This window comes from Mesorhizobium sp. M1307 (genome assembly GCF_040318155.1).
GTDB lineage: Bacteria > Pseudomonadota > Alphaproteobacteria > Rhizobiales > Rhizobiaceae > Mesorhizobium.
The window spans coordinates 1-57,671 of the sequence record NZ_JAMYLR010000015.1 but is presented as its reverse complement, the minus strand read 5'-3'; the positions used below and the strand labels follow the sequence as shown (position 1 = coordinate 57,671).

Below are 57,671 nucleotides of genomic sequence, written 5' to 3'. Positions count from 1 at the left end.
GATCGCTCGATCCACCGCATCGGCCGGCTCTTCGACTGCTGGAGAGAGCCTATGCCGGTCGAGCAGAAGCTTCGACAGTCGCTCCTGCAGGCGTTGCGACCGCAGCATGCGCTCGCAGGCAGCCTCGCCGATGGCGCCGTCAAAGCACTCCGCGAGCCAAGCCGCATCCACATAGGATGCGGGGTTGGACATGAATGCCTGCCATTCCGGGCTGGCAGTTTGCTCCGAGCCGGGCTGGGTCATGTTTTCTTCACCGGCATTGCGGAAGCATCGAGCGCATAGATGCCGGGCCGTCGATACCACTGCATGTAGGCCAACCGACCAGCCAGCGCGAGTATGGCCGCCGCCATGCCGTAAAACAGCGACATCGCGGCGGCGACGCTGTCGGGATGTAGCCACAGGCCGAGGAAGCTGGTGAACCCGGCCTCGCCGGTTTCCTGCTCGGGGGCTGTCGCTGCAACCGGAATGAGGGTGACGGAAACATTGTCATAGGTCAGTCCGGCGATGCCCTTAGCCACCAGCATCTTGACCTGCGGGATGAGCTCATTCATCGGAACGGATGCGCGATGCCGGATGAACACGGAGGCGGAGGACGGTACCAGTTGCTGCCTCAGCGGATCGTTTTCGGGCAGGACGAGATGAACGCGCGCCGAAAGCACGCCGTCGATGTCCGAGATCGTCTGCGAAAGCTCCTGGCTCAGGCCATAGATCATCGTTGCCCGCTCTTCCACCGGCGAGGACACAAGCCCATCCCTTTTGAACACCTCGCCGAGCGTCTGGAATTCCTGTTTGGGCAAGCCGCTCTCGTCGAGAATGGCCATAGCTTCGGCGAAGCGGCCCTTCTGTACGGAAACCGTCATCTTGCCGTCCTTGCCGACCTCGCGTTGGGCCGGGATCCCGTGACGCATGAGCGTGGCCACGATCTCGTTGGCCTGCCGCTGGTTAAGGTTGGAATACAACTCCACCGAACACGCCTGGAGCACAAGCATACCCATGACAACGAGCGCAACGCGACACCGGACGCCGCATTGATTCAATCGCGTTGAACGCCGCAGCGAGGTTGGCATGGGCACGAACACTCCGCGGCGCTTACTGTTGTTTGATCAGCGTGCTGGTGGACGACGTGACGGCCGTCACGCTGCTCGTAACCACCTCGAGATTGGCGGCTGCCCACATCACCGAAATCGATCGTTCCAGGAGTTGCTCTACGTTCTTGGCTGGGGAGTCTTCGCCTTCCTTGCCGGACGGGGCCGTCTTGTCGGCGCGATCCTGCATGGCGGCCGTTTCAGCACTTGGGGAAGCGTTAGCCTGGCCAAGAGCCTTCTGGACCTGCTGCATGGTTCCTTCCAGCGACTTAACGGCAGAACCGAAAAGGGCCGATGGTTCCGTGAACACCCCACCTGCAGCCTTCTCCGTCTCGGCCATGTAGTCGAAGAGTTTGTGTTCGACGATCGGCTCGGTCTTCTCCGGTTTGGAAGTCTGTCCGCCGATTGCCGGATTGGCGCCGGGCGTCTGCGCCACCTGCTGACCAGCCGGCATCGCGACATCACTGCGCTCAGGCATATTGACCTTCGCGGCATCGTGCTTTTCTTGCTTGGCGCCCACCATTCGGTTACCGGGCTGCGCTGCCGCGGCGGCGGTGATTTGCTGTTGCGAACTTATGCTGGTGGTCAAGTTTGCAAGCGTAGCCTCTAGGGCTCCAATCGGCGCGATTTGCATGAATGTGCCCTCCAGTTCTTAGTTCGGTTTGGCGGAGGGGACAGTCTGCGCCTCCGCCTGCTTTCCGCGGAAAACGCGGACCGACACAGCTTTGCCGGTCTCCTGCTTCGTGCTCGGCGTGGCAGGAACCCCGAGCGTTTTCCTGACGAGTTCGATGTAGGATGGCGGCCCCGATACCGAGATGACATCGTCTTGCTTGGAAACCTTTATTGGAAACTTCGGGTCGTTGACGCCCAGCCGTGAAAGCCTGTCTTCGGCGTCAGCAGCCATGTTGGCATCAAGCGGGATCATTTCCGTCTGGACTTCCGCTTCGGTCGCGACGTTCATGACGATACCGTCGAAATGCCAGACCAGCCCGTATCGATTGCATATCTCTTCGAGGAACTCGCGGGCCGTTCCAACCGGCATGCCGGCGCTCAGGCGCCCCTTTACCAGCTTGCTGACACGCATGGGCACCCGCATGTTGCGGCCGAGCTCAACCAGCGCGTCTGTCACGGACTGATCGATCGTGATGTATTTGTAAGGGCCAGGGGGCCAGCCCGGTTCGGCAGCGGACGCACGCTGCCAATCAAAGCCGAGCGCCAGGATGACGGCAAGGCCGCAGGCGACAACGGTAGCCCTGCCTCCCGACAACCGATCCGCATGGTAGATACCGCGTCCCGTCACATTGGTCCTATCGCAAGCGACCCACGAGTGATGACCCGCCTCGCTTACTTCATAGCTTGTCCGCCGATGTCATCCTATCGCGCACACTCGAAAATTGGAAGTCCAATTGGATTATATATCAACGACCTGTGCCAAATGTTGCGAACGATCCGCAAGGCGATATGGTGCCGCGTTGGAATCGGTTACCACGGGATTCGCAATCGTCGGTTCAATGTGGAAGGGAGTGGTCTCGGTGACGGCAAACAACAGGCTGCTCGCGAACTTGGACCTGCCCGCAGGCGTTGCTCGAAGCAAGAGGTTTGTGGCAACGCGTCTTGTCGAGGGATTGAGTGCATCGGTTCTGGTCGCCGTGGCGTCGCTTGCCGCCATCGCTTCGGCGCAGGCCCAATCGAACAGCGGTTATGACCCTAGAAGCTGGACATACGATCGGGCGAGAAATGTACTGGTCTCCCCTAGCGCTTCCGGCCTGACGTCGGACGGAGAAATCGTGCCCGGGCGGTCAGTGATTCCCAGGCAGGTCGTGACATTCAACGAGGCTCAGCCGAAGGGGTCGATCGTGATCAACACCACGGAGCGGAGCCTCTATTACATCCTGGGGGGCGGCAAAGCGCTGCGATACGCGGTGGGGGTTGGCAAGGAGGGGCTGGAGTGGTCCGGTCGCGACACGATTTCGAAAAAGAAGGACTGGCCAGATTGGCGGCCACCGGCCGAAATGCGATCCAGAGAAGCATCAAAAGGCCGTATCTTGCCTGCGCACGTGGCCGGAGGCCCGAACAACCCTTTGGGCGCACGGGCATTGTATATCGGCAACACGCTCTATCGCGTCCACGGCACCAACCAGCCATGGACCGTCGGACAGGCCAACTCCTCCGGTTGCATTCGCATGACCAACGAAGATGTCATCGATCTTTACGACCGAGTGAAGATCGGTACCCAGATCATTGTACGGCATTGATGGTTCGACGCCCCCTCCCCGGAAAGCCGCAGATGAGCGATCGACCGTAATGATACCTTTCAACATCAAGCAGCTCGAAACCTTTCTCCTGGTGGCGACTCTCGGAAGCTTTCGAAAGGCGGCGGAACGCCTGAATACCACGCAGCCGGCGGTATCCACACGAATTGCCGGGTTGGAGGAAGCGCTGGGTGCCAAGCTGTTCGAGCGGCAGAGCAGCACAGTCAGGCTGACCGCCGAAGGACAACGGCTGCTACCACCTGCCCAACGGGTCCTGCGCGTAGCGGAGCGGCTGCAACTGATGGCCAGCTCTCTTTCAGAGACTTCAGAGACGACGAGGGTGCTGAGGCTTGGGGTTGCCGAAACGATCGTGCACACCTGGCTCCCGGATTTCCTCAAGGCACTGAAGGCAAACTATCCGCTTGTCGAGACGGATATCGTCGTCGATGCAACGACGACCCTTCGCAATGAACTCATGTCACACCGGCTCGATCTTGCGGTGCTGATGGGCCCTGTCCTGGAGTACAGCATCGAGAATATCGGGATGCCGTCCTTTCCGCTTGTTTGGGTCTGCTCGCCGCAATTGGAATTGCCCAATCGACGCAAGGTGACGCTGAACGACTTGATGCAGTTTCCGATCATCAGCTACGCGCGAACCACGCGCCCCTATAGCGAACTCTACCGCAAGCTCACCGGTGAATTCGAAGAGACGCCGCGCATATTTCCGGCCAATTCGCTGGCCGCTTCCATCAAGATGACACTCAACGGAATCGGAATAGCTTCCCTGCCCGCGGGAGTCGTCCAAGACTATATCGCAAACGGTAAACTGCGCATCGTCGAATGCGAATGGCACCCGTCCGACTTGCAGTTTACCGCCTCCTATTCTTCCGAACCATCCAATCCGATAGCGGAGCGGGCGGCAAAGCTGGCCGCCTCCGTAGCAAACGCCTATGCCGCGAGAACCGGCAAGGCGCAGGAGCCAACGGACGACAGGCTTGGCCCCGCGGTTTCTCAGCCGGTCGAGGTGACCGGCAGATAGATACGGTCGCCTGAGAAGATCAGGTCCGGGCTCAGGATATGATCCATGTTGAGCACAACCGTGTCCGCCACGTCCGCAGAATGGGTCTTGGCTATCAGGCGAATGCTGTCGCCATCCCTGACCTCGACCCACTGATAACCGTCTTTCTCCAGCGTTGGGTTCGTGCGGCCCTCAGGATTGCTGCTGCCCTCGGCATGAGCCTCGACATAGTCGCCGGAAACCCAGCCGCTATGCGTTTCGCCGTCCGGTCCGAAACCTTGGACAGGTATCCAGGTCTCCCCTGACGGATCGGCCGACGGCTTCGCGGTCTGTTGGACGAATGTGCCGGATTGCAGAACGGTTCCCACGGTCGAATCCCCGTCAGGCCGGGTCCGCAAATTCAGGCCATCATCGGTGACCACGACCAGTTGCGGGAAATCTTCCACCGGGGTCTGCGGCCCACCTGGATCATCCGAAGGATCATCGGATTGCTGGGACGAGGCATCGCCATCCGGTTTTTTCGGATCGGGTGGAGGGGGCGTCTTCGCGCCCTCCCAAGGCTCCGCGAGCAGGGCGTCCAGCGAGAAGAGAAGCATTCCAACACCGAAGGTGATGCCCAGAGTCCACCGATCCCATGCAGCCCATCTTTTGTCGGACTTTTCCGCCGCCGCCATATCAGCATCGGTTCGCGGCACTGAACGGCGATTCATCCGGTCCGTCCTTATGGCCGACGCCCAGAATTCCGCGCAGCCGAAGGTGAACATGGTGCCGGCGACTGTGGCGATCGGCGCCGGCCAGGAGTGCACCGTATAGACAGCGCAGCCAAGCACATAGCCGGGTCCAGCCAGATATTCGGCCAGGTTTCGGATCACCGGTCTGCCGGTGAACGACTGCAGCATCGACTTCGTGCCATAGACGATGTTGCCGAGCGTGAACGTGCTGTTGACGACAAGATCCTTACCCTGGATCATCCCGGTCGCGGCACCTGGTGCTGCGGCAATGAATGTGGCTCCGCCGAGCGCGTTGAGGAATCGCCCGAACGGCTTGTGACTTGCGGTTGCGTTGGGGAAGAGCGCCTGCGCGCCGAAAACCATGCCTCGCACGCCAAATGCCACCGATCCGGCGGTGGCGGTCCAGGTTGGCGGCAACGAACTCCACAACATGTAGGAGGTGGTCGACGTGCCGCCAAAGGTGGCGAGCGCCTGAGCGTTTTCCCGCATCCTGGCATGGCTGAGGGCCAGATCGACGCTGGTGCCCTGATCCGGCGTCATCGCCTTTTTATGGGTCGCCCGATAGGTCGTTATCTGCAGCACGGAAAGCGCGTTTGTTTGCTCCGTCGACATCCAGGCAAACTGCTTGGGCGTGAACTTGCGCAACTGGCCGGGGCTTAACTCGCCAAGCTGCTTCGGCGTCAGCGCCGCTATCTGTTGCTTCCTCAGCGCCTCGATCTGATGAATGGTCAGAGCGCCAAGCTGCTCCCGCATAAGCGCCGAGATGTGGTCCGGCGACAGCTTTGCCGTTGTCGCGGGATCGCGTGCTGCGACGAGATCAGGGTCCAACGCCGCGAACTGGGTCGCATCGAGATGGCCGAATTGGGCAGGTCTCATGGCGGCGACTTGTTCCGACGTAAGCGCATTGCGCTGCTCATCACTGAGCTTGGCGATCTGGTCGGGTGTGAGCTTGCGCACTTGCTCAATGGTCAAGGCAGCAAGCTGCTCGGGTGAAACGGCAGCGACCTGATCCGGTCGCAAAGCGCTGATACGGCCAGGGGCAACGGCCTGCAATCTGCTTGGCCTGATCGCCTGGAGCTGTTCGGCACTCAGCGCCCGCAACTGCTTCGGTCGAAGCGCCGCAAGTTGATCAAACGTCAGCTGCCCGATCTGCTCGGGGCTCAGTGCAGCAACCTGCTCGGGCGCCAGCTTGGCGATGTGCTCCGGCTTGATGGTGTGCAATTGCGTGCCGGTCAGTTCGGAAATCTGATCGGCTGAAAGCGCCCTGACCTCCGGCCCGGTCGGCGCTCGCACCGGTTCCGCATATCCTGGTTCCGCGGCGGAGCTCACCGGAAGCTCAAGGCTGACGATCTTTCCGCTGGCAGGGTCAAAAACCGCCCTGCCCCGGTCGGGCACCGGCGGCCATGTAGCGGCTGTCGGCGTTTCGGCAGCAATATTCACCGCCTGCGGCGTTTCGCCAGTCACAGCCGGGGCTTCGTTGCTGACCACCTCGGCCACTGGGGGCGGCGGCGCTTCGGTCGGCGCTGGCGTATTGACATCCCACAACTCGTCGGCCGGCCGCAAGATGACCTGCGGGCGTTTTTGTGTCGAGGTGCCGGGCGCGACGGCATCTTCATTGCGCGTGAACTCACCGACGAAATTCCCGTCCGGATCCATGGTCCGCCAGCCATAGACCTCGCTCCATGGTATGCTGCCGTCGATTGCGGTCTCGTCGACGCGGGCCATCCTGTCGCCGACGGGTCGGCCCATTGCCTCGAATTCAGTCGGGACGTGGAGGCGCGGTCTGCTCGGATTCAGCGTGTAGAGATAAGTGTAACCTTGCTGCCGCGCGGCTCGTGACTCTTCCGAAACGAAAGCCTTGGCTCCCGAGATCGACTGGCTCGTGCCGACGAAACGGCCATGGGTATTGCCCATGACATAGCTGCTCAGGGCGATGCCTTGCGGATTGTCCACCCAGATTCCTGTCGGGGGCGGTGGTGAGAAGCCTCCCGCGTCCCTAATCTCGGTTGGCGAGCGGGTATCGGCCCGGAACACAAACGGGCCGACATTGCCGCGCAACGGTCTTGTAGGGTCGCCCGCGCCTTCGACAGGCTGATTGCCCTCCTCGGGATGCCCAAGGCTCCCCGGCACATGGTCGTCAGAAGCACCACGTATCCAGGGTAGAACATAGGGCTCTCCGGTTTCCGGATCCCGGAACAGGATATGTGACTTGTGCATCAACTCCAGTTCGTCGCCGCGCGCTATCGGAGCATCAGCCGGCGGCACATAGACATTCTCCGGGCTCTTTGGCAGCGGTCCGTAACGGGTTGCCGTAACGGACTGCCCGTTCTCGTCCCTTATCTGGATCGGTCCGCTTCGGCGGCTGCCCACCTGCGAGGAGAGGAACGTCAGCACGCCGTCGGCAACGTTCTGGCGCACGAAGCCGCCATCGACGATCGACGGGCCGAATTCCGTCCGGAATTGCTCTATCGCCGCGCGCTGGTCGGGTCTCGCCTTCTTTTCCAGTTCGCCGAGGAACTGCTCCAGGGAGGCCTTGCCACCCTTCGGAATGGCTGTCGCCGCGCCGTCACGCGAGGTTTCTAAGGCATGAGCAAGCCAGGCCGGGACCGTCAGCGTTTCATTCTGTCCATCGGCTCGATCGAAGGTCAGCGTCGCTGTTTTATCCTTGGCGATTGAAGGAGCGATCTTGGCAGCCTTGGACTTGTACTGGATTCTCACTTCAGCACTGAAAGCCACCGCCCCGGCAGGCAGAGGAGGTGTCGACAGTGAAAGCGTGTAGCGCGTCGCCGGCGTGCCGTGCGAACCGTACAGGTTCTGATAGATGTTGCCGGCGCTCGGCATATAACGGGGCTGCGGCGTCCCGTCGGGACTGAAGCGCGCCGGCAGCCACGACTGTACCGTCGATTTCACCTTATAGGCCGCGGAAGTTATCGTCCGGTCGGGATTGAAACCCAGCACACCGGGAAGCCTGTTGCGGTCGTTGAAGATGATGTCGACCAGCATCGCCTCGGGATTGACGACGCGTGCCTTCTCACCGGTCAGCAAAACGATGTCTGCCGTGGGCGCCTTGCCCGGTACGGCCGAAAGCCGCAACCCGCTTAGCGTCGGTTCATCAACAAACGAAACTGTGTTCGACGGATCGATCTGACCAGATTTGACGAGGTCGCGGATCGACCGGATGCCATCACCCTGTCCGATCGCTGCGATGAGTTCGGACGCCTTCGCCGGATCCTCGACCGCGAACTGGATCTTCAGGCTTGTCGAGCCGAGAGCGGACTGGATCTGGTCGTAGGTCTGCTTCGACACGATGTCACCCGGCTGGAGCGTGTCCTTGACGGGCACTTCCGGGCGCTTCTCGAAGCCGACGCGTGGCATCTGGTCGACCGCCCCGACATGATTGGCCACGATCGGCAGCCGCAGTCCGACCTTTGTTTCGGTCATGACACGGTCGAACGGAAGCGCACCTTCCAGCTTGACGTGGCCAGCGCTGTTTTCCGCCGGCACGCCAAGGAAATCGTGCTGGCCGGGGGCGAGCGTGACCTCCTCGCCCTTGAGCGAAGGCGTATAGGTCATCTCGATCACGGTGCCTTCGCCGTCTGGCGTCACGCCGACGATGGCAGCATCCAGCGGCTTGGCGTTGTAGCCAGTCGCATCGCTGAATATCGCCTTGGTTGCCGCCGCCGAAAGATCGCTGCTGCGAACCGGGAAAGCCGTCTGATTGGACACCGGCCAGACACCGGCCTGAAGGCCGGTGATGTTCCTGTATTCCCGTGCCCGGTAGGATACGACGCCTTGAGTGCCGAGCGCATCCGTGAATGGTGTCAGGCTGCGCTGGCTGATGCTGTCGACGACCGACCACCCGATCATGCCGACATCGGTCTTTGTCCCAATACCGAAGCCCACGGCCGCGACCGTCGGCGAGCCGATGTCGAAGCCCTGGCCCGTATTTAAGCGCGTCCGGAATGTGACGCCGATGCGGAAGTCGGGCAGTATGTCGCGGAGCGGCGTGCGCGGTATCTGAACGCCATCCGGGCCGTAGCGCTCGGCCAACTCGCGGTTCGAATAATAGCTCTTTTCTGCCTCGTATCGCGCTACAAGCTGCTCGACGCTCAGCCCGTCAAGATAGGCTGAGGGAGTCTTGGCATCCTTGCCACTGGTGTAGATGTGCCCGCTTGTGTCGGGTTCCGGCATGCCGGTGAAGCTGCGCGTCTCCGGATCCCAGACGAGGCGCATCGTGTCGTCTTTTCCTGCCGGCTTGTTCGGCACAATGATGGGATCGCTATCAGCGGGAGGCGGTGAATTGCGCCCGGTCGACCCATGCGGATTGCGGCCCGGCAGCATCGTCGGACCGTCACCGCTGGCGTCGCTGGTCTTGATCACTTCTCCCGGTATCACAGAATGGTTGGGATCCTGGAAGACCCGCTCCCCCGTCGGCCTGTAAACGCCGTCGGCGCCAATTTCATAGACATTCATCGGACGTCCGGAGGGGCCGGGTTCCAGCGCCGGAGGCGACTGCCGTGGTCCTCTGCCGTCGGACCAGGGCGGCGGCTGGTGCGGTCCGCCGCTGCCCGGTGGCTGGTTGGCGCCGGGACCATTGGCGCTTGCCTGCGTGCCCGTTCCAGGTCGCAGTGTCCGCAGACCGTGAATGCCGAGGCCCGTGCCGGCAATGCCGGTGCCAAGGCCCGTAAGCGCGTTGGCAAGCTGAAGACCGTTCATCTGGTCTCCGTTGACGGCGAGATCGTAGGCCGATGTCGCCAGCAAAGGTGCACCGACAATCACGGAGCCGACATCCGCTCCCCACGCCAGCTTGTTCAGGCCGGCGGTCGACTGCATGTAGGTTCGGGTTTCGAGCGCCAGGGGCGAGCTGGACCGTGTTGCGCCTATGCTGCCACGGAAGGCCTGCAGGGCCGTCATTTCCTTTCCCGCCAATCCGGCGGCCGTCATTTCCCTTCCTGCTAATCCAATGGTGCGCAGACCGCTGGAAGCCATCGGCAGAACCGTGGTTGCCACGCTGGCGACATTCATCAGCGACTCGGTATCGTCCCACTCGCCGCCATGTTCCAGATGGTTGACCTGGTTTATGACCGCTCGGGTGCCGAGATAGGCAGCGCCCGTATAGGCCAAGGGTGCTGCAATCGGCGCGGCCGGCGTGAACGACAGAATGGTGGCTATACCCGTCCCGATGCCAACCAGCGGATCGACGACCTTGTCCCAAGCAGAAACATTGCGCGACTTGGCGACTTCCAGTTCGATCCTGCCGTCATCGCCGGCCTTCATCTCCAGACCCTTGGGGACGACGAGCTTGCCATCTTCGCCGAACTGGTTGTTGTTGTCCTGGAAATCTCCGAGGTCGTCGAACTTTTTGCCGGTCACATCGACATAGCGAGTGTTGCCGTCTCCGTCACGCACAGCAAACAGCGCGACCTGCTGTGTCCCGACCTCGTCGTCAACATAGAAAATCGGCACGCTGCGGACATAAGGATTGTCGCCGCCGATATCGCGGATCTCTTCCGTCACATTCTCGATCGCCTCGCGACCTTCCTCGGTCGAACGATCTATGCCGAGCGTTCTGGCGACCGTCTCCTCAAGGGCCGTGCCGCGCTGTTCACGGAACTCGTTGTCGTAGCCGCTGTCGAGCAGTTGCTGGAACTTCGGCTGATAGATGCCGTCAAGCGTCTGCTGCTCATGCTCGTCTAGATAGGTCTTATCCACCGTGCTGTTTCGGTCAACCAGCAACGAGGGATCGCTGGACCGAAGCTCATGATAGTCGCTGAAGCCTTGCACCAGCCCGCGCAGCTCCTCGGCCTGCGTTATCTGAAGCCTTGTCGCGTCCAGCTTGAGTTTGGCGACCGCTAGTTCGGGATCAACCCAGCGTCCACTGGCGTCGTCATCTTTTGTATCCAGGTCGATCCAGACTGCCTTCCCGCTCTGGGTCAACGCATCGATCCCTATCTCGTTGTATGTCTGGGCAACCTCCGGCGCCACCTTGATTGTCTGTCCGCCGACGTTGATCTCGACAGGCTGCACGCCATTGGGCAGGGTGCCTTCAGGAGCATCGACTGTTCCTGGCCCGTGCTCCGTCAACGCATTGTTGAAGTTGGTCTGCAGCGTTGACAGCTCGGAGTTCAGGTCTTCAATGCTGTCGCCGAGCTGCCGATCCAGGACATCGTTGAGATTCTGCGCCGCCTGCGCCTCGCTGGCCCTCACCGCTTCCAGGCCATTTGCCGTGCACACCGGCCCGGTGGAACTGCTGCCGCCCAAAAGCTGCTGCCAGTCCTTGTTGAGTTGCCGATCGCGGTACTCATCCCTGACGTTCGTTTCGCTCAGATTGTAGGTGAGCTGCTGCTCGGTCGTGCCCTCTTCGAACTGGTTGACCACCCACAGCTGGCCGTCGCGGACCTCAAGTCTTTGCGATTGGAAGAGACCCAGATAATCGCCACTGACCCTTTGATGTTTCTTTCCCTGTTCGAACAGAAACTGGTGCTCGCTATTATATTCGGCGAGCAGTCTCTGCTCGAGGTCCGTCTGCTGCGCACCCACTTGCGTAGCATCGGCATGGGCGTTGAAGTAGCTTTGATAGGCTTCCGCCAATTCGAGCTGATTGCCTGCTGTCGTCTGCAGCGCCTTGAGGTCCTGATATTCCTTCGAGTCGGTCGGAATGCCGTCAAGCTCGGCTTGCCCCACCAGGAAGTCGATGGTGAGCTTGTCGCCCTTGCTCAGATGCAGGCCGACTTCGGAGAACAGCTGATCGACAGCCGCATGATCCGCGAGGCCTTGCGCGTACTGCGTTTGCCGATTGGGACCTGGCTGCCCTTGCGCGGATGCAACGTCTGCATTGGGATCAATCAGCGGGGCTAGTTCGCTCTGCTGGGTGATGGCGTCGGCGAGAATGCGCCCGGCAGTCTCATATTCGCCACGGGCATCCTGCGCGTTCTGCAGCAAGGTGTTGGCCTTGGTAAGCCGCTCCTGCGCATCGGCAAGCGTGCCTTCCGGTTTCTGCGGGGTCCATTGCAGACCATGGGGTGCCAACGCCTCGTTTATAACTGTCTGCGCCCCATCAACAGCATCCTTGTAGGCGGAGTCGAGCATATAGACGTTGAACTGTTCCTGCCGCTGACCGGCCAGAGCTCGCGTCTCTGTAATTTGGGACAGCGCGATGTTCTCAGCAATGATGGCCTGGGCCACCTCGGGATCGACCCAGGTCCAGACGCCATCGATCTTCATCGGCGTCCACTTTCCGCCGGAGGGTGCATTACCCTGCGGCGGATCGCCGAATGGATTGACAACCCTGTTCTCACCGTCCAGCTCGGGCGTGGCGACGGTACCTAGACCATATCTCTCGATCAGGTCCTGTTTGTTTTGTCCGGCTTCTTCTGCCGCGTCGATGAGACTGGGCAAGGCTTCACCCGCCAGCAGCCCTTCGACGAAGGTCTTTACGACCTCGCCCTCTTTTGCCTCCGTGGCATCACTGCTGTTGGGGTTCACCGCCAACAGCGTCCTGGCCAACGCCTCCTGCGTACTTCCTGCTTCGATCTTCAGGTCGGTCCCGGTGGTGTTGTTGTGCAGCGTCATGCTGCCATCAGGGCTCGTGGTCAGCGTATAACCGTTGAAGGTGACTTCCACGGTCGTGCGGGTACCGTTTTCGATGGTAACCTTTTCGCCCGGGTGAATGATGTCGGGGTCACGAGGGGAATTGAAGAGCTCGGGGTTCGTTCTCCTCAGATCGTCCAGCGACACGCCATATTGCTGCGCTATCAGGGTCAGGTTGTCGCCTGGCTTGACCTCGTACTCGACGGGCTCGCCGCCATTGATCTCCTCGGTAGTCGTTGTCGTCACCCGACCGTTCTTGTCGGTGACGATCGTGGTTTCAGTTCCGGCCTTCGGATCGACCATTGTGGTTGTGGTCTCGCCCGTTTCGGTGTTGCGAACACTGTTGCGCGTCCTGCCGTTCCCGTCCTCCGACACCGTCGTTTCCTTGCCGTCAGACGTCGTCACGACGGTGCGCTCATCATGCTGGTAGTCGTGATAGTAGACGGTCTTGTCGCCGGTGTGCGGATCGACGACTTCAACCGACTGCACGTCACCATTGTCGCTCGTCGGTTCGCGCGTCGTGACCTGATAGCCGGCGGCCTGCAGCTCGGCGATCACCTGCTCGTTGGTCAGACCCCTTTCCTGCGCGATTTGCTCGATGCTCTTGCCGTCCGCGAGATCATCCTTGATGCCCTGGGTGGGTGCCCCGCCCGGATCCTGAGATGCAGCGAGGACGGTCTTGCCACCATCTGGACCGTTGACGGTGGTGACCGGCAAGGCCGGCCCGTTCCCGGGTGTAACGGTTTCCACCGAAGCGCCGTTCGGCAAGGTGGTCCGCTCGGTGACGGTTCCGGTGCGCAGATCGTCTTCGTAACGCGTCGTGATGGCACCGGTGTCGGGATTATGGCTGCTGGTTTCCTTGCGCCCGAGCCCATCCCGGATCGGCGTAGTGGTTGCCGTGCCGTTGGGTTGCTCCACGCTCGTGTAGTAGCTGTCGTGCTGGTAGTCGTAATATTGCGTGATGGTGCGGCCGCTGGCATCCGTGATCTTCGTCGTCAGCACGTCGCCATTGCCGCTCGGGTCAGCGGTCGAAACGGTCATCCCGCCGGACCTGAGCGCGGCGATAACCTGTTCGCGCGTCACGCCCCGGGCAGATGCAATCTGGTCGATGCTTTTGCCGCCGGTAACGTCGCTGACAATGTTGCGCGCAGCCGTCGCTTCCGCGCCGTTGTCTTCGGGCGTGCTGCCATCCAGTTTCACCGGTGTCGCGGCCAGCGCGAGATCGGTCTGCGTGTAGAGAGCCGGCGTCACCGTCCTGCCATTGACGGATGTGCCGTTGCTGGCGTTGACGACGTTGACACTCGGCGCTGCCGAAGCCGCAACCGGCGGCGACTGAAGCGAATCCAGTTGCGTGCTCACATGGGCCAGTTCCTGGCGGGCCTGTGCCGCCCAATCACGCTCGCCCATCCTGTTGGCAAGCCTGATCTGCTCCCGCAGCTTGGCAGCCTGGGCCTCCAGCCGCGCTATCTGCGCGGCGTTTGCCTTGGCATTGACCTTTTGCGGCTGGACCGGCGGCTTGGTGGGCGTTATCGGGCGAACCATGAGGAAGATCTCCGGAAATTAACGTTGCCGGCAGCCTGGCTGCCGTCACGCCCGCCCGATCGCAACCTTTCGGATGTTATCGAGGGGGCTTCCAATAAATGCCGAAAGCAGCAAGCTGCTCTTCCGACTGTTTTACCCGTTCTGCGGCGTTCGTTTCAGACTGCGCTGCCGCCAGCGCCGCCAGAATCTCGACGGCGGCGAACGCCGGCGCCATGCTTCGGAAGAACGACTGCGAATTTGACGTAACGATAATTGTTTCCCGCGCGATCTGTGTCAGCGGCGACACGCTGCTGTCGGTGATCGCCACCACGCCGATGCCCTGCCGAGCCGACTGGCGCGCAACGTCGATCGTCGTGCGCTCGTAGGGCGATAGGCCCACCGCAAGAAGTACCGCGCCGCGTCCCGCGTGCTGGAGGGCATCCAGGCCCGGTCCGGCCATCTCGCCGACAAGCGTCACCTTGCAGTCGGTGCCAGCCAGCAAGGACATGATGTGAACGAAGTGGCTCGCGACCGGATAGGCGGCGCGCGAGCCGACAGCGAACAGATCGCGTGACCGGGCGAGCAGACCGGCTGCCGCGATGAACTGCATGGCGTTGCCGTATTCGCCAAGGCTTGAGATCTGGGCGGCGAGCGTGTCGGCAACGACGCCGGCAGTCGAATATCCCGGATCGCCATGCTGTCCGATACCCTGTCGCGCCGGCTCGCCCGCGATGGTCTCGCGCAGCGCGCGCGCATAAAGGCTGCGCATATCTTCGTAGCCTTCAAGGCCAATCCATCGCGCCAGCCGCATCATCGTGCTGTGCGAAACGCCGGCCTGGTGCGCCTGCTCGCGCATCGACATCAGTGCGACATCCTTGGGATGATCCAGCACGAAACGTGCGGCGACCCGCAACTGCGGTGGCATAGTCTCGAACCGTTCGACCAAAAGCTCGGCCAAAGGACCTTTTTCCATTCTGAAACCCCATTCACCCACCTGCCAAGGTACTCCTTGAACACAGGCGACGCAACAGTTGGAACCGAAGTGTCTCAAATATTCCAACTGGACTTTCATTTTCGGCCATGCTGCCTTAAGCTGCCTTCGCAACCCTCCGGACTGCAGCGATGTGAGTCCGGAGTTTGCAACTTGGATAGTCCCTCAAGGAGACAATGATGGCTGCTACCCCTCCCATTACCTCCGGCTCAGCAGGGTCGCCGGAACAGAACCTGGACAAGATGATCAAGCACCAGGAGCGCATGTTTGGCCTGGAGATCACGAAAGAGATCGCGAAATCCCAGCATGACATGCTGATGAGCACCGCCAGGACGCTCGGCCAGTCGGCTGAAAAGGCCTAAGGCGGCGGATTCCCGAACCATGCGCCGCCGCAAGCACCCGGCGGCGTACTTTGCACGGCGCAATTTTTTCAGCGCCGTCATCAGGCCGCATTTGAAATGGTCATCGGCGGGAGATGAAGTGGCATGACCGCTCGTCCTATCACCAAACATCTGGAACCAGCAGCGCCGGCGCGCCGACTCGGATCGATCATCGCCCCCTCTCCGGAAACCGGACATTCCATTGCGCTGAGCGTGACCCACGGATTTCACGCCGGCGCCGAAGTCAGTCTGGTCGAGCCACAATATACGATCGGCTCCAGCACTGAGTCGGACATTGTCCTGCGCGATGCCGGCATCGCACCGATTCACGCAAGGCTGCGGCGCAAGGGCAGCCAAGTTGAAATCGAAGCCGTCGGCGGCGATGTCACGTTGGCCACGGGCGAGACCATCCATGAGGGACATGGCAGCCGCTGCAGGCTGCCGCTCACCATAAGTGTTGGCGAGGCGCGCATCAAGCTGGTCAGCCTGCAACGCGTACCCAATCGATGGTCCTTTGCCAATCGCCCGCTGCTGGTCGCGAGCAGCGTTCTCTGTGCGGTTCTCGCAATTTCCGTTGCCGCGAACGGGTTTTCTTTCGCCAAGCAAGAGATTGGCGCAAAGGCGTCCTCTCAAGACGGGCAACCAGTCAGAGTGGCTTTCGTCGGCCAGGCAGGGGAAAAAATCCTGGACGATTCATCGCCAGCGCAAATCCACACTGCCGCCGAAGCGGAAAGCCAGCTCAAGCTGCGCCTCGAGCAATCCGGCATAAGCACATTAACGGTTCTGCAATCGGAGGGACGCCTCGTGGTCTCGGGTATGATCCCGAATGACAAGAGTGATGTCTGGGCACAAACGCAATCCTGGTTCGATCAGTCGTTCGGCGCTTACCTTCCCCTCATCTCAAACGTCATGGTTGGCAATGCGCAGCAGGCCCCGCGCCTGAGGCTGCAGGCGATCTGGTATGGCGAGCGGCCCTACGTCATCGCAGCCGATGGGGCGCGCTATCACGAAGGTGCATTCACCGATGACGGCTGGGCCGTCAAACACATCGGCGAAACCGAACTTTTCCTGACCAAGGGCGGCGCCACGGTCGCGCTGAAATATCCGTGAACCGGCGGCTTGAAGCGGCACGATTCGACACGGCACGGGTTGACACGGCGGGCCGCGAGGGGCGGCAGGCGGAAGGTGTGCGGGGCCAGGCCATCAGCCGGCGGCGGATGAATGGGGTCGACAAAGCAGCAAACCGTGCTCAGGGGACGAAATCAGCCGCCGGTGCAGAAAGGCCGGAAACGGCGGAATTCCAGGCTTCTCAAGGTGCGGCCGGCGAGTCGCTCGACGAGATACTCGCCAATTTCGTCATGCCCAATATTCCCGAACCAGCCATCCTGCGTCGCTCCGTGCCTATTCTCCAGCATCTTGTAACGCACCTGGTCCCAAGCCTGGAGGGCGGGGAGCAACTCAAGACGCTCGCCAGAACGCTGATGGAGGATGAAATCGAGCGTCATCGCGATCTGCTTGGTCGCATGCAGGAAGGATAGAACTCTGACCGAGCCGCGTGACACCGTGCATCTTTTGCATGTCCTAGGCTATCTCTACGGGTGTCACGGGCAGGCAAAGCGGGGCGCGGCCTACCTGCTTATTGCTGCACAGCTCTCGCCGGGAAATGCCGGCGTCCTCAGAACGTTGGCGCACCTTCTCATACTCGATGGCGAGGCGGAAAAGGCGCTTGCCACGATTGCCAGGCTGGAGACCTTGGAAGGAATGGATCACCCGGTGCTTACATTGCTGAAGAGCCGCGCCTTGCTCGTGGCGGGGCGCAAGACGGAGGCGCGCAGTGCCTTGCTTAACTTCCTGTCGCAACGAGGCGTCGGATGACCGTCTCGGAACGACTGATGCAATTTCTTGCCAGGCTGTCACGCCGCAGCGATCTGGTCATTGCCATCCTGATGCTCGTCGCGGTGGTGATGATGCTCATTCCATTGCCGACGTTTCTCGTCGACATTCTCATCACCGCAAACATCGCCATCAGCGTGCTTATCCTGCTGGCCTCGTTCTACGTTTCTCATCCACTCCAGTTTTCGTCACTGCCGTCGGTCATCCTCATCGCCACTTTGTTCCGGCTGGCGATCACGATCACGACCACGCGACTCATCCTGCTCCAGGCCGACGCAGGCGAGATCATTGCCGCCTTCGGCACCTTCGTCGTCGGTGGCAGCATTGCGGTGGGCCTCGTCATCTTCCTGATCATCACTGTTGCGCAGTTCATCGTTGTTGCGCGGGGTGCCGAACGCGTCGCCGAGGTGGCCGCGCGCTTCACGCTCGATGCGCTGCCGGGCAAGCAGATGAGCATCGATGCCGAGTTGCGCAACGGCGACATCGATCAGGCGGAGGCACGCCAACTGCGCCAGCAGCTAGAGCGCGAGAGCCAGCTGTTTGGCGCAATGGATGGCGCCATGAAATTCGTCAAGGGGGACGTGATCGCAGGCATTGTGATCATTCTGGTCAACCTGATCGGTGGTTTCGCAGTCGGTACGCTGCAGCACGATATGTCGATCGGCGACGCGGCTGCGACCTACACGCTGCTCACCGTGGGCGACGGCCTGGTGGCGCAGATACCTGCACTGCTCGTCGCTCTGGCCGCCGGCACAATGGTGACGCGCGTCGGCAGCGCGGACGGAACGGGCGATCTTGGCCGGCAAATAACCAGCCAGCTGCTGCGCGACTCCCGCGCGCTCGCGCTCGCCGCGGTGATCATGGTCGGCCTTGCCATGGTGCCAGGCTTCCCCTCCATCGCCTTCCTAGTCCTTGGTGCCTGCTGCGGAGCCGGCGCCTATGCAATCAATCGCCGCACCGCCCAGGAATCCGAGGCTCAAGATATCGGCCATATCGCCGCGCCTGCACAGCGGGGGAATTCCGCGTCGCTTTCGGCAATCTCCACCGCAACACTGTCTCCGTCCTACCGCGTCGTCGTGCGCTTCGGAACCGAGCTCGGACGCTTGGTCCCGGAGCTCGAATTTGCCGCGCTCGCCGACGGCGTGCGCCGCGACCTCTTCGGTGATCTCGGTGTCGACGTTCCGGCCATCGGTATGCACGTCGACGAGATGCTTTCGCCACGAAGCGTCCGTGTCGATCTGGAAGGTGCGCCCATCTTGGATGCCGAAATTCGTGCCAACCGTGTTCTTGTCGAAGCGGACACGACGCATCTCGATCTGCTCGAAATACCCTACGAAAAAGGTTCTCCGATTGCCGGTCAGCGCAAATTCGTGTGGGCCAATGACAGCCACCTGTCGGCATTGAAGGAGGCCGGCTTCGTCTTCTCAACGCCGGTGCAAACAGCGGCCAAATGGACCGGCAATGCACTTCGTCTATATGCCGGCCATTTCGTCGGGATTCAGGAGACACGCAGGCTGCTCTCGGACATGGAACCGGACTATGCCGATCTGGTCAGGCAGGCGCAGGAGATCGTGCCGCTCCAGAAGATCGCGGAAGTGCTTCGCCGGCTCGTCGGCGAAAACGTGCCGATCCGCAATCTGCGCCTTATCCTCGAGGCCCTGATCGAATGGGGACAACGCGAACAGGACGTCGTCTTGCTGACGGAATATGTCCGCACATCCTTGAAGCGTCAGATCAGCTTCCGCTGCGCCGGCCGCAACAACATCATCGCCGCCTATGTGCTGCAGCGGTCGGCCGAGGATATCCTGCGAAACGCAGTGCAAAGCACATCGACCGGCACCTTCCTGAACCTTTCGGACGATGATGCGCAGGCTTTGATCACCGAAATCGAGCGAGCCCTGTCGCAGAACACCACCGACGTCTCGCCGGTCGTCCTCGCCGCGATGGATGTGCGCCGTCACATGCGCAGCCTGCTCACACACAATGCCATCGAGCTTCCGGTTCTGTCCTTCCAGGAGCTCGCACAGGAATTCAATGTCCAGCCGCTGGCCACGATCGCCGGCCGCTCCGGCAAAGCCAGCGCGCGCATCGTCTCCCAGCCGCTCCCGTCGGCTCAGGCGAAAGCCGCGCAGGAGGCACCCTCCTGACGCCAGCCGGACGGATGGGGACATCGGGGATTCAGGAGAGGAACGGCATGACATTCCACAGTACCGCGGCAGGCGTTGGATCAGCCGCTTTCGCCAGGCGGGCAGATTTAGGCCGGCTCGCTATCGCGACGATTGGCGTTCTGCTGGCGTTGTTGCTCATAGGGGCCGACGCGACAGCACAGAACATATCGCCCTTGCCGAGCAAACCAACGATCGGCTTGCCGGTCGGGCAAGGACGCCTGTTGCGGTTCAATGACCCGGTCGAATCCGTGCTGATCGCCGATACCACGATCGCGGACCTTCAGGTCGTGTCGCCGAGCATGGTCTATGTGTTCGGCCTCAAACCCGGCCTGACCAACCTCATTGCGGTCACGGCCGATGAGCGGATCGAGGCAACGGCCCAGTTCCGCGTCACCCCCGATGTCACGCCTGCTACCGAAGCCAAGCAAGCAATGCAGCCGAGCTCGGCGACAAATCTCCACATTTTTGGCACCCGCATCGTTGCCACAGGCGAGGCGCGAGGCGTCGATGAGGCAACGGATCTGGACAATGTCGCCCGGACCTTCTCGCCGCCGGAACAGCCGCCGCTGAACAACATGACCGTGCAGGGCTCACAGCAAGTCAACATCCGGGTTCGCTTCGCCGAAGTCTCGCGCACGGAGCTGCAGTCGTACGGCGTCGACTGGTCTGTCGGCTACAGGAGCGGCGGCTTCGAATTCAACATGTTCCAGGACAATGGCGTGCCCTCTGGGAACGGCAATTTCGGTTTGAACATGGACCAGGCGCATGGCCTCAACTTCGACATTCTGATCGAAGCCCTGCAACGCAACGGCATCGTCAAGATACTGGCCGAACCGAACCTGACGGCCATGACCGGTCAGACGGCAAGCTTTCTCGCCGGTGGCGAAATTCCGGTTCCGATCCCGCAAGGAACCGACGTCGTCACCGTCCAATACAAGCCCTTCGGCGTGTCCCTCGGCTTCACCCCGACGCTGATCGGCCGCAATCGCATCGCGCTCCATGTCCAGCCGGAAGTCAGTTCTCTATCTGAGACCGGATCCGTAAGCGCCAACGGTTTCGCCATGCCGAGTTTCGTCGTGCGCAAGGCCGACACCACGGTCGAAGTGGCGAGCGGTCAGACATTTGCGATCGCCGGCCTTTTCCAGCAGCGGACTTCGCGCAATCTGGAAAAGTTTCCGGTGCTGGGCGATGTACCGGTGCTTGGCCCGCTTTTTCAATCACAGCGTTTCCAGCACGAAGAGACCGAACTGGTCATTTTGATTACGCCCTATCTGGTGGAACCGGTGCGCGACAGCCTCGCCACGCCGCTTGATCGTCCGGCAGCCAAGCACCGCAGCCGCAAGCACGCCAATGACGCATCGGCGACGGGTCTGATCATCAAGTAACGAGGACCGGATATGACATCCCCCATCGCATTTTTCTGCGTTGTTCCAGCGCTGGTTCTGGCCGGCTGCGCGAGTAGCCCGCAACAGCGGCAGGATTATTCGCCTGGCTACAACTATGTTTCGACGGATGCAGGCGGCTCCGAGAAAGGTGTCGGCGGCTCAGTTCTTGCTCCCGATGCCTGTCTGGCCGAGCCAGCCGACGACGACAACTCTGCTGCCAAGACGAATCTGACGATCGTCTCCGGCGTCGGCTCCCATCTGCCGCCCGGTTGCGCCAATGCCTTCAATCTTCAGCGGATGTCCGAAAGCCAGCGTGACCTCGTAGAAGGCCGCCGCATGGGCCCGGCGGCGGCGGCACCGACCGCGCGCGCGGCCCGTCGCTACCTCGATGGCGAGGAGGCTCCGATAGGCGGCGCCAACAGCGCGCCGTCGGTGCCGCAAACAACGCTCCCAGTCGAGTGAGCCGGCGCGGTATTCGCCCGCGTAGTGTCACCCTACGCGTCGCGCTTGGCGGAAGATCGCTTCAGGCCCTCCGGCCCGATTCGCTAGCCGAGGATGGAGCCGAGCGCCTTCGCTTTGGCCTGAGTGCTGCCCTTCAGCCGAATGGTTCTTGCGCGGGCAAGCAGGGTGGCCACCTCCTTGGTCGTCAGCCCGATTGGCGGCGAGGCCTTGACCTGGTCGGCCTGGCCAAGAAGCCCGTACACCACCACAATGTTGCGCTTGTGGTGCAATTGCGCATTGGGAGCGGCGGCAATTTTCTGCACCAGCGGCAGCGCCGCAGCGGAATTGTCTTCGAGGGCTGCCGCCAATGCCATGTTGGTCTCGACGTCAAGATCGCCCGGCGCAAGTCTCAACGCCTGGGCGAAAGTCTCCTGCGCCTGCCCTGTCTGCCCGGCGAAAGTCTGCGCAACGCCCAATCGGTTGTAGGCGCCACTGGTGTTGACCAGCGGCGCTGCCTGCGCAAGCGCGCGCATGCCTGCATCGATATCGCCTACCTCCATCATCGCCGAGCCAAGCCCAAGCATTGCTCCCCCGTCATTGGGAGCTTTGGCCAGCGCGGCCCGATAAGCTTTGGCGGCATCGGCAGGATAGCCTGCCCGCATGTAAGCGTCGCCTGTCTTGACGAACGCGCTCGCCTTGGCGCCCGGCATTGCTGCGGCGCGCTGGTAGAGCGCGATGGCGGTATCACTTTCTCCGCGCGCATCAATATCGTCGGCAAGCTTGATCAGGCGCTCGGATTGAGACGATGGGCCCTGCGCCTTGGCCTGCACGGAGCCGGTTTGGGTCGTCTGGCAACCGCTCAGCGCCAGCGCGACGACGACTGGCATGAATACGACACGCAACCGCAAATCCACCTCTCCGTATTCAAGCCTGTCCCACCTTACACAGGGCATCGGCCGACTGGAACCACGATAGTGCGGTAAGATTGCAACATGGCCGAAGAAGCTGAGGAAAAGAAATTACCGGCGTCCGACAAGAAGCTTCGTGACGCCCGCCGCAAGGGCCAGGTTTCGCAAAGCCGCGACCTGGTATCCGGCTTCACTCTTTTCGCAGCGCTTGGCTATCTCTATTTTTGCTGGCCGCTGCTCTTCAAATATCTTTCGGAACTCGTGCAGACTGTGACGGTGCCCGGCGGCTCTTTCGAGGAGGTCAGCCTGCGTGCCATCCACCACTCGTTCTCATTGCTGATGCTTGCCACATTGCCGCTAGTCGGCATCGTTGTGGTTCTCACCGTAGCCTTCGGCATGCTGGCCACGTTCGGGCCGGTCTTCTCGTTCGAGCCGCTCAAGCCGCAGTTCGATCGCATAAACCCAGCGAAGGGCCTTCAGAAGATCCTGTCGCTCCGCAATGTCATCGAGTTCGCCAAGGGCCTCGTCAAGGTGGTGTTCCTGGCAAGCCTTTTCGTATTCATCCTGATCGCCTGGCTACAGCCTCTCTTCGATGCGCCAGGCTGTGGTCAGACATGCCTGGAGCCGACCATCAAGGCGGTGATGACACCTCTCGGGACTGCCGCCGCCCTGGCCTTTATCGTCATCGGCTTGATCGATGTTCCTATTCAGCGCTGGCTGTTCCTACGGGACATGCGCATGACAACAACCGAATACAAGCGCGAACACAAAGATCTCGAAGGCGATCCATTGATCCGCCGTGAACAGCAGCGACAGCGGCGCGAAGCAGTGATGCAGCCTGCGAAGCTAGGTGTGAAAAACGCGGTCATCGTCTTGGTGTCAGGCGACCGCGCCGTGGCCTTGCGCTACGTCAAGGGCGAAACGCCTGTGCCGACAATTGTCGGCAAGGGTCAGGGCCGTGCGGCCGAAGATATGATGGCTCAGGCGCGCGAGGCAGGTATCCCCATAGTCGAGGATGCCGTTACCGCCCAAGCGATCTTCGAAAATGCGAACATCGGGTCTTATATCGGCCAGCAGATGTTTTCCCCGGTCGTTCGCCACCTCGTCCGGCACGGGCTCACTTGAGCCAAAATCCTGCGATTGTCGTTCTATGCCAGTTTAGCCCTGTCGGCTGGTGGAAGCGAAGCGGAAGTCCGCTGGTCGCGCATCCGTCAGTGTCAAGGCGGCACGGCGGAAGACCGACCAGGCCGATTCAATGAGGGCGTTTCGGAGGACCTGTCATGCCGCCCGATCCGCAGCTTGCGTTCATTCGCGTTGAATAACAATGCGTCCTCAGCCCCGGCTGGCCAGCAGCCTTGTCAGCCAATCCGGATCCATTTCCGGCACGGAGGATAAAAGCCGTTCGGTATAGGGGGCATGCGGCGGCGTGAGAATTTCGCTCTTTAATCCCTGCTCAACGACTTTCCCCTGGTGCATGACCACAATCTCGTCGGCGATCGCCCGCACGGTGGCAATGTCATGGGTGATGAAAATGTAGCTCATGCCGAGCTCGCGCTGAAGCCGCATTAACAGCTTGAGGATTTCCTCCTGCACAATCTGGTCGAGCGCAGACGTGATTTCGTCGCAGATGATCAGTTCCGGATCGGCGGCCAACGCTCGGGCGATGCAAACGCGCTGCTTCTGGCCCCCCGACAGTTCGGCCGGCACACGATCCAAGTAAGTTTCGCTCATCTCGACCATGTGCATGAGTTCGCCGATCCGCCGATCCCGCTGCGCTCCCTTGAGGCCAAGATAGAATTCAAGCGGCCGAGCTATGACTTCTTCGACCGTCTGGCGCGGATTTAGCGCGTTGTCGGGCATTTGATAAATCATCTGTATGCGACGCAGAATCTCTTTTGGGCGGGTCTCCAGGGTCTTGGAAAGGGCCTGGCCGGCAAAGGAAATCGACCCCGACAGCGGCGGCAACAGGCCGGTAACGACGCGAGCGAGCGTCGATTTCCCGGAACCGGATTCGCCGACCACAGCCACTGTTCGTCCACGTGGAACTTTGATGGAGACATCCTGGAGCACCTTGACCCTCCGCGCGTAAGCCGCGGTGACGTTGTCTATCGTAAGCAGATATTCATCGGCCGGAACTTCGGGCTTGGCGAGCTTGCGCACGGCCCAGAGCGTTTTGGTATATTCCTGGCTGGGCGAGGCGAGCATCTGGCGTGTTTCAGCCTCCTCCACGGTAAGTCCATCGCGCAAAACCATGATGCGGTCCGCCATTTGCGCCACCACCGCCAGATCATGCGTCACATAAATTGCAGCCGTGTTGAATTCCTCCACGACATTGCGAATGGAGGCGAGAACTTCGACCTGCGTCGTCACATCGAGCGCCGTCGTTGGCTCGTCGAAGACGATGAGGTCCGGACGACAGGCCATCGCCATCGCGGTCATTGCCCGTTGCAACTGTCCGCCGGAAACCTGATGAGGATAGCGAAAGCCGATGGTCTCCGGGTCTGGAAGCTGAAGACGCCGATAAAGATCGACGGCACTCCGGTTCGCTTTCTCTCGGCTGGCAATCCCATGCGCCACCACAGTTTCGACAGTCTGGTCGAGGAGCCGGTGGGCCGGATTGAAAGAGGCCGCGGCGCTTTGTGCGACATAGGCGATACGGGAGCCTCTGAGGCGACGCCGCCCTGTTTCGCTGAGTGCCAGAAGATCGAGCCCGTCGAACAGGATCGAGCCCTGTGTGATACGGCAGCCCGGCTTGGCGTAACCCATCGCGGCGAGGCCAATGGTGGATTTGCCGGCGCCTGACTCGCCGATCAGGCCAAGAACCTCCCCCCGCTTCAGCGCCAGATCGACCCCGCGGACAATGGGATGCCATCGCTCGTCCGAGAAGCCCTCCACATGGAGATTGCGGATCTGAAGTAGATCCTTACCTTTTTCGCGCGAGGCCGGACCGCTACCTTTCATCCCGCAACCCGCTTGTTGCGTGCAGGAACCAGTCGACGACGAAATTCACGGATACCGTGAGGAGGGCAATCGCGCCGGCCGGCAGCAGCGGCGTGACATCGCCGTAGGTGATCAGGGTTGCATTCTCGCGCACCATCGATCCCCAATCGGCGGTCGGCGGCTGAATGCCGACGCCCAGGAAGGACAGTGCCGCGATCGTGAGGAATACGAAGCAAAATCGCAAGCCGAACTCCGCGACCAGCGGCGGCATGACATTGGGAAGGATTTCCTTGGCGATGATCCATTTCGGGCCTTCGCCGCGCAATCGCGCCACCTCGACATATTCCATCACTGCTACGTTAAGCCCGACGGCGCGTGCGAGCCGAAAGACGCGGGTGGAATCGAGCAGCGCAATGATGATTATCAGGCTGGTGATCGACGACCCGAAGATCGAAAGCAGCACCAGGGCGAAGATCAGGCTTGGGATCGACATCAACACGTCCACCGCACGCGACAGTATCTGGTCGAGCCATCCCCTGTACAATGCGGCAAGAAGGCCGAGCGAGACGCCGACGGCGAAGGACAGCAGTGTGGTCGCGACGGCGATACCGATGGTGTTGCGCGCACCGTAAATCAAGCGTGTGAGCATATCGCGGCCGAGCTGGTCGGTTCCCAGTTTGAACTGCTGGCTCCACGGTGCGAAGGCTTCGCTGAAGACCTGCGTTTCGCCGTATGGGGCGATCCAGTGCGCGAACACCGCAACGATGACATAGCCGATGATGACGAGGATGCCGAACCAGGCACTGAAGGGTGCCTTCTTCAGCGCCGTTTTGGCCCGGGTGGCGCGCGAGCGCCTCAGCCTGTGAACCTGAGCGATGGGTTCGTAGCTGGTCATCGTGGATGCAAGAGCCTTGGATTGGTGGCGATCGAAATGATGTCGGCAGTCAGATTGAGCAGGATGTAGGTCGCCGCGAAAATCAGGGCGCAGGCCTGGACAACCGGAACATCCCTGGATTTGACCGCATCAACCATCAGCTGACCGATGCCGGGATAGACGAACACCACTTCGACAACGACCACTCCGACGACCAGATAAGCAAGATTGAACGCCACCACCGTGACGATCGGAGCCCATGCGTTGGGCAAGGCATGCCTGAGTACGATGGCCATGGGCGACATTCCCTTCAGCCGCGCCATGTCGATATAGGGGCTTGCCAGCATGTTGATGATCGCCGCTCGTGTCATGCGCATCATGTGGGCGACGATGACGAGCGTAAGCGTGGTTGCCGGCAAAGCTACTCTCCAGACGTGATTCCAGAACGGCGTCTGGTCGTTCACGTTGGACAAGGTCGGGAACTTGGGAACTGCGTTGAGTATCCAGTTCAGTGACACTGCGAGCCAGTGCGGCAGGGATTGTGCGAACTCGGATCCGATGAACGTGTCGCGCGAGATGACCAGGTAGGCAAGCATATAGGCGACGAAAAACTCCGGGAACGAAATGGTTGTCAGCGTCACTGCGTTCACCAGCCGGTCGAACCAGCCATTGCGGTAGAGCGCAGCGAGGATGCCAAGTCCCAGGGCCAGCGGAACTGCGATCAGCGCGGTCATCGACGCGAGGAACATCGTATTGTAGAGGCGCGGCGCGATGATCTCGGCCACGGTGCGCCGATACCCGGTGCGGCTCGCGAACGAAGAGCCGAAATCCCCGTGGAGCATCTGCCCGACCCAGACGAAGTAGCGCTCGACAGGCGGACGGTCGATGCCAATTTCTCGCTGGAAGGCGGCGACCGTTTCGGGTGTCGCGGATTGCCCGAGCGTCGCCTTGGCGAAGTCGCCCGGCAGCATTGCGATCGCCGAGAAGATAATGATGGACACGATGAACAGCGTGACCAGGCCGAGGCCAAGGCGCTGCAGAACCGTTCTTGCGACGGGGTTCATGGGTACGCATTTCCCGTTGCGGCCGCTGCCCTCCCACATCCGGCAGGGCACACCGGGGCCAACCGGACCCTCGCAACCATCGCGGGTCCGGCCCGCACTCTCACGCAGTGGCGATCCACCAGCGTTCGGCCATCTTCAGTCCATCGTTCTCCCAGTTCGGCGCCACTTCGCCATGTGCGAGCTTATTGGATTTGGCGCTGACGAAATTGTTGAAGACCAGTACGATGCTGCCGCCATCATCATGGGTCAGTTGCTGCATCTCAGCATACATTGCCGCCCGCTTGGCCTCGTCGGTCTCGGCGCGCGCCTGGACAAGCAACTCGTTGAAGCGGGGATTTTTCCAGAACGACTCGTTCCAGCTGGAGTCCGCGGCGAAGGCTTGCGTGAACATCCAGTCGGCCGTCGCGCGACCGCTCCAATAAGAAGCGCACCAAGGTTTCTTGAGCCAGACATTGTCCCAATAGGCGTCCTCGGCCTCGCGCACCACGTTTACGTCGATGCCGCACTGGGCGGCCGTTTCGCGGATGAGCGCAGCCGCGTCCACAGCGCCTGCAAAAGCGGCATCGGCGACCGAGAGGTCCACCTTCAGTTTTTCCATTCCGGCCTTTTTCAGATAATGCTTGGCTTTCTCCGGATCGAAACTGTGTTGCGGCTGCGGATTCGTGGCGAATTTGATTGCCGGCGCGATCGGGTTGTCGTTGGCCACGGTGGCGTGGCCGAGAAAAATCTTGTCGACGATCTCCTGACGGTTGATCGCCCATTTCAAGGCCATTCGGACGTCCGGATTGTCGAACGGCGCCATCGTGACATTCATCGGCAACGTATAATGGCCATAGCCGGTGACCTCGACGATCTCCACCTTGGGGTTGCGTTTCAACATGCCTAGGGTCTTGAGGTCGGCGCGGCCAATATAGTCCACCTCCCCTGTCGATAACGCGGCCATGCGAGCGGCGAGATCGGTGACGGCGATGAACTCCACCTCGTCGAGATAGGGCTTGCCGTTCTTGAAGTAGTTCGGATTGCGCTTGAGCTTGGCCGAAACTCCGGGCTGGAAGTTCTCAAGCACGAAAGCACCGGTGCGAACGCCTGATCCCCAATCCGCCTTGCCGTCCTTGGCCGGCATGATGACCAGATGGTAGTCACTCATGATGTAGGGGAAGTCGGCGTTGCCGCTCTTGAGCGTGAAGACAACCGTCTCCGGGCCGTCCGCCTTGATGCTGGCTACGGGCTCAAGCAGCGGCTTCGCCGCCGATTTGGTTTCGTCGCCCATATGATAGCGCAGCGAAGCCACGACGTCGTCCGCCGTGACATTCTTGCCGTTGTGGAAGGTTGCGCCCTTGCGCAGCTTGAAGACCCAGGTTTTGGCCCCGTCCGATGATTCAAAGCTCTCGGCAAGGTCCGGCTGGACGTTGCCTTTCGCGTCGACCTCGGTGAGGCTGTTGGACATCGAGCCCGAGAACGCGGTTTGTGTGAATGTGTCCGGGTAGCCGGCCGGATCGATCGAATCCGTCGTCGCGCCATGTGCCATGCCGAGCTTGGCGAAGCCGCCCTGCAGCGGTTCGGCCCGGGCCGTGCTGACGAAGAGCTTGTCCGCAGCGGTGACCGTCAGCCCAGCGGCCAGCCCAAGATGAATGAAGTCGCGACGGGAAATCTTGCCGCGACCAATCAGGCTTTGAGCGATACCAAGCTTGTATTCAGATTCTGACATTTGACTCTCCCGTTGCGGATTTTCCGCGTTATTGTTCGTCAAGCACCTGTGAAGAAATCTGCTCGTCAGCCGCGATCACCCTTTCTTCTGACCGCTCAAATCCGCACCTCGATCAGGCTGTCACATAGATGCTGCCCGCCTCGACGGTGACTGGAAATGTGCGCGCGCGAACGGACGGATCGACCAGGGCCGCGCCTGATTTGATGTCGAATTCCCAGCCATGCCAGGCGCAGCGCACGATCTCGTTTTCGCGGTGATAGATGAATTGCGCCCCTTCGACCGGTGCAGTTGTTCCGCATTGCGGCCCCTCGCAAAGCGGAGCGCCGCGGTGCGGACAAACATTCAGCAGCGCGTGGAATGAATCTCCGATGCGGAAAACGCCGACCGAAAGGCTGCGGATCTTGGCGATGAAGGGAGATCCGGTTTCGATCTCGTCGACTCTACAGATGTATGTCTTCTCAGGCATCGTCTGCTTCCTCAGGCAGCATTCGCCGCTTGCGCGCGCGGGATGCGCTTGTAAACCTCCAGCGCATTCAGCCCCATGATCTTGCTCTTCCAGGCAGGAGGGATTTGCAGCGTGTTGGCATCGTCATAGTCCCAATGCGGATAGTCGGAGGCAAACATCAGCGTATTTTCGCCGTCCATCGCCTCGAGAGTGGACCAGAGATGCTGAATATTTGCGGGCTGCTCCAGCGGCTGCGTGGAAAAGCGGATGTTGCGCCGGCAATATTCGGACGGCAGCATTTTCAGCCATGGCGTCTCTTTGCGTAGGGCTTGGTAGTCGGCGTCCAGGCGCCACAATACCGATGGCACCCAGGCGACGCCGCATTCGATGACGACGAAGTAGAGGTCCGGCCATTTTTCGAAGACGCCATGCGCAATCATGCTTGCGACATGCGAAATGGCCGACATGTGCAGGATGGCATGGGTCTCCCAGAAGAATGTCGTCGGGGCCGGAGCAATCGCGGTCGAGTTCACGCCGCCATGGCCGCCCAGATGAATGGCAAAGGGCAGCCCGACCTCGGCGCAAGCCTCATAAATTGGATGGTAAAACGGATCGCCATAGGGCTTGACGGAGCCTTGCGAGGCAAGAACCTGAACCATGCGCGGATGATTGCCCAAGCGGCGTATCTCGATGGCCGCGAGCTTCGGATCCTGTGGCGCAATGATGATCGAGCCCACGAAGCGATCGTCCTTCGGCAGCCAGTGGTCGATCTGGTAGTCATTGTAGGCGCTGACGAGAGCGCTGGCATAATAGGGGTTGGCGAGGGTAGACGCCTCGATCGGCTCATCGCCGGTCAGGATCGCCACGTCGACCTTGTACTTGTCGAGGTGTTTTTCCTTCATGATGAGATAGTTGTCGGCTTCAGTTTTCGGACGGACGTCCTTGCGGGAGAAGTCCTGCGGATGAAACCAGGGACGATGGCCATGCGGGAAGGCGCCAACGGGACCTGTTTTCTCGCCTTCGACGAACATGTCCTTCCACAGGCCGGAAAGGTAGGGCTCCAGTACAGTGGCGCTTGACCAGTAATTGTGACAATCGCAGTCGACTATGAACACGTTGCTCAGCTCCGTAGCTTCAGCCTGGTCGATCTGCCGGCCGATTTCACCGCGTCCAGCTTCCGCCTTGAGTATTGTTTGATCAAGCTTATGATCCAGCGCAATATGATCGACTTTTTCGATTGGAGGTAACGTGCAGTTAGATCACATCGAAACCTTTCTCGACATCATCGAGTCGCGAAACTTCAATCGCACCGCCGATCGGCTGGGATTGACCCAGTCGACGATCAGCACCCGGATCAAGAATCTGGAGAGCGCGATCGGGTCCGAGCTCTTCCAGCGCGGGCGCGCCGGTGCTGAGCCCACAGCCGCCGGACGGCGGTTCGAAGCTTACGCCAGGTCCCTGCTGTCGACCTGGTCGCAAGCTCGACACGACGTGCGAGCGTTCAACCGGTTCGAGGGCACCTTGCGCATCGCCGCACAGGTAGGCATGACCCGCTCGGTTCTGCCGGGATGGGTCGAGACACTGTGCCAGGCCCTTCCAAAATCCTCGATCCATGTCGAGTCGGATTATTCGAACCAGATGGTCAGCGACCTAAGCATGGGAAATCTCGATATCGCCGTGCTTTATGCACCTCGTTACCTGCCTGAGATCGCCTACGAGCACCTGATGGTCGAGGAATATGTGATGGTTTCGACGGCTGCCAGAACGCTGTCCGATGTCGACCCTGAAACCTACATTCGCCCGGGCTACACCGCCGTGCTGGAAAAGACGCACGCAGAGCTGCTGGCCGAGTTGGCGATCTGTCGGCTTTCGACGGGATCGGAAACTCTGGCGGAGATCATGCTCCGACGAACGGGCGGCACCTGCTATATGCGTAGCGACGATGCGCGCAGGTTCACTGCTGAACTCCCATCGTTTCTCGTCGAGGGAGCGCCGACGCTGCACCAGCCAGTCCACACCGCGATACTCGCGCGCCGCAAACACGAACCCATCATCCGCAAAGGCATCCGAGCTCTCCAGGTTGCTGTAATGTCACTGGAAGTCTAATCGAAATTACCGATCATAAAGGCAGGATTGCGCGGCTGTTCAGCGGGGTTTGAAGTGGCATCTTGGCTCGACTTCAAACCCGAGTTGACTGATGAATGCATACGCGGCCTTTGCAGCCTCCGGCTTCGTCCCAACAAAGCGTCACCGGCATTGGGCACAGACCACACCGCAGCTTGTGCTCTGCCGGCGCGTGATCGACGAAACGCACGATGTGAAAACATTCGTTCTCACACCCACTTCAGATCGGATGTTCTGCTTCAGCGCTGGCCAGTATGTTCTGGTGCACCTTAGGATCAACGGTGCCGCGGTGACGCGCTCCTACTCCGTTTCGTCACCGCCGACGCGACCGCTCGACCTACAGATCACCGTGAAACGCACGCCGGGCGGGCTCGTTTCGAATTGGCTCCATGACAACTTGAAGCCGGGCGACGGGATCGAGATCGAAGGGCCGCTCGGCTCGTTCAATCTCGACGATCTGCCGCATGCAAAGTCCCTCTTCCTCTCAGGTGGCAGCGGGATAACTCCCGTCATGTCAATGCTGCGCGCATTTACCGACCGCGCAGCCGACCAGGATATCCACTTCATTCATAGTGCGAGAACGCCGGACGACATCATTTTTCGGCTCGAACTGGACGCACATGCCGCTCGCTTTCCCAACGTTCATGTGACTTGCATTTGCAGTCACGGAGACCCGGCCTGGACGGGTCCAACCGGGCGAATTAACAGTGAGATGCTCCTGACCTTGGTTCCCGATCTCCACAGCCGTATGATTTTTGCCTGTGGGCCGGAATCCTACATGAAGGCTGCACGCGGCTGCCTCGATGCAATCGGGCTCGCCCCTTCACAGTATCATGAGGAGAGCTTCGGGGGCGGCAACATTTCGCGTTCGCTATCGGATTCAAAGGTTTCGTCTTCGGTCCGCTTCGCCCGCTCCGGCCTTGCATATCACTGCGCGCCCGGAGAGACCCTGCTGGAAGCGGCGCGCCAATGTGGCGTCTATGTCCCAACCGCTTGCCAGCAGGGAGTTTGCGGTACGTGCCGGATCGCCAAGCTGTCCGGCGAAGTCGTCATGGATGACCTAGGCGGACTGACCTTGGAGGACAAATCGGCAGGCTATATCCTGGCGTGCTGCAGCCGCCCACAAGGCGACATTTTGCTTGATCTCTAATTCTACCCATCGCGGAACGAAATCGGGCAGCCTATGCGTTCAACGACCGAGCCATACTACTGCGACCGCAAGTGATTAGGTTTCGGAACCCGGATGGGCTCGCCCGATTTCTGGCGCAGCTCACGCTGGGCATCGCAAGCGACAAAAGTCCTACCCAGCAATACGCTTGAGCTATCATTCAGCCGTTGCATGGGATCGACCTCGGCACAAAGAGGCGCGGCAATTCGGCTCCAGCTACACCGTCGCGGCCGGATCAGGGGCGTTGCGGTTGAGATGAACCGCAATCGAATTACGGTTCACCAGGCGACCCGCGAGGACACGGTGTTCAAACGGTGCGGTGTCGCCAGCCAGCCTCTTCAAGAGAAGCTCGGCTGCCGTCGCCCCGATCAGATGCGCCGGCTGCGCGATGGCTGTGATACCTTGGGCCACGAACTGCATCCAGTCGAGATCGTCGAAGCAAAGCAGCGAAACCTCTCCTGGAATCGCAAGCTTCAGTGCGGATGTCGCCTCCAGAACGCCTGTCGACATCACACCGTCCGCGGTAAACAGGGCGGACGGCGCATTGCGCATTGTCAGTAGATCGAGTGCCTCCTTTCGTGCTGCCTCGCTGGAATAGACCGCCACGCGGCGGATCAACTGCGGATCCGGCGAAATGCCCGCAGCGCGATGGGCTTCGAGATAACCCAACAATCGTTGCCAGCTTGGATGATGGTAGCGAACGTCGGAGCTGGAGAGATCAGCGTTCGTCACAAAGGAGCCAACATCATCGCGTTGGTCCGGCCCGAGTTCCGCCAATATTCCGATGCGGCTGTGTCCGGCGGCGATGATCGCCGCTATGCTGCTACGCGTTACAGAAACGTTATCGACCACGACCGAATCGGTTTCCATGCCCGCCACGATGCGATCGAACTGCACGACGGGACAGCCGGCCGCGACTGCGTCACGAAGATGATCCGGCTTGTCCAAGAAGGTCGATGAGACGACTAAACCATCGACCTGCTTTTCCAACAGCAGCTGCACCGCCTCTCGCTCGAGTTCGGCATTTTCGTCACTATTCGTAACGATAACCCCGAAGCCGCCACGGCGCGCGACGTCCCCTATTCCGCGCAGCACGCTTGCATAGAATGGGCTTTCGATGTCGCCCACGACAACGCCGATAGTCTGGGTCTTACCGGTGATCAGACCTTTGGCCAGGCGATTGGGTCGATAACCCAGCGCAGATGCTGCGGCGCGCACCCTCTCCTGAACCTCGGGGCTGCTGTAGCCGTAGTCACCAAGCACGCGCCCAGCCGTGGCAGAGCTCACTCCAGCCCGGCGAGCGACTTCGATGATAGTTGCGTTTTTGGATCTTTGAGTCACCCAGCAAGTCCCGCCGACCATGCAACGTCGTGGCGACGAACTAGCGGCAGTTAGGCACGCCCCGCAAGGCCGAACACCGTAGAACCCGCCGCTGCGCACACCATTTGAATCATAGCACCTCCGACAGAAAGCGTCGAAGACGAGGGCTCTGCGGATTGTCGAATAGGTCTTCTGGTCGGCCTGCCTCGACGATCCGGCCCTCGTCCATGAACACGACCTGGTTCGCGACCTTGCGAGCGAAATTCATCTCGTGTGTAACGACCACCATCGTCATCCCGCCCCGCCCGAGGTCGGCCATCAAGTTCAGGACACCTTTGACCAATTCTGGATCGAGGGCGCTGGTGACTTCGTCGAACAGCATAATTTCGGGTTCGAGGGCGAGCGCACGCGCGATGGCCACCCGCTGCTGTTGCCCGCCCGAGAGATTGGCCGGCCGATGGTCCTTACGCTCCAGCAGTCCGACTTCATTTAGCCTCGCCAAGGCCGCGTCATTAGCCTCCTCGCGCGACATGCGTTTAACTTTGCGCAGCGCCAAGGTGATGTTGGCGAGCGCGCTACGGTCGGGGAATAGATTGAACTGCTGGAAAACCATGCCCACGCGCCGCCGGAGTTGGTCAGGGGTCTGCTTGTAGATGCTTTCGCCATCGAGCAGAATGTCACCGGCTCGACACTCTACGAGACGGTTGAGGCAGCGCAGCAAGGTCGACTTGCCCGATCCGGACGGACCGATGAGGCAGGTGACGGTCCCGGGCTCCACTTTCAGACTGACGTCATGCAGCACCTGGACGGCGCCGTAGGCCATGTCGATATTCTTGACCTCGATGCCGCCACCCTTGAAGCGTGTGGGCGCTGCTGCAGGCAACGTCGCTGCTCCCGGCACGACGGCTTCGGCAAGCTCGGCGACTTCCTTGAGGCCACTCTGCACGGCGGTTATTCGTTTGCCGACGCGCATGCGCGCGTCGATGTAGTTGACGAGATGGGTCAGCGGCACCGTGATCACGAGATAAAACACGCCGGCCAGCAACAGCGGCGACAAGTTGCCGGTCAGCACAGCCTGGTCCTGGCCGACGCGGAACAGTTCGCGTTCGGAGGCGAGCAGACCAAGGAAATAGACCAAGCTGGAGTCTTTGACATTGCCGATGAACTGGTTGACCAGTGCAGGCAGGACGCGACGGATGCCTTGCGGGATCACCACCAGGCGCATGCCTTGGCCATACGTCATACCGAGAGTGCGCGTGGCGTCGATCTGACCCCGCTCGACGCTCTGAATGCCGGCGCGGAAAATCTCCCCGATGTAGGCGCCGGCGATCAGGCTGAGCGCCAGAATGCCCAGCGGATAAGGCGATGGACCGAACAGATCTCGGCCCAACCGCGCGAAGCCTTGGCCAATGATCAGGATTGTGACAATGGCAGGAAGCCCACGGAAGATATCGGTGTAGACTCGGGCGAGGAGTTTCAGCGGCCGGTTCTCGGAAATCCCCATGACTGCGAGGACGATACCGATCAGCGTCCCGAAAAACGTCGAGGCAAGGGCCAGGATCAAAGTGTTCTTGAGGCCGACCATCACCATGTTTGGCAGAACTTCTGCCATCGCCTGGAAATCAAGGAAGCTGCGGGCGAAGGTATCGAACCAGCTCATATCAAGGCCATCTATAACTCGGCCGGGCACCGTTGCTGACGGGCCCGGCCGGAAACGAAAATGAATACGCGCGAATTTACTTCTTGGGCAGATATTGATCCGGCATCGGAGTGCCCGGGAACCATTTCTCATGCAGCCGTTTCCAGGTGCCATCGTCCATGGCCTCGCGCAGCGCCTTGTTGAGCGCCTCGCGGAAGGCATCGTTGCCTTTCTTGACCACGAACCCGGCCGGCGCATCGAAGGACGGCACGTTCATTGTTATCTTCAGGTTCTTATAGCGCTCCACATACTGCTTGGCGGACTCATAGTCAGTGAAATGGCCATCAATCGTGCCGTTATTCAGCGCCGCCACCGCCGTGTTGTTGTCGGGAAATTTGACAATGTCGCCCTTGAGGTTCTTCTCGGCATAGATTTCCTGCAGCGTTCCCTGGATCACGCCGATGCGCTTTCCGGCGGTGCTCTCATTGCTCGCCAGTGCTGGATCCGCCGAAATGATCGACAGGTAGCCGGCGAGATAGCCGTCGCCAAAATCCACGGTCTTCTTGCGCTGCGCCGTTGTGCCGATGGCGGCGACAGCGACGTCGAAGCGGCCGTTGGCAACGGACGGCAGCAGCGCCGAGAATTCCTGGCCGGTGAAAACGACCTGCTCCTGCTTGAACCCGAGCCGGCGCGCCACATCACGGAAGAGTTCGGCGTCGAAGCCGGTGAAGTTACCGTTGGCGTCGGTGAAGACATAGGGTTTCGCATCGCCCATGGTTCCGACGCTGATCACCGTCGGGTCGATGAGGTTGTAGGGGTTGTCGGCCGCGTTTGCCTGCGTTGACGAGGCCAACGTGCCAAGTCCTGTCAACAGCGCGATCGTCAGCGCCAGACCGGATTTCACAAGTTGGCGCCTGCTCGAATTCGTGTGCATGTCTTCTCCTCTTACGATTGGCCGAACTCGGCCCTGCGATCCCACTCGACGTCTCATCCATCAAAACGCTCTTAGGTGGCGTTTTGGTCAGACAGGTGAGAACGTTATCATTTTCTGTAGCATTGTCCATTTCTCGCGTCAATTGTTTCGGAGAGTTTCGCAGCTAGATGGTTTTCCCGTCTTAAGCGTGGGGGATCTCCGGCGTCATCTTTCCTAAGTCGATTGCTGTCGCATGGCCGATTGCCCCGTAGTACCGGCAGGTAGCAGCCGCCGCGTCCGCGGCATGACCAAGGATGTCTTGAGGCGCCTCTTTCTTAAGCAGGCCGAATAGCGTTCTGGCGATGAAGGTGTCGCCCGCGCCCAGGGTGTCGACGGGTTTGACCAACCGCGCCGGGGTTCGGTAAGAGACGGTGTCGCCGTGAAGCACCGCGCCGGCTCGACCACGAGTCACAAGAACCCACTTTGAACCACATGCAAGCAATTCGGCCGCGATTGCGGCCAATTCCTTGTCGTCGAGACCGTCACCCGAGACACAAGCCAGATAGCAATGGGGTCCAATCTCGCGTCGATGTCCCGGTTCCCGTCGCGTGGAAAAATCATAAGACAACAGTGACTTACTTGATACAGTGGCAACCCACGGGTCCAAACCGCTGGACTGGCCGATGTGGACGGCCTGAAAGCCCGAGAGAAAATCCAGATCTTCTTGCGTCGGCGTAAACACCGAAACTCCGAGATCGAAGTCCAGGAAAATCCGATCGGCGTTGCGGTGACCTATGAGGCAGTAAGCGGTCGGTCCCTCGAGGCGCCGTAATCGGGTGATGTCCACGCGCTCCGACGCCAGTGCAGTGCAGATAAGGTCCCCCGCCCGGTCTTTGCCGATCGCTCCGACATAGGCCGATCGCCCGCCGAAGCGGCTGACATAGACCGAGACATTGAGGCAATTTCCACCAGGATACATCTCGCCGCGAGCAAGATAACAATCGACCACGTTATCGCCTATCGCGGCAATCTTGACCATTGCAGGACTTTCAGTTTAAAGGGTGTGATAACGTTCGCACAATGGCTGCCCACCTGTCAATGTGGGCCGGCCAACGAGACGAGGAAGCTCATGATTTCCGCCCTGCCCGCCGACGTGGAACGCGCTCTGATCGCTACGGCGGGCACGCAGTTTTCGCACCTATTCCTCGTGGCATGCGGCGGTTCGCTCTCGATCATGATGGCAGGCAAATACTTCGTCGACCGTCACAGCGGCACATTCGCCTGCGACATCTACAACGCGGATGAGTTCGTCTGCCGAGCTCCGCGACGGTTGGGACCTGACGCGCTCGTTGTCCTTTGCTCGCAGACCGGCACCACCCGCGAAACTGTGCGAGCGGCCAATTATGCAAAGGATCGAGGCGCAACGACAATCGCCATGACACTCGACCAGATATCGCCCCTCGCGCTGGCGGTCGACCACGCAGTCGCCTACCAGGCCTCCTACACGACGGGCAAAGCAGTCGATTCAGCCTGCAGCAACTACGGCGTGCTCTACATGTTGCTCGCCGGCCTGATCGATGCTCGGGAGGATGCCGGGCTAACTGCCGATCTGCTGAGGAGCCTGAGCCATCTTCAGCCGGCGATCGAGCGTGCGCACCGGACCTATGCCGACCGGTTTCAGGCCTTCGCCCCCCGTTTCGCGCCGCGCAATGCGATCTACACTCTGGCCAGCGGTGCCAGCTATGGTGCGGCCTATTCGTACGCCATCTGCGTGTTGATGGAGATGCAGTGGTACGACTCGCAGGCCATACACGCCAACGAGTTCTTTCACGGCCCATTTGAGGTGGTCGACCGGGACGCTTGCTTCGTGGTCTTAGTGGGTTTGGACGAAACGCGGAGCCTTTCCGAACGGGCCCGCGATTTCCTTTTCAAGTACGGCAGCCGGGAAAACATCCTGGTGCTCGATGGAGCGGAACTCGACCTTCGCGGTATGTCCGAACACATCAAACCTTATCTCGTGCCCTTGGTCTTCTTCGACACGCTTTGGCGTTTTGCCTACGAGCTGGCCGCCCTGCGCGGCCGGCCAATGCTTGATGGCCGGCGCTACATGAAGAAGCTCACCGACTATTAGTTCCGCCGCGCTCTGCAGCCATCCAACAACTCCCAGCCCGGCTTCTGCGAAGAAGGATTTCCCTATGACTGCATCTGCAAAACCGCGCCAAGTCGTCGTTGTCGGCGCAGGCATCTTCGGCACCTCTTCCGCGCTGCACCTCGCTCGTCTTGGCTTTGATGTAACCATTGTCAATGACGGCGCGCCGGCCAACGGTGCATCCGGCCGTTCACTTTCCTGGCTGAACTCAGCGCGACGTGCCGACACTGCCTATCACCGCTTGAGGCTTGCAGGCATCGACCGTTATCGGACCCTGGCGGCCACAAGACCGGAAACCGCGTCGTGGCTTCGCTTTGACGGCGGCCTCACCTGGGATGCGGATGATGAGGCGAACCAGATCGCGTCCATCTGCCAGCTGGAGCAGGAAATTGGTTATGACGCGCTTCTGCTCGGCCCTGCCGAAGTTGGTGCAATGACGCCCGGCGTCAATGCCAATGCAATCACCCCGCAGGGCGCAATCTTCAATCCTGGCGAAGGATGGGTCGACCTGCCCTCCCTGATCGATCTACTACTCAATGAATTCCGCTCCCGCGGCGGCAAGCTTATCCAGGACGCTGGACGCGTGCGGATAGATGCCACAGGTGGTCGCGCGCGTGGCGTCATCACTGCCGATGGTGCGCCGATAAAGGCGGATGCAATGGTCCTTGCCGTTGGGCCAGCGACGCCTGTCATGCTTGCGGAGATCGGCGTCCGTGTCCCCGACGCCACGCCGATTTCACTTCTTTTGAAGACCAAGCCGACCAAGACCGAGCTCCGTGCCGTGCTGAATACGCCGCGCGTGGCAGTGCGGCCGACGCCGGATGGCGCATTTGTTTTGGATTCGGCATGGTCGGAGGAAGAAGTCGTGGTCAACCCGGACGGCACCTACACCGTGCACGACAAGACCATCAAAGGACTACTCGACGAGGCCAGTGCCGTGCTCGACGGCAATCCGCGGCTCCAACTCGCTACCTATGCTGTCGGCCCGAAGCCTATCCCCGGCGACGGCGAGCCGGTGCTTGGCTCAGTCGAAACCGTCGCCGGTCTTCACGTCGCCTTTAGCCACAGCGGCGCCACGCTTGGACTCATCGTCGGCGAATTGCTTGCCAAAGAAATCGCCTCCGGCAATCCGCACCCGATGCTTGCAACCTTCCGCGCCAACCGTTTCAGCTGACAGGGCATCGCGGCCGAGGTCGAACTGGCCAGATGGGCCGCGGGCCTGGGGAATCCTGGCAAGGTCGCTAAACAGCGAATTTCTGCCTCTTGCAGCTTCAACGTTGGACCGAGGGTGGTCAAGGCCAAGAAGCTGAGGTGCCCGGAGGAGCATCTCCAACCCGAATCCGAGCGTGAACTCGGCCGCGCCAGCCATCGAGATGAACACGTCCCGCGGCATACCGAAGGTCAGAAACGGCTTATCTTCGACCAGCGGGTAGAACCACTCCGGATAGGCTCGATGTCGCGAGGTCCTAGAGGTGGTAAGGTGGGACACGAACGTGCGGCGCGTCTGTCTGGCGCCAGTCTCGAAAGTATTGGCGACTACACCGCCAGCGCCCCTGAGCACCGATGTCTTGCAATGGATCACCCAGCAAACATTCGTCGCCAAGAAACAACAGCTTCGCTTCGTAAGCCGACGCATTGTACCAGTCGCAGGCAGCCGCGCAACGGTTCAAGCCCGACCTTGACTGGAAGCTGGAGAACGAACCATCCAAGAGGGGCGGCATGTTGAGACACTCGTGGCCTTGGACGAACGGTAGCGCATTGCGCCTGAGCGCACCGGCCTGATGGTGCTGCGCGGCTATGCCTATCTCAACCTGCGCGGTTCGGCGATGCAGAACAGACAAAAAGAGCCTGGCGGTCTACCTTGTGGGAATCAGGTGCAGTGCAGACCTCCCGCCCTTCACGGCCGCGACTGACAGCTTGCGGTCAAAGCTCGCAAGTTGGCCGCCACGCGCCTTGGCGAGCGCGAGAAGATACGTATCCGTGACCTGTGCCGAGGTCAGGATTTTCGCTGCATCGATGTCGCCCGAGCCAACCAGGCTCACATCGTCGGGCCAGAAGCTGTGCCCGTGCAGAGCCCGCAACTTGGTAACGATTTGCGCAACGACGGCGGGCGAGCCGGGAGAATTGGGATATCTTTGGTTGCCGACGATGCGCAGGACGCCGTTTTCGGTGATGGGACACGTAGCCCATGCGGCGTTGCCGGCCTGTTCGAACCAGTCATGCGCGTCGTCATGGGCGACGTGGCCAGGATCGATCAGTGCGATCAGCACATTGACATCGAGCAGGAACGTCAAGGCAGTTCGTCTCGCAGGGCATTGACCGTCTCAAGCGTGACAGGCGGTGCATCCGGCCGAGGCGACAGTAGAGGAATCCCGTTGCGCTCGCCGCCGGCTTGAGGCCGGCGCAGCGAGCGCCGGGCGAGATCGGTGATGACCTCGCCGAGGCTGCGATCCTGCTGCCGGGCGATGGCCTTGGCCGCAACCAGGACGTCGTCATCGATCGCCAGTGTGGTTCTCATGTCGCCCTCCTGGTGCGCATCAATCATCACGCATCATATAGAGCAGCAACGTCGGGCACTCAAGCGGTGCGACTTCCGACAGCGGTGCGACTTCGTAGCGTCGTAAGCAGATGAGTTGTCCGGATTAGGTAGCAGACGAGTTGTCCGATCACTCGTAAGCGAGTTTGGTTTCCCTCACCCTTTGACTACCGACAAAGTTGCGCAGGGCCGAGGGGACCGTTATGGCCGCGCTACCTAAGGGACGTGCCTTCCGGAAGCTTATCAGCTCGGGAGACTATCGGCAGAAGCTACGGAGGCTGCAGCAAGGACCGACGCACCCTTTTGGATGCGTCGGAGCAAAGGTCTACGCGTGGCGGATTTCCGTTCCCAGCACCTTCAAACATTCGCGAATGAACGCTGCAAGGGCCGTCCAGCCCTTTGCCGAAACCATCGTGCCATCCACATATGCCTCCGTTGGAGACAGGTCGATATAGGTGCCGCCCGCAAGCGTCACTTCGGGCTCGCAAGCCGCCAGTGCGCCGACCTTCTTGCCACGCACGACGCCGTCCACCGCAATCAGGATCTGCACGCCGTGGCAGATCGTGAAGATCGGCTTCTTGGTTTCGTGGAAGTGGCGCACCATCGCCTGTACGCGCTTGTCGGTGCGGATGTATTCGGGGCCACGGCCGCCGGCGCAGTAAACAGCGTGGTATTGGTCGAGCTGTTTTTCAGCGTCGGAGAAGGTCTTGTTGATCAGCGCATAGTGGCCGAGCTTTTCGGTGTAGGTTTGATCGCCCTCGAAATCGTGCAGCGATGTTTTGATCAGGTCTCCGGCGCTTTTGTCTGGGCACACGACGTGGACGGTGTGGCCCACCGCTTCCATCGCCTGCTGGTAGACGAAGATTTCGTATTCCTCGGTGAATTCACCGGTCAGCATCAGGATCTTTTTGCCTGGCATGGTACTTCCTTTCCTGTGACAACGGCCGGGCGAGACCTGTACTCGCCTGGTAGGTTTGAGTTTCTAGAAGGGTGAATCGGGGAAGTAGTCTTCGTTGGCACTGGCCTGCGTGATGACCGTCAACGGCGGGTAGGGCGACATCGGGACAGTCTCAGTCGAACGCCAGCAACAAACGGTCGCGGGAATGCTCGATATGGCGACGCATCGCCTGCTCGGCAGCGGCAGGATCGGCCGCAGCGAAAGCAGCCAGGATGGCCTCATGCTCGTCAAGCGCCTCTTCGGTGACGCGCGAGTGGAACATCAGGCGAAATATGTGGAAGTGGGTATGCTGGTGCGCCAGCGTCTCGCGCACGAGTTCGTTATTGGCGAATTCCATGACCTTGTCATGGAAAATGGCATCCTGGCGGGCGAAGTTGGAATACCGCAGCCGCTCGTCCTTGCCCTCACGGCGCGCCATGACGCCGGCCGATTTCTGAAGCTGTGCGAGCTTTGCCTCGTCCATGAGCACCGCTGCCTTGGCTGCACCATGAGGCTCGAGCAGCAGGCGAAGCTCGTAGAGTTCATCGAACCGTCGTTTCGTGATCTGCGGCGCAGCGCGGTAACCGATCAGATGCGTCTTCAGCACCAGGCCTTCGCCTTCGAGCCGGCCGAGCGCCTCGCGGATCGGCGTGTGGGATACGTTGAATTCCTTGACCAGGCTGTCGACGGTGATGCGCGAGCCCGGCGCAATCTTCAGGGACATGAGTTGCGCAAAGACCGCTTCGTAGACGTCCTCAACCAAGCTGCTGGAGCGCTGGATACGTCCGCCGGCGGGGTTCGCTTCGTCTACACTGGGTAAGTTCATGGGCTGCATTTTTTGCCTCTTGACACATCAAGTTGCTAACACGATGCTCCGGCCAATGCAATCCTATATCCTATACGATTTTATAGAGGATATTATTTGAGGCCGTTTCAAGACAAAGCCATGGCGCTTGCGGTGGTCCTGCTGGAACAGCGTGCCGCCCTGGCAGCCCGTGCTTCCTCACCTGCTGAACGGACAGCCAGCGTTGCGGGCGATGGTTCGGCACGTCGATACGCAACCGCGTTGCGAGACGCGTTTTACATAGAACCCGGCCTTTGGGCCGAGTTGAACGCCATCTCGCATTCCAATCCAGTCATCATCACAGGATGCAGGTCATGAGCCTTTTCGCTGCCCTAAGGCTGCCGCGCGAAATCCTCTTCGGGAACGGCCAACGCCACGTCATTCCGGTTGTCGCGGCGAGGCTCGGGCGTCGCGCACTCGTCTGCACCGATGAACGTTTTGCCGCAACGGGCCCGTTCGCAGAGATTGTCACGGGGCTGCGAGCCGCCTCGATAGACGTACTGGTGCATGATCGTGTGCTGCCCGACGTTCCTCGGGACACCGTTGCCGTCTGCGTCGAGGAAGCACGGAAGTTCGCGCCCAACGTGGTGATCGGCATTGGCGGCGGCAGTTGTCTCGACATGGCCAAATGCGCCGCGCTGCTCATCAGTCACGGCGGTCGGCTCCAGGATTACTACGGCGAGTTCAAGGTGCCCGGCCCGACGCTGCCGCTGATCGCGGTGCCGACGACAGCCGGCACCGGCTCTGAAGTCACCCCGGTTGCCGTGATCTCGGATCCGGATCGCACGCTGAAGGTCGGCATCTCCAGCCCGTATCTGATCGCGGCCGCAGCCATCTGCGATCCTGAACTGACGATGACATGCCCGCCGGCATTAACCGCGATCGCAGGCGCCGATGCGCTGACGCATGCAATCGAAGCCTTCACCGCCGCCAGGCGCGGAACCGATCCCGGCCTTCCGCAGAAACATGTCTTTGTCGGCAAAACCGCCTTGACCGATCACTTCGCCCTGCTGGCGATCAAGCTGCTTGGCCGAAGCCTTGAAACGGCATACCGCCGGCCGTCCGACGAGGACGCCCGGGCCGACGTCATGATGGGTGCACTTGCAGCCGGCTGCGCGTTCGGAACGGCCGGCACAGCGGCAGCGCACGCCGTGCAATATCCGGTTGGCGCGATAACCCACACCGCTCACGGATTGGGTGTCGCCACCATCCTGCCATTCGTCATGAAGTACAACAGAACAGCCGCAGCGGCCGAGATGGCCGAGATCGCCAACGCGCTCTGCCTCGATGGAAAAGGCCGGACGCCCGAAGAGTTGGCCGACGCGACCATTGGCGAGGTCAGTCGGCTGTTTGGGGCAATCGGGATCACCCCCACGTTGGCCGAGCTGGGGCTGCCTGCCGACAAGCTCGATTGGACGGCGGAACAGGCGATCGGTATCGAGCGCCTCATCAAGAACAATCCGCGGCCATTCGATTTGAGGTCCATGCGACGTCTGGTCCAGGCCGCCTTTGATGGCGACCTCGCCAGCTGCGTCATGTAAACAATCGGGAATATCGAGATGAACACGTTTTCACAGGTTCTGTCGGATGATCAGGGCGTCAGCGACTTTCACACAATTTCGCACCGGCTGTATATTGGCGGCCAATGGCGGCAGTCCGCGGATGGCAGGGTAATTCCGGTCATTGATCCGTCGACGGAAGCCATCATCGCGGCCGTACCCGATGCGACCTTGGAGGACGCGGCCGCCGCCGTTGACGCCGCTGCCAAAGCAGCCCATGGCTGGCGGACAACGTCGCCGCGAAAGCGCTCCGAGATCCTCAGACGCTGCTTTGAGCTGATGACGGAACGATCGGAGGCACTGGCTACTCTCATCGCACTGGAAAACGGCAAGGCCCTGCGGGATGCCCGCGGCGAGATCGCTTATGCCGCGGAATTTTTCCGTTGGAATGCCGAGGAGGCGGTTCGCATTACCGGTGAATTCGGTACTGCGCCTTCCGGCACCAATCGCATTGTGGTCGACTACGAACCGATCGGCATATGCATCCTGATCACGCCCTGGAATTTTCCTGCCGCGATGGCGACGCGCAAGATCGCGCCGGCACTTGCCGCTGGATGCACGGTGATCCTGAAGCCGGCCAGTGAGACCCCGCTTACCGCCTACTCGCTGGCCGCGCTCTACCAGGACGCGGGCGTTCCACCAGGGGTGGTCAACGTCCTGACAACCTCCAGTCCCGGGCCTTTGACAGCCGCCATGCTGGCCGATCCGCGGGTGCGCAAACTCTCCTTCACCGGTTCGACGGGTGTGGGTCGCGCTCTGCTGGCAGAGGCTGCCAGGCATGTGATCTCATGTTCCATGGAACTCGGCGGCAACGCACCGTTCATTGTGTTCGACGACGCCGATCTCGAAGCGGCGCTCGATGGCGCAATGGTGGCCAAGATGCGCAACGCCGGCGAGGCCTGCACGGCCGCAAACCGCCTCTACGTCCAATCTGGCATCTACGAAGCCTTCTGCGAGGGCCTCGAGAAGCGGATGTCTTCGCTCAAGGTCGGCGCCGGCACCGACCCGGACACGGAATGCGGGCCCATGATCACGAAAAAGGCGGTCGAGAAGATAGACCGCCTTGTCGTCGACGCGGTCACACGCGGCGCGCGGGTCTTGTGCGGCGGCTCAGTCCTGTCCGGACGTGGTTTCTTCTACCCTCCGACAGTGCTTCGCGACGTGCCGGGCGACGCAAAGATGGCGCATGAGGAGATATTCGGGCCGGTGGCGCCAATCTCCAGCTTCGAAACGGAGTCCGAGGTCATCGCGCGCGCCAATGACACCGAATATGGGCTTGCTGCCTACATCTACACGCGCGATCTGGCGCGCGGCATGCGGGTGGCCTCGCGGATCGAGGCCGGGATGATTGCTCTCAACCGCGGGCTGATGTCCGATCCGGCAGCCCCCTTCGGCGGCGTCAAGCAGAGCGGGCTCGGCCGCGAGGGAGGGCAGCATCACGGCATTGCGGAATTCATGGAGGCGAAATACCTCGCCATCAGCATGTGAGCAGAAGAATGCAAGGCGATCCCTTTCGCATCCGCGACCACGTCGCGGATTTTGACGAAATCGTGCAGGACTTCGTTGATCGCAGCGAGGTCGCCCGCGCCACCATTGCGATGACCGCTGACGTGGCCTACGGACCGGATCCGACCGAGACCATGGACCTGTTCTTTCCCGCGGGCAAAAGAACGGCGCTTCCGGTGCACATCTTTGTCCATGGCGGCTACTGGAGAATGTTCTCCAAGCGCGACTATTCATATATGGCGACGACGATTACCCAGGCCGGGGCCATTGCCGTCATCCTTGATTATGCTCTGATGCCCAAGGTCCGAATGGCGAGGATCGTCGACCAGGTGCGCCGGGCCAAGCAGTGGGTCCTGGCCAACATCGCCGATCATGGCGGAAGCCCGGCGGCCCTGACCGTCAGTGGTCATTCGGCAGGAGCCCATCTTGCAACGTTTCTGTTCGAGGGCGAGCATACCCCCTCGAATGTGAAGGCAGCCCTTCTCCTGAGCGGACTCTATGATTTGAAGCCGCTCCAGGATTCCTTTCTCGCCGACGAGATTGGAATAACCGACGAGGAAGTCGCCATGTTCACGCCGCTCGCCTGTCGGCATGATCCTCAAACCAAGGCGGCGGTTCTGGTCGGAGCCAATGAGACGCCACCCTTCCATCAGCAAGCCGATCGATTCATAGCGGGCTTGCTGCGGCAGGGATCGTTGGTAACATCGCTTGTGCTCACGAACCGCAACCATATGGACAGTGTCAGAGATCTTGGCGTGCCAGGGACGGACGCTGCTGATTGCCTTACAGAACTGATCGCCAAGGCCCGCTGACTAACTCGGGTTCTCCAGGCGGTTTGTTTTGCGCCACTCCTCGTACTCCCCGCGGGCATCGTCATGCAGCGGATAGTAGCGTTGCAACGGCCCGCCCTCCATGAGCTTCGCTCGCGAGAACTCCTCCCAATCGTGATGCTTTTGTGATTCTTCGATCACCTTCGGGGCCATTGCGACGGGAAGCACCACCACCCCGTCGTCGTCGGCGACAATGATGTCGCCGGGGATCACCGTGACACCGCCACAGGCAATCGGAACGTTGACGGCGTTGGGATAGATGCTGGTCTGCACGTGATAGTTTGGCGTCCAGCCGCGCAGCCATAGGGGCAGATCGAGCTTTTCGACATTGGGCCGGTCGCGCATGCATCCATCGATGACGATACCCGCCCCGCCCCTGCCCTTGAAATACGTCGACATCATGTCGCCGAAGACGCCCGAGCTCATGTCGCCGCGCGCGTCGACCACGACCACATCGCCCTCCTGCGCGTGATAGAGCACGTGCCGGTGCAGCTGTGTCTCCGGATCGGCATATTCTCCTTCGGTGAAGAGGTCCGGCCGCTGCGGCAGGAACTGCAGCGTCAGCGCAGGCCCGACGATCGACTTCCCGTGGTTTTGCGCCACCGGACCGACCATGTGCGGATTGCGGAAACCCATATGGCCAAGCGTGCCGGCAACCGTCGCGGCGCCGATCTCCCTGAGTGCGTCGATCAGGTCTTTAGGCGGCCGCATGATGTCGGAAGTATGTGTCATTGTGGACTCCGATTGAATGGAACTACCAGTTCGTAACAGAACCGTCGCGGCGCTTAAGGTGAGGCGCTTCCCAGAAACGCAAACTCTGCGCCTGGACCGCAACTTCGTTGACCTCGACGCCGAGCCCAGGCAGATCGCCGACCGGGTAATCGGTCCCGTCGAGCCGTGGTTGCACGGGGAAGAAGTCGGAATTGTCGAAGCCCAGCTTTGTTTCGGGCGCCCTGGTCTCGAGCCATGCGAAGTTGGGTACCGCGGCGGCGAGATGCACGGTCGCGGCCGTGCACACTGGGCCAAGGGGATTGTGCGGCATCAGGTCCACATAATGCGCCTCGCTCCAGCCAGCGATTTTCATCGCCTCGGTGAGCCCGCCGACATTGCAAACATCGATCCGGTTGAACTGATGGATGCCGCGCTCGATGTAGGGCAGGAACTGCCACTTGCTGGCAAATTCCTCGCCTATGGCAAAGGGGATTTCGGTCATCGTGCGCAGCGATTCATAGGCCTCCGGCGTTTCGGCCCGTATCGGCTCCTCGAGAAAATCAAGCACGCCGCGACCGAGCTTGTTGCAGAAGCTCGCGGCCTCTGCCACCGACAGCCGATGATGATAGTCGAGGCCGAGGACCACGTCGTCGCCCAGCGCCTCGCGCGCCTTGTTCAGCATACCCGCGGTGGCGCCGATGGACTCGCGCGGCTCGAAGATGTCCTTGCTGTTTTGCCCGAAGGGGAAGAAGCGGATCGCCTGCCACCCCTGCGCGCGAAGTTCGCGGGCCCGTTCGATGGCAACGTCGCCCTCGGCCTCGTCGCCGGTCGAGGCAAAGGTGGGAATGCGGTCGCGCTGCTTGCCGCCCAGCAGCTCGTAGACCGGCACGCCCAGCGCCTTGCCCTTGATGTCGTGAAGGGCGATGTCGATGGCGGAAATCGCCGCCTGAAGGACTCGCCCGCCTTCGAAGTACTGGCTGCGGTAAATCTCCTGCCAGATCCGCCCGATCTGCATCGGGTCGCGGCCGATGAGAAACTCGCGATAGTGCTCGACCGCGCCGGCCACGGCCCTCTCGCGACCGCTCAAGCCGCTCTCGCCCCAGCCGAAGATGCCCTGGTCGGTCTCGACCTTGACGAGCATCTGGTTGCGCGTTCCTACCCACACCGGATAGGGCTTGATCGCGGTGATCTTAAGCTTCTCAGTCATCCACGCCCACGTTTCACGCGCATTCGCCCTATCTCAGTTGGCCTTGAGGGCCATTTCAGTTTCGCCATCGAACAGATGCATCCGCTCCTGGTCGAACTCGAGCCAGATCTGCTCGTCGGGCGCGACGGCAATGTTCGGCGGCACGCTGACGTTGACGATGGCGCCGGACAGGAACGCCTGGACGAAGGTGACGTCGCCGGTCGGTTCCACCGTGTAGGTCTTGGCCGGAATGGAACCAGGGACCGCACTCTTGTGGAGCTTGATCGTCGAGTGACGTGCGCCGAGCACGACTTTCCTGGTCGTCGCTTTCGCCACCTTCTGGGCATTGCGCGGTGAGAGCTCAAGGCGCCAGCCCTCGGCGCCGGTCAACACCGTGTTGCCATTTGCCGTCGATGCCTCCAGCGGAATAAGGCTCATCGCCGGGCTGCCGATGAAGCTGGCCACGAACATGTTCACCGGATGGGCGAAGACCTGCGCCGGTGAATCGTATTGCTGCAGGTAGCCGCCATTCATCACCGCCATCTTGTCAGCCATGGTCACGGCTTCGAGCTGGTCGTGCGTCACATAGATGATCGTCGCCTTGAGGTCCTGGTGGAAACGCTTGATCTCCGACCGCATCTGCACGCGCAGTTTGGCATCGAGGTTAGACAGTGGCTCGTCCATGAGGAACACCGCGGGGTCGCGAACGAGGGCACGGCCAAGGGCCACACGCTGCTGCTGCCCGCCCGAAAGTTCGCGCGGCTTGCGCTCGAGCAGGTGCGTCATGTCGAGCACTCGCGCCGCTTCCTTGACCTTCTTGTCGATCTCGTCCCTGGGGAGTTTGCGCATCTGAAGCGGGAACGCCAGGTTCTTGTAGACCGATTTCTGCGGGTAGAGCGCGTAGTTCTGGAACACCATTGCGATGTCCCGGTCCTTGGGGTCGAGGTCGTTGACCACCCGCTCGCCGATGATGATGTCGCCCGCTGTGATCGGGGTCAGCCCAGCGACGAGATTGAGCGTGGTTGTCTTGCCGCAGCCTGAAGGCCCGACGAGCGCAACGAACTCGCCGTCATTGACCGTCAGCGAGACGTGGTTGACAGCTTTGAAGCTGCCATAGCTCTTGACGAGATCTTGGAGGACCACGTGGGCCATCGGCAACTCCCTAGTGCTTGACCGCGCCCTCTGTAAGGGCGCGTACAAAGTATCGTTGCAGGACCAGGAACAGCACCACGACGGGCACGCTCATCATAAAGCTGGCCGCCATCAGGCCCGGAAAGTCCGTCGTATTTTCCGAGAAGAAGCGTTGGATGCCGACCGGCAGGGTCAACTGCTCGTTCTTGGAGAGGAAGGTGTAGGCGTAGATGTACTCGTTCCACGCGCCGATGAAGGAATAGATTGCGGTGGCGATGATCCCCGGCGTCGAGAGCGGCATCACGATCATGATGAAGGCCTGGAACCGTGTTGCGCCATCGATGCGCGCCGCCTGCTCAAGCTGCACCGGGATATTGTCGTAAAAGCCCTTGAGCAGCCAGATCGCCAGCGGCAGGCCAAAGGTGAGATAGGTGAGTATCAGTGAGCCATGCGTGTTTATCAGACCGATCGCGCGCATCAGGATGAAGAGTGGCACGAGAAAGATCACCGCCGGGAACATATTGCGCAGCAGCACGGCAAAGAACAGGAAATTCCGGCCAGGGAAACTGAAACGCGAAAACGCGTAGGCCGCTGGGACAGCCACGATCACCGAAAGGATTGTCGTGACGGTCGACACGAAAAGGCTGTTCCAGAAGAACCGCAGGAAGTCCTGGCCGACGCTGTTCTGCGGATCGAGCAGTTTCTGGTAGCTGGCGAGGGTAGGTTCGTCCGGCCACCATTGCGGCGGGAATTGTGTCGCCGCGAATCCGGACTTGATCGAGGTGATCAGCATCCAGATCATCGGCAACGCGGTATAAAGCAGCATGAACACGAGGAATATGCGCCCGGCCCACCGCCATCCGTCGACGCGCATGCGGCGACGGGTCTGGGCTCGAGGCGCTGTCTCGGTAATCGTGCTCATCAGGCGCTCCCCTCTTTCCGCTCGTTGCCGCTTAACGCACGGACGTAGAAGTAGCCCAGCGTCATCAGCGTGAGGAACAGGAGCACCGAATAGGCCGATGCCACGCCCCAGCGCTGCCGTCCGAAGGCGAGCTCATAAATGTGGGTTATCCAGATATGCGATGCGTTCGACGGCCCGCCGCCGGTCATGATCCAGGGGATGATGAAGGAATTGAAGTTGGCCACCGCGAGCAGCAGCATCGTCACCACCGAGACGTTGCGCAAGTGCGGGAAGGTGACGTGCCAAAAGCGCTGCCATGCATTGGCACCGTCGACTTTTGCGGCACGCAGCAATTGGTCGGGGACTGTCTGCAGGCCGGCCATCATCATGATCATGGCAAACGGAAACTCGCGCCAGATATTGACGACGATCAGGGAGGGCAGCACCGTGCTGACATTGTCGATGAAATTCGGCGGCTGGGCGGCCAATCCGAGGCCGACCAGCACCGCGCCGATGATCCCGAAATCCGAATGGTAGATCCACTTCCAGATGTAGGAGGCGGCGACGGCGCTGATGACCCAAGGGATGATCAGGACGGCGCGCAGGACACCACGGCCGATGAAGTCGCGGTGGAGCGCCAGCGCTGTGGCAAACCCCAGGACAAAGGAGATGAAAGTTGACCCCAGAGTCCAGATCAGTGTGTTCCAGGTGACTTTCCAGAACACCTGACTGGTGAGGATGGTCGTGTAGTTGTCGAAGCCGATGAAGGTCTTGTCGCGGAGTTGCAGGCCAGGCGGTGTCTTAAAGAACGACAGCTCGACCGTGTAGTAGATCGGATAGGCGATGACGATGAGCATCACGGCGATCGCTGGGAGCACGTACGCGTAGTCCGCGCGATGTTCCCAGATCTTCCGCAGCGCGCCGGACCAACCGGGTTGCAATCTTCGGCGAGCCTCGGCCTTGCCGGTCACGATCGTCACTTGTGGCGTGCCCTTTTTCTTCGGAACGAGGCGGCTGCGCCAGCGGCGCAGCCGGTCTAGGTCGTAGGTGTGGCCTGGACTAGAGTCCGCCCATCAGGTCTTTTACCTTCTTGGCCGCGTCGTCCGCTGCCTCGTCGACGGTCATCGCTCCGGTCAGGGCATTCTGCAGCATGTCCGGGATGATGATGTTCATGATCTCGGGGGCCTGCGGCAGAGCTGGGAACGGGATGCCGTATGGCAGCATCGAGGTGGTGACGTCGAGGAACTTGATGTTGTCCAGACGTTCCTTCATCCACTTGGTCTTGAAGCCGTTGAGGTTGCCCGGGTTTGATCCGGCGTAGGCCATCTTCAGCGACCATTCAGGGCTCGTCCACATGCAGATGATAGCTTTCGCAGCCGGCTCGTCTACCTTGCCGCCCTCGACATATTCGGGCTTCAGGATGTGAATGTTCGAGCCGCCGAACACGACGGCGCGCTTGCCGTCGGGGCCAGTCGGGATCAGGCCGTAGCGCATGTTGTCGATGACCGTCTGCGCCTTGTCCTTGTCGGTGCCCGTCGCCTTTTTCTGCAGGTCGAGCATGACGTTGTAATCGGACGGGTGCGAGATCATCATGCCGAGCTGCCCGGCGACGAACAGGGGCTGATTATCGGCCTGCTGATTGGTGAGCGCCGAAACCGGAACCGACTTGTCGCGAACATACATGTCGTAGGAGGCTTGCAGCGCCGCCTTGCTCTGCGGGCTATCGAGCTGGACCTGCTCATAGGTCGGGTTTGCCGTCGCTTCGTCGAAGACGCCGCCGCCATAGGCCCATAGCTGTGGCATGAAGCGGTACGGCGTATTGCCGGCATTCTTGCGCGCCACGAGGCCGTAGCCGGCAATGCCGAGCTTGTCGTGGATCTGCTTGGAATATTTGACGACGTCGTCCCAGGTTGCCGGAGCCTTGTCTGGATCGAGGCCCGCACGCTTGAAGATGTCGGCGTTCCAGATGAACGCCATCGTCTCGTTGTTGGTCGGAATGCCGTAGGTCACGCCCTCCCAGGTCACTGCCTTCATGGCGCCGGGCCAGAAATCCTCGGTCGAATACCCCACATCCTCTGGCTTGAGCGGCTGCAGATAGCCCTTTGAGGCGAACTCGGTACCGCCCAGGATCTGCAGGCGGACCGCCATAGGCGCGGCATTGCCCAGGAGCGCCGTGCGGAACTTGTCGAGAAGGTCGTTATAGGTGAGGGCTTGTTCCTCGAGCTGGATGTTCGGATAGGTTTTGCGGAAGGTCTCGAAGAAATCCTTGTAGTACTGGCGCAGGAGGTCGGGGTCGCCCTCGAACACGCCCTGATACCAGAAAGTCAGTCGCCCCTTGTAGTCGAGCGGGGTAACCTTGGCGCAATCGGCAGCCGTGTCAAAGTCCTGTGTGCCGGCGATGGAGCGCACATATTCCGGCGACCACTTGCTCAGATCGACCGGTGGCGCACCCAGCGCCGATGTAGACGTCAGGGATGCCATCAAAGCAGTGGCGACAGTGCCGCGCAGGACGGCACTGCCGAGCGCAATTCTCGTCATAGGTATCCTCCCTGGTTCTCCCATGCCGCCCTAGAGCGGTCCTTGCTCGTTTCGATCGCGAGGATGCTTCTGTCAGCTCAGTGTATCCTCTCGATCACTTGGTACGTTTTCAGATCATGGATTGCCTGTCAACGCGCAGAATCGTACATTGTTTGCGAAAGCCGTGTGTGATATCGGGCAAGGTATGTATTAAATTGGGGAGCCCGGCCTTGGCCGAAATAAGCGATTTCAAAGCGATGCCACCGGTGGGGACCGATCCCATCGGGGCCTCCAGCGAGGGCGCCTCGCTTTATGAATTGATCAGGGAAGATATCATCGAGGGACGGCTCGCTGCCAACGAACGGCTTGTCGTCACCGATCTCGCCCGGCGTCACGGCACTTCGACCAATCCTGTGCGCGAGGCCCTGCAGTTGTTGCGCGGCGAAGGGTTTGTCACCTTTGTCGCCAACCGCGGGGCGCGCGTGCGACCCATTGATCAGGATTTTGTCCGGGATATCTACGAGATCGGTGTTCTGATCGAGCCAGCCCTGACACGATGGTTTGTGAATATGGCTACCGGCGAGGACATCGCCGAACTCGAACGTCTCCAAGGCCTGATCGAAGAGAACAATTTCGCCGACACATTCAGGCATAGTGAGCTGGATACCGCTTTCCACACCGTGATGTACCAGCGGCACTACAACCGCCACGCCGCCGAGCTTTGGTGGAAGCATCGCGAAGTGCTGCGAGCCGTGAGCCGTCGTTTCAATTTCACGCTGGCGCGACGTGCCGCGATCATGCGCGAGCACCGCGAACTCATCGCGCTTGTGAAGGCGGGAGAGGCCGACAAGGCAGCCGAACTCGTTTCCCGCCATGTCGAGGGTTCGGGCCGGCATATTCTCGAACAGATGCGAGCGCGCAACGCCGCTCGGGCCGGATAGAATGTCCAGTCCAGAACATCGCTAACTGACCACTTCCAGGCAAAGGTAGTTGAGATGAAAATCACGAGCATTCGGCCGTGGCTGATCAAGTCCGATGCTTCTTACTGGGGAGAGTTCCTGTTCGTCGAAGTGACGACCGACGAGGGAGTAAGTGGCTGGGGAGAGATCACCACCACGACAAGGCTCGCCAACCGCGCTCTCTGCACGATCCTGCGGCAGATCGGCGTCGCCGTGACAGGCGAGGATCCGGCGCGTATCGAGCATCTCTGGCACAAGATCTTCCGCAGCTTCACCTACATGGGAAGCCGCGGCGCCGCCGTCGAATGCGTGAGCGCCATCGATATTGCCCTCTGGGACATCCGGGGCAAAGTCCTCGGCAAGCCGATTTACGAGCTGCTTGGCGGGCCGGTACGCGATGAAATCGCGCTCTACACCCATCCCAACCAGGCCAAATTCACCAGCAAGGAGGCTGTGGTCCGCGAAATTCTAGACATTGTCGAGTCCGGACACACTGCGCTCAAGTTCGATCCCTACCCGCACCAGGGCCGCAGCGCCGATGGCCTGCCCCGCGAACAGCGAGACGGCTACCTCGATGGCAGCATGACCCGCAAGGACGAGCGCGAAGCCGCCGAACTCACGGCTCTGATCCGCGAAACGGCAGGACCCGATGTGGACATTCTCATCGATGCGCACGGCCGCTTCGACGTCCCCACCGCCATTCGCCTCTGTCGGAGCCTCGAGGAGGCCGGCCAGATCGACTGGTTTGAGGAGCCCTGCCCGCCCGAGAGCCTTAACGCCCTCAAGCAGGTGCGTGAGAAGGTCAATACCGCCATCTCGTGGGGCGAGCGCGGCCACACGAAGTGGGATTTCGTGCCGGTACTCGAGAACAGGCTCGCCGACTACATCATGCCCGACGTTACCTGGACCGGCGGCATTACCGAACTCAAGAAGATTTCTGCGCTGTGCGAAGCCTACTACGTGCCGGTCTCGCCACATGACGCCGCGGGACCGATCAACGTGGTTGCGGGAGCGCAGGTAATGATGACCGTTCCCAACTTCTACAAACTCGAAACATCGGAGTGGAACCTGGGCAAATACGATCACCTGATCGACAGACCACTCGATATTTCGAACGGCAGCCTCAAGCTGATGTCGAAGCCTGGTCTCGGTATTGAGATGGACCGCGACTACCTGCAGGCCCACGAGATTGAGCTGGGCTAGCAACACTCTATGCCGGCCCAGGGTGCGGAACGACAAGCCGAAAACGAGGATAAGTCATGGCAAAGACAGGTGGCGCCGACGAAGCGCTCAATCGGGTGAACGCGAATTCCAAGCCATCCCAGCTTCGCATCACCGACATGCGGGTAGCCGAAATCGTCGGCGCGCCGTTCACCTCAACCCTGCTCAAGATTTACACCAACCAGGGCATCGTCGGGCTTGGCGAGGTGCGCGACGGCGCCAGTCCCACCTACTCGTTGATGCTGAAGAGCCGGCTGCTTGGCGAGAACCCTTGCGACATCGACCGCCTGTTTCGCCGGATCAAACAGTTCGGTGGCCACGGCCGGCAAGGCGGCGGCGTCTCGGCGGTCGAGATCGCGTTGTGGGATCTCGCCGGCAAGGCCTATGGCGTCCCCATCTACCAGATGCTCGGCGGCCGGTTTCGGGAGAAGGTGCGCGTCTATTGCGACACCGACGCTACCGTGCCGAGCGGCACCGAGACCGGCAAGCGCCTCAGGCAGCGCATGGCGCTCGGCTTCACCTTCCTCAAGATGGATCTGGGGCTGATGCAGATTGCGGATGTACCCGGTGCGGTCGTCTCCCCTGCCGGTTCACTTGAACGGTACCGCATCCATCCCGGCCGCGGCCCGGTCAAGACCATGGAGGAGCGGCGCGCCCGCAATGCCGCTTACGATTTGCATAACGTCCCCCATCCGTTTACCGGCCTCCACTTTTCCGACAAGGGCCTCGACCTGCTTGAACAGTACATTGCCGAGGTTCGCGATGTTATCGGCATGGATATTCCGCTCGCCATTGACCATGTCGGCCACATCTCGCTGCAGAACGGCATTCGGCTCGCCAGGCGGATTGAAAAATACGTGCCGGCCTGGCTCGAGGATGTGATCCCATGGCAGTACACCGAGCAGTTCCGGCAACTGCAGGCCGCCACCACGGTGCCGATCTGCACCGGCGAGGACATCTACCTTAAGGAAGGCTTCGAGCCTCTGCTCAAGAGCGGCGGCCTCTCCATTATCCACCCGGACCTGCTCACCAGCGGGGGCATCCTCGAAACCAAGAAGATCGGCGACATGGCCCAGGACCACGGCGTCGCAATGGCCATCCATATGGCCGAAAGTCCGATCGCCGCAATGGCCGCGGCACATGTCGCGACCGCGACCGAAAACTTCATGGCGCTCGAATACCACTCTGCCGATGTCGACTGGTGGGACGATATCGTCACCGGCGTTCCCAAGCCGCTCGTGAGCGACGGCTTTATCACTGTTCCGGACAAACCTGGCCTGGGGATTGACGACGTCGTCGACGAGGTGATCTCGCAGCATCTGCAGCCGGGTGTCACCGGCATCTGGCAGCCCACGGATCACTGGGACAACGAGTATTCCTGGGACCGTATCTGGAGCTGAGGCGAAAAGAACCGAAGATGAAGATCACCGATCTCCGCTGCGCCGTCATCGGCAAACATCCCATCGTCCGCATCGTTACCGACGAGGGCCTCTATGGCCTTGGCGAAGTCGAGTTCACCAAGACCTATCTCAAGCCTTGGGTGCTGCATTTCCGTGAGGCGCTGATCGGCGAGGACCCTACCGACGTCGAGCGGGTGATGCTGAAGATCCGCCAACGCGGCTCTTTCAAGCCCTATGGCGCGGCGGTAAGCGCTATCGAGCATGCGCTGTGGGACATAGCCGGCAAGGCCGCAGGCGTGCCGGCCTACAAACTGCTCGGCGGCAAGGTGCGCGATAAGGTGCGCGTCTATAACGGCTCGATCCGCCAGAAGCGAACGGGGGACCGGCCGGAGGATTACGCCGCTGACGTGAAATGGATGATGGAGCAGCCGCAGAATTTCTTCATGATCAAGCAAGGGATCTCGTTCCACTCCAACATGAAGGACACCATCGAGGACTTCCATTACGGCGTGAAGCAGAATAAGGCTGGCTACCACGGTGCCATGGATCAGGGCGTCATCAGCGAGCGCGGTTTCAACCACATGCTCGACTGCGTGATCGCGATGAAGGAAGTGCTGGGCGACAAGGTCAGCCTGGCGCTCGACTGCGGCCCGGGCTGGATGCTGCCCGATGCGATCAAGTTCGCTCGCGCGGTCGAGAAGTACAATTTGATGTGGCTCGAGGACA

General features: G+C 60.8%; 48 protein-coding genes (1 of these 48 running past the window's edge). 21 read left to right on the top strand and 27 right to left on the bottom strand.

Going from position 1 to position 57,671, the window contains the following annotated elements; translation table 11 throughout:
• The 4 genes in view from NKH16_RS18360 to NKH16_RS18345 are tightly spaced (at most 22 nt apart) and all read right to left on the bottom strand, a layout consistent with a single transcriptional unit that may run on beyond the window.
• Positions 1 to 243, bottom strand: partial view of a SctK family type III secretion system sorting platform protein gene (locus tag NKH16_RS18360; protein ID WP_352822462.1) — the beginning only. 378 nt of this gene lie to the left of the window's left edge; 243 of the gene's 621 nt are visible here — the first part of the coding sequence; the start codon lies at positions 241 to 243; its stop codon lies beyond the left edge, outside the window.
• Positions 240 to 1,067 carry a type III secretion system inner membrane ring lipoprotein SctJ gene (sctJ, locus tag NKH16_RS18355; protein WP_352749304.1) on the bottom strand — a complete coding sequence of 276 codons (828 nt, stop codon included), beginning with the start codon at positions 1,065 to 1,067 and terminating at the stop codon, positions 240 to 242. Before sctJ ends, NKH16_RS18360 begins: the two co-directional genes overlap by 4 nt.
• A gap of 22 nt (positions 1,068 to 1,089) precedes the next feature.
• Complete coding sequence (locus tag NKH16_RS18350) at positions 1,090 to 1,719, bottom strand: hypothetical protein (RefSeq protein WP_352900913.1); 630 nt, start codon at positions 1,717 to 1,719, stop codon at positions 1,090 to 1,092.
• Positions 1,720 to 1,737: 18 nt separating this feature from the next.
• Entirely contained in the window at positions 1,738 to 2,385 is a 648-nt protein-coding gene (locus NKH16_RS18345) for a type III secretion protein (RefSeq protein ID WP_352900911.1), read from the bottom strand.
• A gap of 232 nt (positions 2,386 to 2,617) precedes the next feature.
• Here NKH16_RS18345 and NKH16_RS18340 point away from each other — a divergent pair, with 232 nt between their 5' ends.
• Positions 2,618 to 3,340, top strand: coding sequence for a L,D-transpeptidase (locus tag NKH16_RS18340; RefSeq protein ID WP_352449136.1), 723 nt, complete (start codon positions 2,618 to 2,620; stop codon positions 3,338 to 3,340).
• The gene (locus NKH16_RS18335; protein ID WP_352900908.1) at positions 3,327 to 4,376 is read left to right on the top strand and encodes a LysR family transcriptional regulator; all 1,050 of its coding nucleotides are present in this window, start codon (positions 3,327 to 3,329) and stop codon (positions 4,374 to 4,376) included. The genes NKH16_RS18340 and NKH16_RS18335 overlap by 14 nt, the downstream gene beginning before the upstream one ends.
• On the opposite strand, the gene NKH16_RS18330 is transcribed toward NKH16_RS18335, so the two are convergent.
• The gene (locus tag NKH16_RS18330) at positions 4,349 to 14,218 is read right to left on the bottom strand and encodes a LysM peptidoglycan-binding domain-containing protein (protein WP_352900905.1); all 9,870 of its coding nucleotides are present in this window, start codon (positions 14,216 to 14,218) and stop codon (positions 4,349 to 4,351) included. The genes NKH16_RS18335 and NKH16_RS18330 overlap by 28 nt on opposite strands.
• Positions 14,219 to 14,294: 76 nt before the next feature.
• Complete coding sequence (locus tag NKH16_RS18325) at positions 14,295 to 15,170, bottom strand: MurR/RpiR family transcriptional regulator (protein WP_352449139.1); 876 nt, start codon at positions 15,168 to 15,170, stop codon at positions 14,295 to 14,297.
• A 197-nt stretch (positions 15,171 to 15,367) separates the two neighbouring features.
• Here NKH16_RS18325 and NKH16_RS18320 point away from each other — a divergent pair, with 197 nt between their 5' ends.
• The 7 genes from NKH16_RS18320 to NKH16_RS18290 all read left to right on the top strand — a co-directional run bounded on the left by NKH16_RS18320 (position 15,368) and on the right by NKH16_RS18290 (position 21,476).
• Entirely contained in the window at positions 15,368 to 15,550 is a 183-nt protein-coding gene (locus NKH16_RS18320; protein ID WP_126092905.1) for a hypothetical protein, read from the top strand.
• A gap of 123 nt (positions 15,551 to 15,673) precedes the next feature.
• Positions 15,674 to 16,678 (top strand): SctD/MshK family protein, encoded by a 1,005-nt coding sequence (locus tag NKH16_RS18315; protein WP_352749238.1) that lies wholly within the window; start codon positions 15,674 to 15,676, stop codon positions 16,676 to 16,678.
• Positions 16,675 to 17,106 (top strand): hypothetical protein, encoded by a 432-nt coding sequence (locus NKH16_RS18310; protein ID WP_352449141.1) that lies wholly within the window; start codon positions 16,675 to 16,677, stop codon positions 17,104 to 17,106. Before NKH16_RS18315 ends, NKH16_RS18310 begins: the two co-directional genes overlap by 4 nt.
• A 145-nt stretch (positions 17,107 to 17,251) precedes the next feature.
• Positions 17,252 to 17,443: a hypothetical protein gene (locus tag NKH16_RS18305; RefSeq protein WP_352874323.1), complete on the top strand. Its 192-nt coding sequence runs from the start codon at positions 17,252 to 17,254 to the stop codon at positions 17,441 to 17,443.
• Positions 17,444 to 17,460: 17 nt separating this feature from the next.
• Positions 17,461 to 19,608, top strand: coding sequence for a type III secretion system export apparatus subunit SctV (gene sctV, locus NKH16_RS18300; protein WP_352900900.1), 2,148 nt, complete (start codon positions 17,461 to 17,463; stop codon positions 19,606 to 19,608).
• Between the two features lie 47 nt (positions 19,609 to 19,655).
• Positions 19,656 to 21,014 (top strand): type II and III secretion system protein family protein, encoded by a 1,359-nt coding sequence (locus NKH16_RS18295; protein ID WP_352449144.1) that lies wholly within the window; start codon positions 19,656 to 19,658, stop codon positions 21,012 to 21,014.
• A gap of 12 nt (positions 21,015 to 21,026) precedes the next feature.
• A complete protein-coding gene (locus NKH16_RS18290) occupies positions 21,027 to 21,476 on the top strand; it encodes a hypothetical protein (RefSeq protein ID WP_352449145.1) in 450 nt (149 codons plus the stop codon).
• Between the two features lie 83 nt (positions 21,477 to 21,559).
• Here NKH16_RS18290 and NKH16_RS18285 read toward each other — a convergent pair whose 3' ends face one another.
• Positions 21,560 to 22,357, bottom strand: a complete 798-nt coding sequence (locus NKH16_RS18285; protein WP_352449146.1) for a tetratricopeptide repeat protein — start codon at positions 22,355 to 22,357, stop codon at positions 21,560 to 21,562.
• 90 nt (positions 22,358 to 22,447) lie between these two features.
• Between NKH16_RS18285 and NKH16_RS18280 the strand changes: the two genes are divergently transcribed.
• On the top strand, positions 22,448 to 23,488 hold the full coding sequence (locus tag NKH16_RS18280; protein ID WP_352449147.1) for an EscU/YscU/HrcU family type III secretion system export apparatus switch protein: 1,041 nt from the start codon (positions 22,448 to 22,450) through the stop codon (positions 23,486 to 23,488).
• Between the two features lie 207 nt (positions 23,489 to 23,695).
• On the opposite strand, the gene NKH16_RS18275 is transcribed toward NKH16_RS18280, so the two are convergent.
• From NKH16_RS18275 to NKH16_RS18250, 6 genes are all read right to left on the bottom strand, one after another.
• Complete coding sequence (locus tag NKH16_RS18275; protein ID WP_352900895.1) at positions 23,696 to 25,324, bottom strand: ABC transporter ATP-binding protein; 1,629 nt, start codon at positions 25,322 to 25,324, stop codon at positions 23,696 to 23,698.
• Positions 25,314 to 26,198, bottom strand: a complete 885-nt coding sequence (locus tag NKH16_RS18270; protein ID WP_352449149.1) for an ABC transporter permease — start codon at positions 26,196 to 26,198, stop codon at positions 25,314 to 25,316. The genes NKH16_RS18275 and NKH16_RS18270 overlap by 11 nt, the downstream gene beginning before the upstream one ends.
• The gene (locus NKH16_RS18265) at positions 26,195 to 27,241 is read right to left on the bottom strand and encodes an ABC transporter permease (protein ID WP_352449150.1); all 1,047 of its coding nucleotides are present in this window, start codon (positions 27,239 to 27,241) and stop codon (positions 26,195 to 26,197) included. Before NKH16_RS18265 ends, NKH16_RS18270 begins: the two co-directional genes overlap by 4 nt.
• A 100-nt stretch (positions 27,242 to 27,341) precedes the next feature.
• On the bottom strand, positions 27,342 to 28,949 hold the full coding sequence (locus tag NKH16_RS18260; RefSeq protein WP_352874317.1) for an ABC transporter substrate-binding protein: 1,608 nt from the start codon (positions 28,947 to 28,949) through the stop codon (positions 27,342 to 27,344).
• Positions 28,950 to 29,061: 112 nt separating this feature from the next.
• The gene (locus tag NKH16_RS18255; protein WP_352449152.1) at positions 29,062 to 29,415 is read right to left on the bottom strand and encodes a Rieske (2Fe-2S) protein; all 354 of its coding nucleotides are present in this window, start codon (positions 29,413 to 29,415) and stop codon (positions 29,062 to 29,064) included.
• Positions 29,416 to 29,426: 11 nt separating this feature from the next.
• Positions 29,427 to 30,509, bottom strand: a complete 1,083-nt coding sequence (locus NKH16_RS18250; protein ID WP_352900892.1) for an amidohydrolase family protein — start codon at positions 30,507 to 30,509, stop codon at positions 29,427 to 29,429.
• Between the two features lie 133 nt (positions 30,510 to 30,642).
• Here NKH16_RS18250 and NKH16_RS18245 point away from each other — a divergent pair, with 133 nt between their 5' ends.
• Complete coding sequence (locus NKH16_RS18245; RefSeq protein WP_292653663.1) at positions 30,643 to 31,500, top strand: LysR family transcriptional regulator; 858 nt, start codon at positions 30,643 to 30,645, stop codon at positions 31,498 to 31,500.
• Between the two features lie 91 nt (positions 31,501 to 31,591).
• A complete protein-coding gene (locus tag NKH16_RS18240; protein WP_352900889.1) occupies positions 31,592 to 32,668 on the top strand; it encodes an FAD-binding oxidoreductase in 1,077 nt (358 codons plus the stop codon).
• A gap of 234 nt (positions 32,669 to 32,902) precedes the next feature.
• On the opposite strand, the gene NKH16_RS18235 is transcribed toward NKH16_RS18240, so the two are convergent.
• The 4 genes from NKH16_RS18235 to NKH16_RS18220 all read right to left on the bottom strand — a co-directional run bounded on the left by NKH16_RS18235 (position 32,903) and on the right by NKH16_RS18220 (position 37,597).
• Complete coding sequence (locus NKH16_RS18235; RefSeq protein ID WP_352900886.1) at positions 32,903 to 34,048, bottom strand: LacI family DNA-binding transcriptional regulator; 1,146 nt, start codon at positions 34,046 to 34,048, stop codon at positions 32,903 to 32,905.
• Between the two features lie 88 nt (positions 34,049 to 34,136).
• Positions 34,137 to 35,666 carry an amino acid ABC transporter permease/ATP-binding protein gene (locus NKH16_RS18230; RefSeq protein ID WP_352449227.1) on the bottom strand — a complete coding sequence of 510 codons (1,530 nt, stop codon included), beginning with the start codon at positions 35,664 to 35,666 and terminating at the stop codon, positions 34,137 to 34,139.
• Positions 35,667 to 35,742: 76 nt separating this feature from the next.
• Positions 35,743 to 36,579, bottom strand: a complete 837-nt coding sequence (locus NKH16_RS18225; RefSeq protein ID WP_352900883.1) for an ABC transporter substrate-binding protein — start codon at positions 36,577 to 36,579, stop codon at positions 35,743 to 35,745.
• Positions 36,580 to 36,760: 181 nt separating this feature from the next.
• Positions 36,761 to 37,597: a PfkB family carbohydrate kinase gene (locus tag NKH16_RS18220; protein WP_352449158.1), complete on the bottom strand. Its 837-nt coding sequence runs from the start codon at positions 37,595 to 37,597 to the stop codon at positions 36,761 to 36,763.
• 90 nt (positions 37,598 to 37,687) lie between these two features.
• On the opposite strand from NKH16_RS18220, the gene NKH16_RS18215 reads away from it, so the two are divergent.
• Both NKH16_RS18215 and NKH16_RS18210 read left to right on the top strand, forming a co-directional pair.
• A complete protein-coding gene (locus NKH16_RS18215; RefSeq protein WP_352449159.1) occupies positions 37,688 to 38,689 on the top strand; it encodes an SIS domain-containing protein in 1,002 nt (333 codons plus the stop codon).
• A gap of 64 nt (positions 38,690 to 38,753) precedes the next feature.
• Entirely contained in the window at positions 38,754 to 39,881 is a 1,128-nt protein-coding gene (locus NKH16_RS18210) for an NAD(P)/FAD-dependent oxidoreductase (RefSeq protein ID WP_352449160.1), read from the top strand.
• Positions 39,882 to 40,563: 682 nt separating this feature from the next.
• On the opposite strand, the gene NKH16_RS18205 is transcribed toward NKH16_RS18210, so the two are convergent.
• The 4 genes from NKH16_RS18205 to NKH16_RS18190 form a co-directional block, all read right to left on the bottom strand.
• On the bottom strand, positions 40,564 to 41,001 hold the full coding sequence (locus tag NKH16_RS18205; protein WP_352449161.1) for a TA system VapC family ribonuclease toxin: 438 nt from the start codon (positions 40,999 to 41,001) through the stop codon (positions 40,564 to 40,566).
• Positions 40,998 to 41,225 (bottom strand): hypothetical protein, encoded by a 228-nt coding sequence (locus NKH16_RS18200; protein ID WP_023679266.1) that lies wholly within the window; start codon positions 41,223 to 41,225, stop codon positions 40,998 to 41,000. The genes NKH16_RS18205 and NKH16_RS18200 overlap by 4 nt, the downstream gene beginning before the upstream one ends.
• Positions 41,226 to 41,568: 343 nt before the next feature.
• Complete coding sequence (locus NKH16_RS18195) at positions 41,569 to 42,162, bottom strand: DJ-1/PfpI family protein (RefSeq protein ID WP_352449162.1); 594 nt, start codon at positions 42,160 to 42,162, stop codon at positions 41,569 to 41,571.
• Between the two features lie 151 nt (positions 42,163 to 42,313).
• Positions 42,314 to 43,015, bottom strand: coding sequence for a GntR family transcriptional regulator (locus NKH16_RS18190; protein ID WP_352874306.1), 702 nt, complete (start codon positions 43,013 to 43,015; stop codon positions 42,314 to 42,316).
• A gap of 323 nt (positions 43,016 to 43,338) precedes the next feature.
• On the opposite strand from NKH16_RS18190, the gene NKH16_RS18185 reads away from it, so the two are divergent.
• From NKH16_RS18185 to NKH16_RS18175, 3 genes are read left to right on the top strand one after another with little or no spacing between them, the layout of a single operon-like run.
• The gene (locus tag NKH16_RS18185; protein ID WP_352900877.1) at positions 43,339 to 44,565 is read left to right on the top strand and encodes an iron-containing alcohol dehydrogenase; all 1,227 of its coding nucleotides are present in this window, start codon (positions 43,339 to 43,341) and stop codon (positions 44,563 to 44,565) included.
• Between the two features lie 18 nt (positions 44,566 to 44,583).
• Positions 44,584 to 46,071, top strand: a complete 1,488-nt coding sequence (locus NKH16_RS18180; RefSeq protein WP_352900874.1) for an NAD-dependent succinate-semialdehyde dehydrogenase — start codon at positions 44,584 to 44,586, stop codon at positions 46,069 to 46,071.
• A gap of 8 nt (positions 46,072 to 46,079) precedes the next feature.
• Positions 46,080 to 46,901, top strand: coding sequence for an alpha/beta hydrolase (locus tag NKH16_RS18175; RefSeq protein WP_502911713.1), 822 nt, complete (start codon positions 46,080 to 46,082; stop codon positions 46,899 to 46,901).
• Here NKH16_RS18175 and NKH16_RS18170 read toward each other — a convergent pair whose 3' ends face one another.
• From NKH16_RS18170 to NKH16_RS18145, 6 genes are all read right to left on the bottom strand, one after another.
• Positions 46,902 to 47,651, bottom strand: coding sequence for a ribonuclease activity regulator RraA (locus tag NKH16_RS18170; protein ID WP_352569974.1), 750 nt, complete (start codon positions 47,649 to 47,651; stop codon positions 46,902 to 46,904). It abuts the gene before it with no gap.
• A gap of 22 nt (positions 47,652 to 47,673) precedes the next feature.
• Positions 47,674 to 48,837, bottom strand: a complete 1,164-nt coding sequence (locus NKH16_RS18165) for a mandelate racemase/muconate lactonizing enzyme family protein (RefSeq protein ID WP_352449168.1) — start codon at positions 48,835 to 48,837, stop codon at positions 47,674 to 47,676.
• A gap of 33 nt (positions 48,838 to 48,870) precedes the next feature.
• Positions 48,871 to 49,968, bottom strand: a complete 1,098-nt coding sequence (locus tag NKH16_RS18160) for an ABC transporter ATP-binding protein (RefSeq protein ID WP_352832613.1) — start codon at positions 49,966 to 49,968, stop codon at positions 48,871 to 48,873.
• A 10-nt stretch (positions 49,969 to 49,978) separates the two neighbouring features.
• On the bottom strand, positions 49,979 to 50,869 hold the full coding sequence (locus tag NKH16_RS18155; RefSeq protein WP_352503625.1) for a carbohydrate ABC transporter permease: 891 nt from the start codon (positions 50,867 to 50,869) through the stop codon (positions 49,979 to 49,981).
• A complete protein-coding gene (locus NKH16_RS18150; RefSeq protein ID WP_352449170.1) occupies positions 50,869 to 51,828 on the bottom strand; it encodes a carbohydrate ABC transporter permease in 960 nt (319 codons plus the stop codon). The genes NKH16_RS18155 and NKH16_RS18150 overlap by 1 nt, the downstream gene beginning before the upstream one ends.
• Positions 51,829 to 51,907: 79 nt before the next feature.
• Positions 51,908 to 53,386: an ABC transporter substrate-binding protein gene (locus NKH16_RS18145; RefSeq protein WP_352749285.1), complete on the bottom strand. Its 1,479-nt coding sequence runs from the start codon at positions 53,384 to 53,386 to the stop codon at positions 51,908 to 51,910.
• Between the two features lie 209 nt (positions 53,387 to 53,595).
• On the opposite strand from NKH16_RS18145, the gene NKH16_RS18140 reads away from it, so the two are divergent.
• The 4 genes from NKH16_RS18140 to NKH16_RS18125 form a co-directional block, all read left to right on the top strand.
• Positions 53,596 to 54,306: a GntR family transcriptional regulator gene (locus NKH16_RS18140; protein ID WP_023679253.1), complete on the top strand. Its 711-nt coding sequence runs from the start codon at positions 53,596 to 53,598 to the stop codon at positions 54,304 to 54,306.
• Between the two features lie 54 nt (positions 54,307 to 54,360).
• Positions 54,361 to 55,527, top strand: coding sequence for a mandelate racemase/muconate lactonizing enzyme family protein (locus tag NKH16_RS18135; RefSeq protein WP_352698781.1), 1,167 nt, complete (start codon positions 54,361 to 54,363; stop codon positions 55,525 to 55,527).
• A gap of 56 nt (positions 55,528 to 55,583) precedes the next feature.
• Positions 55,584 to 56,945, top strand: coding sequence for a mandelate racemase/muconate lactonizing enzyme family protein (locus tag NKH16_RS18130; protein ID WP_352900864.1), 1,362 nt, complete (start codon positions 55,584 to 55,586; stop codon positions 56,943 to 56,945).
• 17 nt (positions 56,946 to 56,962) lie between these two features.
• Positions 56,963 to 57,671 (top strand): mandelate racemase/muconate lactonizing enzyme family protein (locus tag NKH16_RS18125; RefSeq protein WP_352900861.1); only part of this gene is annotated, 709 nt, incomplete at its 3' end.

Coding starts and splice junctions, on each gene's coding strand:
- NKH16_RS18185 (WP_352900877.1), top strand. CDS start 43,339: ATGAGCCTTTTCGCTGCCCTAAGGCTGCCGCGCGAAATCCTCTTCGGG.
- NKH16_RS18275 (WP_352900895.1), bottom strand. CDS start 25,324: ATGAAAGGTAGCGGTCCGGCCTCGCGCGAAAAAGGTAAGGATCTACTT.
- NKH16_RS18130 (WP_352900864.1), top strand. CDS start 55,584: ATGGCAAAGACAGGTGGCGCCGACGAAGCGCTCAATCGGGTGAACGCG.
- NKH16_RS18240 (WP_352900889.1), top strand. CDS start 31,592: ATGAATGCATACGCGGCCTTTGCAGCCTCCGGCTTCGTCCCAACAAAG.
- NKH16_RS18230 (WP_352449227.1), bottom strand. CDS start 35,666: ATGAGCTGGTTCGATACCTTCGCCCGCAGCTTCCTTGATTTCCAGGCG.
- NKH16_RS18180 (WP_352900874.1), top strand. CDS start 44,584: ATGAACACGTTTTCACAGGTTCTGTCGGATGATCAGGGCGTCAGCGAC.
- NKH16_RS18260 (WP_352874317.1), bottom strand. CDS start 28,949: ATGTCAGAATCTGAATACAAGCTTGGTATCGCTCAAAGCCTGATTGGT.
- NKH16_RS18190 (WP_352874306.1), bottom strand. CDS start 43,015: ATGCAGCCCATGAACTTACCCAGTGTAGACGAAGCGAACCCCGCCGGC.
- NKH16_RS18235 (WP_352900886.1), bottom strand. CDS start 34,048: ATGGTCGGCGGGACTTGCTGGGTGACTCAAAGATCCAAAAACGCAACT.
- NKH16_RS18315 (WP_352749238.1), top strand. CDS start 15,674: ATGACCGCTCGTCCTATCACCAAACATCTGGAACCAGCAGCGCCGGCG.
- NKH16_RS18155 (WP_352503625.1), bottom strand. CDS start 50,869: ATGAGCACGATTACCGAGACAGCGCCTCGAGCCCAGACCCGTCGCCGC.
- NKH16_RS18295 (WP_352449144.1), top strand. CDS start 19,656: ATGACATTCCACAGTACCGCGGCAGGCGTTGGATCAGCCGCTTTCGCC.
- NKH16_RS18195 (WP_352449162.1), bottom strand. CDS start 42,162: ATGCCAGGCAAAAAGATCCTGATGCTGACCGGTGAATTCACCGAGGAA.
- NKH16_RS18325 (WP_352449139.1), bottom strand. CDS start 15,170: ATGGAAAAAGGTCCTTTGGCCGAGCTTTTGGTCGAACGGTTCGAGACT.
- NKH16_RS18145 (WP_352749285.1), bottom strand. CDS start 53,386: ATGACGAGAATTGCGCTCGGCAGTGCCGTCCTGCGCGGCACTGTCGCC.
- NKH16_RS18290 (WP_352449145.1), top strand. CDS start 21,027: ATGACATCCCCCATCGCATTTTTCTGCGTTGTTCCAGCGCTGGTTCTG.
- NKH16_RS18280 (WP_352449147.1), top strand. CDS start 22,448: ATGGCCGAAGAAGCTGAGGAAAAGAAATTACCGGCGTCCGACAAGAAG.
- NKH16_RS18320 (WP_126092905.1), top strand. CDS start 15,368: ATGGCTGCTACCCCTCCCATTACCTCCGGCTCAGCAGGGTCGCCGGAA.
- NKH16_RS18265 (WP_352449150.1), bottom strand. CDS start 27,241: ATGAACCCCGTCGCAAGAACGGTTCTGCAGCGCCTTGGCCTCGGCCTG.
- NKH16_RS18165 (WP_352449168.1), bottom strand. CDS start 48,837: ATGACTGAGAAGCTTAAGATCACCGCGATCAAGCCCTATCCGGTGTGG.
- NKH16_RS18225 (WP_352900883.1), bottom strand. CDS start 36,579: ATGCACACGAATTCGAGCAGGCGCCAACTTGTGAAATCCGGTCTGGCG.
- NKH16_RS18135 (WP_352698781.1), top strand. CDS start 54,361: ATGAAAATCACGAGCATTCGGCCGTGGCTGATCAAGTCCGATGCTTCT.
- NKH16_RS18255 (WP_352449152.1), bottom strand. CDS start 29,415: ATGCCTGAGAAGACATACATCTGTAGAGTCGACGAGATCGAAACCGGA.
- NKH16_RS18270 (WP_352449149.1), bottom strand. CDS start 26,198: ATGACCAGCTACGAACCCATCGCTCAGGTTCACAGGCTGAGGCGCTCG.
- sctJ (WP_352749304.1), bottom strand. CDS start 1,067: ATGCCAACCTCGCTGCGGCGTTCAACGCGATTGAATCAATGCGGCGTC.
- NKH16_RS18220 (WP_352449158.1), bottom strand. CDS start 37,597: ATGGTCAAGATTGCCGCGATAGGCGATAACGTGGTCGATTGTTATCTT.
- sctV (WP_352900900.1), top strand. CDS start 17,461: ATGCAATTTCTTGCCAGGCTGTCACGCCGCAGCGATCTGGTCATTGCC.
- NKH16_RS18210 (WP_352449160.1), top strand. CDS start 38,754: ATGACTGCATCTGCAAAACCGCGCCAAGTCGTCGTTGTCGGCGCAGGC.
- NKH16_RS18200 (WP_023679266.1), bottom strand. CDS start 41,225: ATGAGAACCACACTGGCGATCGATGACGACGTCCTGGTTGCGGCCAAG.
- NKH16_RS18160 (WP_352832613.1), bottom strand. CDS start 49,968: ATGGCCCACGTGGTCCTCCAAGATCTCGTCAAGAGCTATGGCAGCTTC.
- NKH16_RS18175 (WP_502911713.1), top strand. CDS start 46,080: ATGCAAGGCGATCCCTTTCGCATCCGCGACCACGTCGCGGATTTTGAC.
- NKH16_RS18215 (WP_352449159.1), top strand. CDS start 37,688: ATGATTTCCGCCCTGCCCGCCGACGTGGAACGCGCTCTGATCGCTACG.
- NKH16_RS18350 (WP_352900913.1), bottom strand. CDS start 1,719: ATGCAAATCGCGCCGATTGGAGCCCTAGAGGCTACGCTTGCAAACTTG.
- NKH16_RS18170 (WP_352569974.1), bottom strand. CDS start 47,651: ATGACACATACTTCCGACATCATGCGGCCGCCTAAAGACCTGATCGAC.
- NKH16_RS18330 (WP_352900905.1), bottom strand. CDS start 14,218: ATGGTTCGCCCGATAACGCCCACCAAGCCGCCGGTCCAGCCGCAAAAG.